This window comes from Nocardia sp. MDA0666 (assembly GCF_003023875.1).
Lineage (GTDB): Bacteria > Actinomycetota > Actinomycetes > Mycobacteriales > Mycobacteriaceae > Nocardia > Nocardia aobensis.
This window is the reverse complement of the sequence record NZ_PYHT01000024.1, coordinates 1-57,120: the sequence shown is the minus strand read 5'-3', so window position 1 is coordinate 57,120 and position 57,120 is coordinate 1. Positions and strand designations below refer to the sequence as shown.

The 57,120-nt window shown below is 69.1% G+C and carries 51 protein-coding genes; 27 read left to right on the top strand and 24 right to left on the bottom strand.

Annotation, left to right across the window (positions count from 1 at the left end):
* Positions 1–224: 224 nt before the first annotated feature.
* Entirely contained in the window at positions 225–1,067 is an 843-nt protein-coding gene (locus tag C8258_RS26395) for an IclR family transcriptional regulator (protein ID WP_036501211.1), read from the top strand.
* 38 nt (positions 1,068–1,105) lie between these two features.
* Positions 1,106–1,732 carry a PadR family transcriptional regulator gene (locus C8258_RS26390; RefSeq protein WP_063013625.1) on the top strand — a complete coding sequence of 209 codons (627 nt, stop codon included), beginning with the start codon at positions 1,106–1,108 and terminating at the stop codon, positions 1,730–1,732.
* Positions 1,733–1,772: 40 nt separating this feature from the next.
* Here C8258_RS26390 and C8258_RS26385 read toward each other — a convergent pair whose 3' ends face one another.
* Positions 1,773–2,435 carry a class I SAM-dependent methyltransferase gene (locus C8258_RS26385; RefSeq protein WP_106957473.1) on the bottom strand — a complete coding sequence of 221 codons (663 nt, stop codon included), beginning with the start codon at positions 2,433–2,435 and terminating at the stop codon, positions 1,773–1,775.
* A gap of 147 nt (positions 2,436–2,582) precedes the next feature.
* Here C8258_RS26385 and C8258_RS26380 point away from each other — a divergent pair, with 147 nt between their 5' ends.
* Positions 2,583–3,824, top strand: coding sequence for a bifunctional 3,4-dihydroxy-2-butanone-4-phosphate synthase/GTP cyclohydrolase II (locus C8258_RS26380; RefSeq protein WP_106957472.1), 1,242 nt, complete (start codon positions 2,583–2,585; stop codon positions 3,822–3,824).
* Positions 3,825–3,856: 32 nt separating this feature from the next.
* Here the strand turns inward: C8258_RS26380 and C8258_RS26375 are convergent, their stop codons facing one another.
* The gene (locus tag C8258_RS26375; RefSeq protein ID WP_106957505.1) at positions 3,857–4,219 is read right to left on the bottom strand and encodes an MmcQ/YjbR family DNA-binding protein; all 363 of its coding nucleotides are present in this window, start codon (positions 4,217–4,219) and stop codon (positions 3,857–3,859) included.
* Between the two features lie 54 nt (positions 4,220–4,273).
* Positions 4,274–5,185: an LLM class F420-dependent oxidoreductase gene (locus C8258_RS26370; protein ID WP_106957471.1), complete on the bottom strand. Its 912-nt coding sequence runs from the start codon at positions 5,183–5,185 to the stop codon at positions 4,274–4,276.
* Positions 5,186–5,355: 170 nt separating this feature from the next.
* On the opposite strand from C8258_RS26370, the gene C8258_RS26365 reads away from it, so the two are divergent.
* Positions 5,356–7,638, top strand: a complete 2,283-nt coding sequence (locus tag C8258_RS26365) for a LuxR C-terminal-related transcriptional regulator (protein ID WP_106957470.1) — start codon at positions 5,356–5,358, stop codon at positions 7,636–7,638.
* 89 nt (positions 7,639–7,727) lie between these two features.
* On the opposite strand, the gene C8258_RS26360 is transcribed toward C8258_RS26365, so the two are convergent.
* Both C8258_RS26360 and hsaA read right to left on the bottom strand, forming a co-directional pair.
* Positions 7,728–8,582 (bottom strand): alpha/beta fold hydrolase, encoded by an 855-nt coding sequence (locus C8258_RS26360; protein ID WP_106957469.1) that lies wholly within the window; start codon positions 8,580–8,582, stop codon positions 7,728–7,730.
* Positions 8,582–9,745 (bottom strand): 3-hydroxy-9,10-secoandrosta-1,3,5(10)-triene-9,17-dione monooxygenase oxygenase subunit, encoded by a 1,164-nt coding sequence (gene hsaA / locus C8258_RS26355; protein ID WP_106957468.1) that lies wholly within the window; start codon positions 9,743–9,745, stop codon positions 8,582–8,584. Before hsaA ends, C8258_RS26360 begins: the two co-directional genes overlap by 1 nt.
* A 273-nt stretch (positions 9,746–10,018) precedes the next feature.
* Between hsaA and C8258_RS33375 the strand changes: the two genes are divergently transcribed.
* The 3 genes from C8258_RS33375 to C8258_RS26340 all read left to right on the top strand — a co-directional run bounded on the left by C8258_RS33375 (position 10,019) and on the right by C8258_RS26340 (position 15,006).
* The gene (locus tag C8258_RS33375) at positions 10,019–12,433 is read left to right on the top strand and encodes a PEP-utilizing enzyme (RefSeq protein WP_146161339.1); all 2,415 of its coding nucleotides are present in this window, start codon (positions 10,019–10,021) and stop codon (positions 12,431–12,433) included.
* 91 nt (positions 12,434–12,524) lie between these two features.
* A complete protein-coding gene (locus tag C8258_RS26345; RefSeq protein ID WP_233225354.1) occupies positions 12,525–13,457 on the top strand; it encodes a tyrosine-protein phosphatase in 933 nt (310 codons plus the stop codon).
* 73 nt (positions 13,458–13,530) lie between these two features.
* Positions 13,531–15,006, top strand: a complete 1,476-nt coding sequence (locus C8258_RS26340; protein ID WP_106957465.1) for an FAD-dependent oxidoreductase — start codon at positions 13,531–13,533, stop codon at positions 15,004–15,006.
* A gap of 37 nt (positions 15,007–15,043) precedes the next feature.
* Here the strand turns inward: C8258_RS26340 and C8258_RS26335 are convergent, their stop codons facing one another.
* On the bottom strand, positions 15,044–16,066 hold the full coding sequence (locus C8258_RS26335; RefSeq protein WP_233225353.1) for a GlxA family transcriptional regulator: 1,023 nt from the start codon (positions 16,064–16,066) through the stop codon (positions 15,044–15,046).
* Between the two features lie 71 nt (positions 16,067–16,137).
* Here C8258_RS26335 and C8258_RS26330 point away from each other — a divergent pair, with 71 nt between their 5' ends.
* The 4 genes from C8258_RS26330 (at position 16,138) to C8258_RS26315 (ending at position 19,113) form a co-directional block, all read left to right on the top strand.
* Positions 16,138–17,214 carry an MFS transporter gene (locus C8258_RS26330; RefSeq protein ID WP_199195867.1) on the top strand — a complete coding sequence of 359 codons (1,077 nt, stop codon included), beginning with the start codon at positions 16,138–16,140 and terminating at the stop codon, positions 17,212–17,214.
* A 143-nt stretch (positions 17,215–17,357) separates the two neighbouring features.
* A complete protein-coding gene (locus C8258_RS32990; RefSeq protein ID WP_199195866.1) occupies positions 17,358–17,525 on the top strand; it encodes a hypothetical protein in 168 nt (55 codons plus the stop codon).
* A gap of 60 nt (positions 17,526–17,585) precedes the next feature.
* A complete protein-coding gene (locus tag C8258_RS26325; RefSeq protein ID WP_106957503.1) occupies positions 17,586–18,569 on the top strand; it encodes a GlxA family transcriptional regulator in 984 nt (327 codons plus the stop codon).
* A gap of 292 nt (positions 18,570–18,861) precedes the next feature.
* Positions 18,862–19,113, top strand: coding sequence for a cold-shock protein (locus tag C8258_RS26315; protein WP_106957464.1), 252 nt, complete (start codon positions 18,862–18,864; stop codon positions 19,111–19,113).
* Here the strand turns inward: C8258_RS26315 and C8258_RS26310 are convergent.
* The gene (locus C8258_RS26310) at positions 19,110–19,559 is read right to left on the bottom strand and encodes a co-chaperone YbbN (protein ID WP_106957463.1); all 450 of its coding nucleotides are present in this window, start codon (positions 19,557–19,559) and stop codon (positions 19,110–19,112) included. The two genes, C8258_RS26315 and C8258_RS26310, sit on opposite strands and share 4 nt — an antisense overlap.
* Positions 19,560–19,687: 128 nt before the next feature.
* Here C8258_RS26310 and C8258_RS26305 point away from each other — a divergent pair, with 128 nt between their 5' ends.
* Complete coding sequence (locus tag C8258_RS26305) at positions 19,688–19,873, top strand: hypothetical protein (protein WP_106957462.1); 186 nt, start codon at positions 19,688–19,690, stop codon at positions 19,871–19,873.
* 9 nt (positions 19,874–19,882) lie between these two features.
* Here C8258_RS26305 and C8258_RS26300 read toward each other — a convergent pair whose 3' ends face one another.
* Complete coding sequence (locus C8258_RS26300) at positions 19,883–20,665, bottom strand: tyrosine-protein phosphatase (protein ID WP_158271316.1); 783 nt, start codon at positions 20,663–20,665, stop codon at positions 19,883–19,885.
* Positions 20,655–22,784, bottom strand: a complete 2,130-nt coding sequence (locus tag C8258_RS26295) for a pyruvate, phosphate dikinase (RefSeq protein ID WP_106957460.1) — start codon at positions 22,782–22,784, stop codon at positions 20,655–20,657. Before C8258_RS26295 ends, C8258_RS26300 begins: the two co-directional genes overlap by 11 nt.
* A gap of 278 nt (positions 22,785–23,062) precedes the next feature.
* Here C8258_RS26295 and C8258_RS26290 point away from each other — a divergent pair, with 278 nt between their 5' ends.
* Positions 23,063–24,754, top strand: a complete 1,692-nt coding sequence (locus tag C8258_RS26290) for an AMP-binding protein (protein ID WP_158271315.1) — start codon at positions 23,063–23,065, stop codon at positions 24,752–24,754.
* A gap of 148 nt (positions 24,755–24,902) precedes the next feature.
* Here C8258_RS26290 and C8258_RS26285 read toward each other — a convergent pair whose 3' ends face one another.
* The 3 genes from C8258_RS26285 to kstD are packed head-to-tail and all read right to left on the bottom strand — an operon-like array spanning position 24,903 to position 28,221.
* Positions 24,903–25,724, bottom strand: a complete 822-nt coding sequence (locus C8258_RS26285) for an SDR family oxidoreductase (RefSeq protein WP_036499555.1) — start codon at positions 25,722–25,724, stop codon at positions 24,903–24,905.
* 17 nt (positions 25,725–25,741) lie between these two features.
* Complete coding sequence (locus tag C8258_RS26280) at positions 25,742–26,473, bottom strand: glucose 1-dehydrogenase (protein ID WP_106957458.1); 732 nt, start codon at positions 26,471–26,473, stop codon at positions 25,742–25,744.
* Between the two features lie 2 nt (positions 26,474–26,475).
* Positions 26,476–28,221, bottom strand: a complete 1,746-nt coding sequence (gene kstD / locus C8258_RS26275; RefSeq protein WP_106957457.1) for a 3-oxosteroid 1-dehydrogenase — start codon at positions 28,219–28,221, stop codon at positions 26,476–26,478.
* 154 nt (positions 28,222–28,375) lie between these two features.
* Between kstD and C8258_RS26270 the strand changes: the two genes are divergently transcribed.
* From C8258_RS26270 to C8258_RS26255, 4 genes are all read left to right on the top strand, one after another.
* Positions 28,376–29,503, top strand: a complete 1,128-nt coding sequence (locus tag C8258_RS26270) for an LLM class flavin-dependent oxidoreductase (protein WP_106957456.1) — start codon at positions 28,376–28,378, stop codon at positions 29,501–29,503.
* A 100-nt stretch (positions 29,504–29,603) separates the two neighbouring features.
* On the top strand, positions 29,604–30,365 hold the full coding sequence (locus C8258_RS26265; RefSeq protein WP_106957455.1) for a glucose 1-dehydrogenase: 762 nt from the start codon (positions 29,604–29,606) through the stop codon (positions 30,363–30,365).
* A gap of 97 nt (positions 30,366–30,462) precedes the next feature.
* A complete protein-coding gene (locus C8258_RS26260; RefSeq protein ID WP_106957454.1) occupies positions 30,463–31,434 on the top strand; it encodes an alpha/beta hydrolase in 972 nt (323 codons plus the stop codon).
* Between the two features lie 45 nt (positions 31,435–31,479).
* Positions 31,480–32,703, top strand: a complete 1,224-nt coding sequence (locus C8258_RS26255) for an RtcB family protein (RefSeq protein ID WP_106957453.1) — start codon at positions 31,480–31,482, stop codon at positions 32,701–32,703.
* 51 nt (positions 32,704–32,754) lie between these two features.
* Here C8258_RS26255 and C8258_RS26250 read toward each other — a convergent pair whose 3' ends face one another.
* The gene (locus tag C8258_RS26250; RefSeq protein WP_030512770.1) at positions 32,755–33,234 is read right to left on the bottom strand and encodes a hypothetical protein; all 480 of its coding nucleotides are present in this window, start codon (positions 33,232–33,234) and stop codon (positions 32,755–32,757) included.
* Between the two features lie 149 nt (positions 33,235–33,383).
* Between C8258_RS26250 and C8258_RS26245 the strand changes: the two genes are divergently transcribed.
* The 4 genes from C8258_RS26245 to C8258_RS26230 all read left to right on the top strand — a co-directional run bounded on the left by C8258_RS26245 (position 33,384) and on the right by C8258_RS26230 (position 38,464).
* Complete coding sequence (locus C8258_RS26245) at positions 33,384–34,271, top strand: alpha/beta fold hydrolase (protein ID WP_106957452.1); 888 nt, start codon at positions 33,384–33,386, stop codon at positions 34,269–34,271.
* A gap of 114 nt (positions 34,272–34,385) precedes the next feature.
* A complete protein-coding gene (locus tag C8258_RS26240; RefSeq protein WP_106957451.1) occupies positions 34,386–36,509 on the top strand; it encodes an ATP-dependent DNA helicase RecQ in 2,124 nt (707 codons plus the stop codon).
* Positions 36,510–36,566: 57 nt separating this feature from the next.
* Positions 36,567–37,538, top strand: a complete 972-nt coding sequence (gene ligD, locus C8258_RS26235; protein ID WP_036499570.1) for a non-homologous end-joining DNA ligase — start codon at positions 36,567–36,569, stop codon at positions 37,536–37,538.
* A complete protein-coding gene (locus C8258_RS26230; RefSeq protein ID WP_106957450.1) occupies positions 37,535–38,464 on the top strand; it encodes a D-isomer specific 2-hydroxyacid dehydrogenase family protein in 930 nt (309 codons plus the stop codon). Before ligD ends, C8258_RS26230 begins: the two co-directional genes overlap by 4 nt.
* A 19-nt stretch (positions 38,465–38,483) precedes the next feature.
* On the opposite strand, the gene C8258_RS26225 is transcribed toward C8258_RS26230, so the two are convergent.
* Positions 38,484–38,945, bottom strand: coding sequence for a nuclear transport factor 2 family protein (locus C8258_RS26225; protein ID WP_106957449.1), 462 nt, complete (start codon positions 38,943–38,945; stop codon positions 38,484–38,486).
* A gap of 91 nt (positions 38,946–39,036) precedes the next feature.
* On the opposite strand from C8258_RS26225, the gene C8258_RS33530 reads away from it, so the two are divergent.
* Complete coding sequence (locus C8258_RS33530) at positions 39,037–39,609, top strand: TetR/AcrR family transcriptional regulator (protein WP_106957448.1); 573 nt, start codon at positions 39,037–39,039, stop codon at positions 39,607–39,609.
* Between the two features lie 305 nt (positions 39,610–39,914).
* The gene (locus tag C8258_RS26215; protein WP_106957502.1) at positions 39,915–41,576 is read left to right on the top strand and encodes an amidase; all 1,662 of its coding nucleotides are present in this window, start codon (positions 39,915–39,917) and stop codon (positions 41,574–41,576) included.
* Positions 41,577–41,622: 46 nt separating this feature from the next.
* Here C8258_RS26215 and C8258_RS26210 read toward each other — a convergent pair whose 3' ends face one another.
* Together C8258_RS26210 and C8258_RS26205 are read right to left on the bottom strand one after the other, a co-directional pair.
* On the bottom strand, positions 41,623–42,051 hold the full coding sequence (locus C8258_RS26210) for a type II toxin-antitoxin system VapC family toxin (protein ID WP_106957447.1): 429 nt from the start codon (positions 42,049–42,051) through the stop codon (positions 41,623–41,625).
* Positions 42,048–42,290 carry a type II toxin-antitoxin system Phd/YefM family antitoxin gene (locus tag C8258_RS26205; RefSeq protein WP_063014622.1) on the bottom strand — a complete coding sequence of 81 codons (243 nt, stop codon included), beginning with the start codon at positions 42,288–42,290 and terminating at the stop codon, positions 42,048–42,050. The genes C8258_RS26210 and C8258_RS26205 overlap by 4 nt, the downstream gene beginning before the upstream one ends.
* 152 nt (positions 42,291–42,442) lie before the next feature.
* Here C8258_RS26205 and C8258_RS26200 point away from each other — a divergent pair, with 152 nt between their 5' ends.
* A complete protein-coding gene (locus C8258_RS26200) occupies positions 42,443–43,537 on the top strand; it encodes a methyltransferase (RefSeq protein WP_106957446.1) in 1,095 nt (364 codons plus the stop codon).
* An 11-nt stretch (positions 43,538–43,548) separates the two neighbouring features.
* On the opposite strand, the gene C8258_RS26195 is transcribed toward C8258_RS26200, so the two are convergent.
* The 8 genes from C8258_RS26195 to C8258_RS26160 all read right to left on the bottom strand — a co-directional run bounded on the left by C8258_RS26195 (position 43,549) and on the right by C8258_RS26160 (position 54,621).
* Entirely contained in the window at positions 43,549–44,109 is a 561-nt protein-coding gene (locus C8258_RS26195; RefSeq protein ID WP_106957445.1) for a DUF4254 domain-containing protein, read from the bottom strand.
* Between the two features lie 235 nt (positions 44,110–44,344).
* A complete protein-coding gene (locus tag C8258_RS26190; protein ID WP_106957444.1) occupies positions 44,345–45,403 on the bottom strand; it encodes a hypothetical protein in 1,059 nt (352 codons plus the stop codon).
* Positions 45,397–46,356: a ScbA/BarX family gamma-butyrolactone biosynthesis protein gene (locus C8258_RS26185; protein WP_106957443.1), complete on the bottom strand. Its 960-nt coding sequence runs from the start codon at positions 46,354–46,356 to the stop codon at positions 45,397–45,399. Before C8258_RS26185 ends, C8258_RS26190 begins: the two co-directional genes overlap by 7 nt.
* Positions 46,353–47,255 (bottom strand): nucleoside-diphosphate kinase, encoded by a 903-nt coding sequence (locus tag C8258_RS26180; RefSeq protein ID WP_106957442.1) that lies wholly within the window; start codon positions 47,253–47,255, stop codon positions 46,353–46,355. The genes C8258_RS26185 and C8258_RS26180 overlap by 4 nt, the downstream gene beginning before the upstream one ends.
* Positions 47,252–48,346, bottom strand: coding sequence for an SDR family oxidoreductase (locus tag C8258_RS26175; RefSeq protein ID WP_106957441.1), 1,095 nt, complete (start codon positions 48,344–48,346; stop codon positions 47,252–47,254). Before C8258_RS26175 ends, C8258_RS26180 begins: the two co-directional genes overlap by 4 nt.
* Positions 48,343–48,594 carry an acyl carrier protein gene (locus tag C8258_RS26170; RefSeq protein ID WP_106957501.1) on the bottom strand — a complete coding sequence of 84 codons (252 nt, stop codon included), beginning with the start codon at positions 48,592–48,594 and terminating at the stop codon, positions 48,343–48,345. Before C8258_RS26170 ends, C8258_RS26175 begins: the two co-directional genes overlap by 4 nt.
* Positions 48,594–51,950, bottom strand: a complete 3,357-nt coding sequence (locus tag C8258_RS26165; RefSeq protein WP_106957440.1) for an AMP-binding protein — start codon at positions 51,948–51,950, stop codon at positions 48,594–48,596. The genes C8258_RS26170 and C8258_RS26165 overlap by 1 nt, the downstream gene beginning before the upstream one ends.
* Positions 51,940–54,621: a phosphoenolpyruvate synthase gene (locus C8258_RS26160; RefSeq protein ID WP_233225351.1), complete on the bottom strand. Its 2,682-nt coding sequence runs from the start codon at positions 54,619–54,621 to the stop codon at positions 51,940–51,942. Before C8258_RS26160 ends, C8258_RS26165 begins: the two co-directional genes overlap by 11 nt.
* A gap of 269 nt (positions 54,622–54,890) precedes the next feature.
* On the opposite strand from C8258_RS26160, the gene C8258_RS26155 reads away from it, so the two are divergent.
* From C8258_RS26155 to C8258_RS26145, 3 genes are all read left to right on the top strand, one after another.
* A complete protein-coding gene (locus C8258_RS26155; RefSeq protein ID WP_106957438.1) occupies positions 54,891–55,595 on the top strand; it encodes an ESX secretion-associated protein EspG in 705 nt (234 codons plus the stop codon).
* Between the two features lie 218 nt (positions 55,596–55,813).
* Positions 55,814–56,188: a hypothetical protein gene (locus C8258_RS26150; RefSeq protein ID WP_036508059.1), complete on the top strand. Its 375-nt coding sequence runs from the start codon at positions 55,814–55,816 to the stop codon at positions 56,186–56,188.
* Positions 56,185–57,120: hypothetical protein (locus tag C8258_RS26145; protein WP_106957437.1), on the top strand; the 936-nt coding region annotated here is incomplete at its 3' end. The genes C8258_RS26150 and C8258_RS26145, both read left to right, overlap by 4 nt.

Sequence of the window (57,120 nt, the reverse complement as noted above, 5' to 3'; positions counted from 1 at the left end):
TTGTTTCGGACAGACATATAGCTGTAAGTCATGACACCAGGTCGAGGGGCGCCCCCGTCAACAGCCAGGTCCGGTGAACGGGAGAGATTTCGGTAGCACTTACGTAGTTCCACCGATTCGCGATCGGTGTGGTGGCAGCCACTGTGATAGGTGACACAAATGCCGAAACCGAACATGCCTAGTCGAAATACTTCTAGACTGCATATGAGCCAACGGAGGTACATATGACCGTCACCGTGCTGCCCTCCGCGGAACGCACCACCACGGCCGCGCATCACGCGACGACGGGCGCCAGGGCTCATCGAGCCGGCGCGCCGATTCCGGTGTCGATGATCGAGCGGATGACGCTGATCCTGGACGCCTTCGACGCGAACACCCCGACGCTGACACTGCTGGAACTGGTTGAGCGAACCGGACTTCCGCGCTCGACGGTCCACCGCATCCTGGATCAGATGATCCGGCTGCGCTGGCTGGCACATTCCGCCGGCGGCTACCGCCTCGGCATGCGCACCCTGGAACTGGGCGGCTTGACCGCGGACCACAACGAGATTCGCGACGCGGTGAGTCCGCTGCTGCACGAGTTGTCGCAGCGGACGGGCATGGTGGGCCACCTGGCGGTGCTCGACGGTCGCGAGGTCGTCTATCTGGACAAGGCCGGCGGCCGCTTCGGCGCGGCGCTGCCGACCCGCCTCGGGGGCCGGATGCCCGCGCACGCAACGGCTTTGGGCAAGGCTATGCTGGCGGCGCTGGAACCCACCATCGCCGAGGCCGCCTTCCGCGGCCGGCTGCCCCGCCTCACTCCGCGCACCCTGGCCGAACCCGATGCGCTGCATCGCGAACTCGGGCAGATCCGGTTGCGCCAAGGCGTGGCGATCGACCGCGAGGAGGCCATGGTCGGCATCGCCTGCGTGGCCGCGCCGCTGCGTGGCCGCGGCGCCCCGCCGGCCGCGCTCTCGCTGTCGGGACGTGCCGAGGCGATGAGTTACGACCGGCTGGCCCGGGTCGTTCTCGAGGTCGTACACGAGGCCGGGCGGGCACTGTTTCCGCACCGCACCCGCTGGCGCTGATTTCGGATCCGCATATGACTGGGCGGTATAGTTCGGCGATGACATCTGGCACCGATCTGCCGACCACCTCGTGGGCCGTGCTCGGGATGCTTTCACATGCGGACGAGTTGTCCGGATACGACCTGAAGAAGTGGGCGGACTGGAGTTTGCAGTTCTTCTACTGGAGCCCGTCGTTCAGCCAGATCTACGCCGAACTCAAACGCCTCGAGAAGCACGGGTACGTCACCTCGCGCACCGTGACCTCCGAGGACGGCGTGCGCGGCAAGCGGATGTACGCGATCACCACCAGCGGCCGGGATGCCGTGGCGCACTGGGTCAATCACTCACCGGTCGAAGCGCCGGTGCTGAAACACAGTGTGCTGCTGCGAGCGTGGCTCGGACATCTGGCCGAGCCGGAGCGGTTGCGCGAAATCCTCACCGCGCATATCGATTACGCGGAGAAGATGCGCCGCCGCGCCGCCGCCGACGCCGAGGGGTCCGACGCCAACCCGGATTGGGCCTTCCCCAGCGCGGTGTTGCGCTGGTGCATCCGGCACTACGAGGCGGAGCGCCAACTGGCCGAGGATCTGCTCGACGACCTGGAGGCGTTGAACAAGCGCGGACGGCTGCCCCGCAATCGCGAGGCGCCGCTCGCACCACCGAAATCGAAGGCTCGGCCGCGATAGCGCACAGGACCGGGGCACCCGGTCCGCACCGGATCCGTCGCTACACGCGCCGGATCCGGGCCAGCCAGGCGGCGGTATCCACGGTCCCGTCCTCGGCCACGTTCAGCCCGGCGACCTGATCGGCGACCACCGGGGTGACCCGGCCGCGATAGGACGCAGGTCGCAGATCCTCCAATTCCCAACCCGCATCGAATGATTCACGCAGCAGCCGATCGCTGATGCGCGGCCCGAAACCCGGATCGGCATCGGAGAGTGCCAGCACATGCACCAGACCACCCGGAGCACACAGGGTGTGCAGCGACCGGACGTAGTCGGCGCGGGTGCCGGGATCCTCGCGGAAGATGTGGAACAGGGCGCTGTCGACGATCGTGTCGAAGACGCCGAGTTCGGCGGCCGCCGCGGGATCGGCGCCGAGCCGGACCGCATCTGCCACCCGGAAGCGCGCCGCGGGCACGCCCTTCGCGGCCGCGTTGCGCCGCGCGTATTCGACGGCGCTGGGCGACAGGTCGATACCCAGCACGTCGTAGCCGAGGGCGGTGAGGGCGATGGTGTGCTCCCCCGCACCCGTTCCGACGTCGAGCACCCGCCCTCGGATCAACCCCTTGCGCTCCACTTCCACGATCGCCGGCTGCGGCTCACCGATCACCCAGGGAGCGGTGTCGTCGTCGTAGACGGTGTTCCAGAACTCTGCGGCCTGTGTCATGACCCCAGCGTGCACCCTCAACCGCACTCGAGGTCAACGCCGGCAGCGGGTCCCCGGAATTCGTCGTCCCCAGAATCTCACTGAGCGGAACCCTTCCTAGCGAGGAGCGTTTCGGAATATTTCTATTAGGCATACAGGAGGTGCACGATGACCGGTGAACTCGATTCCATCCAGAACGCACTCGACGCCCTGGCCGCGGGCCGGCCCGTCGTGGTGGTCGACGACGAGGATCGGGAGAACGAAGGCGATCTCGTCCTGGCCGCGGAATTCGCGACCGCGCAGACCATCGGATTCCTGATCCGCCACACCAGCGGCGTGCTGTGCGTGCCGATGCCCGGCGCCGACCTCGACCGGCTCTCGCTGCCCCCGATGACGGCGGTCAACGAGGACCCCAAGGGCACCGCCTACACCGTATCGGTCGACGCGGCCGCCGGCGTCAGCACCGGTATCTCAGCGGCCGACCGCGCCCACACCATGCGACTGCTGGCCGATCCGCGCACCACCCCGGCCGACCTCACCCGGCCCGGGCACGTCTTCCCGCTGCGGGCGCATCCGCGCGGCGTGCTGGGCCGGGCCGGGCACACCGAGGCGACCGTCGACCTGCTGCGCGCGGCCGGATTGCGGCCGGCGGGAGTGATCGCGGAGGTCGTCGACGACGACGGGTCGATGGCACGGTTGCCGCAGCTGCTGGTCTTCGCACGCGAGCACGGGCTGCCGATCATCTCCATCGCCGACCTCATCGAGTATCGAAAGCACAGCGAGCACACCGTCACCCGGCTCGCGCAGACCCGGCTGCCCACGTGCTACGGCGATTTCCAGGTCTTCGGCTACCGCGACGACGACTCCGGCGCGCAACCGGTCGAGCATCTCGCCCTGGTCTTCGGCGATCCCTCCGGAACCGACGTCCTGGCCCGGCTGCATTCGGAATGCCTGACCGGCGACGCGTTCGGCTCGCTGCGCTGCGACTGCGGTGAACAGCTGGATGCCGCGCTGCGGGCGGTGGCCGCCGAGGGCCGCGGTGTCGTCGTCTACCTGCGAGGCCAGGAGGGACGCGGCATCGGCCTGCTCAACAAGTTGCGTGCCTACGAACTGCAGGACGCGGGCGCGGACACTGTGGACGCGAATCTGCGTCTCGGGCTGCCGATCGATGCCCGCCGCTACGGCGCGGGCGCTCAGATCCTGAGCGATCTGGGTGTGGAATCGGTGCGGTTGCTCAGCAACAATCCGGATAAGCAGGCGGGCCTGCAGGCGCACGGCATCGCGGTCACGCGCCGGATTCCGCTGCAGACCGACCCGACCGAGCACAACGTCCGCTACCTGCGGACCAAGCGGGAACGGATGCGTCACCAACTGGCCGGACTCGACGTCGCCTCCGCTGCGGCGAACTGACAATCTTTGTGCTGCAACGGAATCAACGAGGTTCAGAGCCGATGCTCGGCCAGCCAGCGCCGGGCCCGCGTCGGCGAGGCCCGCGAGAGCCAGGCGTCCTGGACGACCTCGCGTAGTTCGTCGAGATCGAGTTCACCGATGTGGGCCCCACGCAGCAGTACCGATGGATGCCCGTCGAAATGAGTGGTGGTGAAGAACGGCGAATCCGGATCCTGGACGAGCGCACGCTTGTCCGATTCCGACGGCACCCAGAAGACGATCACATCGGGATACCGTTCGCCGGTGTCCGGATCGACGGCGTCCGGGCGCGGGGTGCGGAAGAAGATGAACGACTTGGCCCCGACCTGGTAGACCGGATTGCCGCTCGATCCCCGCACCACCGTGACGTGCGGCATCGCGAGGGCGAGCTCTTCCACGTCCTCGATCCGCGCCCGGCGTGCCACGCTCGCTCAGTCCGCCAGCTGGGTGAGCAGCTTGCGGGTGCGCTCGGCGGCCTGCCCGCCCACGAACGGGGCGGCCACGAATTCCGTGGCGCCGGCGGCGAACACCTTCTCGATGCGGGCGGCGACCTGCTCCTCGGTGCCGATGATCGCCAAATCGGCCGGCCCCTCCGCGCCCTCGCGATCCATCATGGCCCGATAGGAAGGCAGCGAACCGTAGGCGGCGAAGACGGTGGCGGCCCGCTCCCGGCCGCGCTCCACATCGTCGGTGACCAGCACCGGCAGCGAGCAGACCACCCGCGGCGCGGGCCGGCCGGCCTCGGCGGCCGCCGTGGTGATGGTGGGTGCGACGTGGTCGGCGATGGTCGCGGGACCGGTCATCCACAGCACGGTGCCGTCGGTGCGCCGCGCCGCCAGTTTCAGCATCTGGGTTCCCATGGCGGCCACGAGCACCGGGATCCGGCCGGTCTCTCCCGCGGTCAGGCCGAGATTCGCGCTCAGGGTCTCGCCCTGATACGACACCGGCTGCCCGTCGAGCAGCGGGCCGAGAATCGACAGGTACTCCTTCATGTGCCGGGCCGGGCGGCCGAAGTCGTAGCCGAACATGTTCTCGATGACGATCTGGTGCGACAGTCCGATCCCGAGGGTGAGCCGGCCGCGGCCGACGGCGAGCGCGGTGGTGGCCGCCTGCTGAGCCAGAGCGCCTGGGTGTCGCGGATAGGTCGGCACCACGGCCGTGCCGAGCTCGATGTTCGCCACCTTGCTGCCGGCGACGGCGAGCGCGGTCAGCGCGTCGAGACCGAAGATGTGCGACAGCCACGCCGATTCGAAACCCTCGCCGGCCACCTGCTGCAGTTCGTCGGTCAGGCGCACCAGCGCATCCGGTCCGGTCTGTTCGCTGAGCATGATGCCGATCCGCACGGGAAGCCTCCTGGGGACGAGGGGTCTGTGGGTACGCGGCCCCGAGGGACCGCGGCGCGAGTCTCGGTTCGCGGTCTCAGCCTATTCCCGTTCTCACCGTCCGCGGGCACGCGGGACCGACATCGCCGATGTGGTCCGAACGCGTTTCGATCACGATAGGGTTGGCGATCATGGCGCGGCGTGTCACCGGGAATCTTCCCGCCGAGGTCACCAGTTTCGTCGGCCGCCGCGACGAACTGGCCACCGCGAAACGGCTGCTGCCCGCAACCCGGGTGCTGACTCTGCTCGGTCCGGGCGGCGTGGGTAAGACGCGGCTGTCTCGGCAGGTCGGCGCCGCGATGGCGCGCGCCTTCCCGGACGGGGTGTGGCTGGTCGAACTGGCCGATGTGCACGATCCCGATCTGGTCACCCTCAGCGTCGCCGAGGCGTTGAATCTGCGCGACGACACCACCGCGCCGCTCGACCGGCTCACCGAATTCCTCGCCAGCAAACGGCTCCTGCTGATCCTGGACAACTGCGAACATCTCATCGACGCGTGCGCGGCGCTGGTCGCCCATCTCGTCGCCGCCACCCCGGAGGTGCGGGTGCTGGCGACCAGCCGCGAGGTGCTGGGCATACCCGGTGAGCAGGTGATGCCGATCCCACCGCTTCCGGTCGCCGAACACGACAGCGACGCGCTGCTGCTGCTGGTGGAGCGGGCGACCGCCGCGAATCCGGATTTCACCTTCACCCCCGCCAACCGCGACACCCTCGCCGCGATCTGCCAGCGCCTCGACGGCATTCCGCTGGCGCTGGAACTGGCGGCGTTGCGGTTCCGGGTGTTCACCCCCGAGCAGATCCGCGACCGGCTCGACGACACCATGGACCTGCTCAGCGCCGGACCGCGCACCGCACCGCAGCGTCAGCAGACCATCGAGGGCGCGATCCGCTGGAGTTACGAACTGTGCACCCCCGCGGAACAGCGGCTGTGGCAACAGCTGTCGGTCTTCGCCGGGGGTTTCGACATCGAGGCCGCCGAGGCGGTGTGCCGGCTGCCACCGGGGCCGCAGGGATTGCTCGACGCGCTGACCGGCCTGGTCGACAAGTCGGTGCTGCGGTTGCGCTACGACGCGGTGGCGCCGCGCTATTCGATGCTGGAGCCCATCCGGCAATTCGGCCACGACCGCCTCGTCGAACACGGTGACGAACGCCGGGTGCGGGCCCGCCACCGCGACCACTACCGTGGGCTCGCCCTGCGCGGACAGACCGCGTACTGGAGTTCCGACGATCTCGCGTGGTTCCGTGAATTGGCGCGCGAACACGCCAATCTGCGCTCGGCACTGCAGTTCTCGATGCTCGACGCACCGCAGCTGGCGATGGAGACCGCGACCGTGCTGCGGCCGTTCTGGGAGCATTACCGGTTCCTGTCCGAGGGATATCGGTGGCTGACCGACGCCCTGGCCCGGAATCCGGAACCGAGCTGGGAGCGAGCGCGGGCGCTGTCGTCGGCGGCCTCGCTGGCGGCGCTGCTGTCGGATCGGGAGTCGGCGGCGCGGCTGGCGAGCGAATGCGTCACCGTGGCTACCGATCTGGGTGCCACCGACATCCTCGCCGAGGCGGAACTGGATGCGGCACTGATCGATTTCACCGACGCAGATACCGCCGGTGCGCTACGCCGCTCCGAGGAGGCGATCCGGCTGGCGCGCGCCGACGAGCATCATGCCACCGAAATGGACAGTCTCGCTTTCGGTTTCATGTGCGCGACCCTGCTGGAGAACCCGCGCGCCACCGAGATGGCCGGGGAATTCTATGCGCTCACGCAGCGCTACGGGCCGCATCTGCTGGGTGGGCTGGCGCTGTGGACGCTCGGTATCGATCAGTGGCGGCTGGGTGATCAGGACGCCGCCGACGACTACCTCGGACGCGCGATCGAGGAGTTCGCGCTGTTCGACCGATGTGTGTGGCTGGCGTCGGGATTCGACGGTATGGCGTGGTCGGCCGCCGCCCGCGGTGATATGGAGCGGTCGGCCCGGCTGATGGGTGCGGCCGAGACGCTGCAGCGCAGTACGGTGCGGCTGGCCCATACGATCACCAGCGCGGTGGGTGAAAAGGTCCGCGACGAGGTCCGCAACGCTCTGGGCGACAGCGGTTTCCGCACCGCCTACGACACCGGTGCGGCGATGACGCTCCCCGCGGCGATCGATTTCGCGCTGGGCCGCGGGCCCGCCCCCGAGGAATCACCGGCCCCGCCCGCGCGGCCCACGCCGGTCGACACCGCAGCGCTGTCGCTGCTCACCCGCCGGGAGAAGGATGTGGCCCGGCTGGTCGCCGCCGGGCACAGCAACAAACGCATCGCGGCCGATCTGGTGATCTCGGTGCGCACGGCCGAGACCCATGTCGAGCACATCCTGACCAAACTCGGCTTCACCTCGCGTACCCAGATCGCGGGATGGGCCCGCGATCACGGACTGTAACCGGCACGCCCCGGAAACGACGGTGGCCGCCGCACCCTCGTGAGATGCGGCGGCCACTGCGGCGTCGGCGCGAAAAGATCAGCGCGCGTTCACAATCCGTTGCGCAGGAAGTCGATCACGGCACGCTCGAACGCGTCCTTGCGCTCGACCTGGACCCAATGCCCGCAGCGAGAGAAGATCCGCAGATCGGCGCGCGGCAGCTGGCGGGCGGGCAGCAGTGCGCCTTCCACCGGTGTCACCCGGTCGTCGCGGCCCCACAGCATCAGCACCTCGTGCTGGATCGCCCGCAGGCGCGCCCACAGCGGAACCGGATCGGCGAAGGCCGGGTTGTAGAAGGTGGCGTAGGCGTCGGCGAGCGCCTTGGTCCGGCGCGGATCCGAGGCCGCGGCGGTACGGGCCGCGATCAGCTCCTCGGTGAGCACCGCCTGATCGAAGACCATCGTCTTCAACCAGTCCACCGCCCGCTCCGGAGTGGGATCGGCATTGAAGTCCAGCAGGCGCCGAATCCCTTCCGACGGTTCGGGTCCCAGAATGTTGACGCCCACACCGCCCGGCGCCATCAGCACCAGCCGATCCGCGCGCCCGGGATGTTCGGCGGCCAGCAGGGTCGCCACCGCACCGCCCATCGAATTGCCGAGCAGATGAGCGCTGCCGATGCCGAGCTCGTCCAGCAGACCCAGGACCGCGTCGACGGCGATCCGCAGATAGTTGCGGTCGTAGGTTTCGGGCCGTTCGCTGGCGCCGAACCCGGGCTGGTCGAGGACCAGGCAGCGGAAGTGCGGAGCCAGCGCCTCGAGATTGGCGCCGAAATTGGCCCAGCCCGAGACTCCGGCGCCGGAACCGTGCAACAGCACCAGCGGCGCACCGGAACCCGCCTCGTGATAGCGCAGTTTCACGCCGTCGACGGTGACCCAGCGGGTGGTGTCCTCGGCAGTGAAACCCATCAGACCATCCGTTCTGTGACCTCGACGCCCATCTCACCCTGACCGTACATCGCCAGCGCGCGCTCGACGTCGTTGATCACATGCGCGTTGCCGGCGTGGGCGTCGCGCCAGTTGCGTTCGATCACATTGGGTTTGCGGATCGAGTGGCCGCCGGAGTTTTCGAACAGCAGATCGATCGCGTAGATCGCGCGTTCGGTACCGCGCACCTGGTCGCGGCGGGTCCGCAAGCGCAGCTCGTACGGAATCTCCTCGCCCGCTTCGGCGTAGCGCAGCTGCTCGCTGATGTTGCGTTCCTGCTGCAGGATGGCGGCGTCGATCTCCGAGGCCGCACGCGCGATCCGCACCTGCGCGAACGGATCATCGGCCACCTTCTGCCCGCCGTAGGACAGCCGGACGCGCTCACGCTGGCGCTGCAGATGCGATTCGTAGGCACCCTGCGCGGCACCGATGATCGGCGCGGTGATGGTGTTGGAGAACACGCTGGCGAACGAGATCCGGTACAGCGCAGCGGTGTTCACCTCCTGGCCGGGCCCCACCAGCGCGGACTGATCGGCGGCGCTGTACGCGCGATAGGCGGGGATGAACGCCTTCTCGACGATGATGTCGTTACTTCCGGTGCCCGACAGGCCCGACACGTGCCAGACATCTTCGATGCGGTAGTCGGCGCGCGGAACCAGCACCGTCAGGTAATCGGCTCCCCCCTTGTCGTTCGGCACCACCGCGCCGAGGAACGCCCAGTCGGCGTGGTCGCAGCCGGAGGAGAAGCTCCACCGTCCGCTCATCTCGAAGCCGCCGTCGACGGGAGTCAGCTTGCCGGTGGGTGCGTACGACGAGGAGACCAGGGTGTCGGGATCCTCACCCCACACATCCTGCTGGGCCCGCGGGTCGAACAGCGCCAGCTGCCACGGATGCGCACCCAGCACGGACGACACCCACGCCGTCGACGGGCAGACGGTCGCGATCGCGCGAATCACCTCGTAGAAGGCGACCGGCGACTCCTCCGCACCACCGAAGCGGCTCGGCTGCAACATCCGGAACACGCCCGCCTCGGTCAGCTCGCGGATCGTCTCGGCGGGCACCCGCCGCTCCTGCTCGGCCGTCACCGCCCGTTCCCCGATCGCCGGGAGCAGGTCCCGCACCCGATCGAGCACCTTGTTCGCCATTGCCGGTGTTCCTCCCTGCCTCTGCGCTGTCACGCACTGGGTCGATGCCTCGACGGTAGGGGCGGGTGGGAGCACCAGGCCCGAGAAGTCCCGATCATCGGAATGCGGGGGCCGAGACCCCGCCGGAGCGAAGCACGGGCCGAAAACACCTCTCCACTCAGCGAAACGCCGCGCCCGCTGACCGGGACTTCGCGCGGGCACCCTGCAATCCACTCGTCATGGTGTGTGAACGGCGTCACGTTCTTGGGTGGCGCACGCGAGGAGGAAGAGTCGATGCGGGTCCTGATCACCGGAGTCACCACACCCACCGGTCGCGCGGTGGCGCGCATGCTGGCGGCCGCCGGGCACGACGTCGTCGGAGCCGACCGGGTTCGGCACCGGTATGTGGATCCGCGGATCGAGGTGCATATCGCCGATCCGGGCAGTGCCGGCGCCTACCGCGGCATCGTCGACGGCTGCGACGTGGTGCTGGACGTGTCGGACGGACCGGTCGCTGCGGTGGCCGCCGCGGCGCAGGAGGCCGGCGCCCGGCTCGTCGTGCTCGCCTCGCCCGAGCGGGAGAACCTGGCGCGTACGGCCGTCGCGGCAACCGGCGCGCGGGCGTTGCTGGTTCGTCCCGCCCCGGTGGCCGGCCGGCGCACCGAGGGCAGCCGCCCGGTGGTCCGGACCCTGCTGAATGCGGGCGGCTCGCAGCGCATTCCGCTGGTGCACACCGACGATGTGGAACGCTTCCTGGTGCTCGCGGCGACCTCCGACCGCACCGGCGTGGTGGATCTCGTTGCGCCCGAGCTCGTTTCCGGCTCGCAGGCGCGGGCGATGCTGCGCAAGGCCGGTCTGCGGATTCCGCCTCGCGTCCCCGGCGCCGGCGGCGTTCGCCTTCCCGATCTCGATCCCGCCGCCGCACAGGGTGATTGGGATTTCCGCTACGGCTGGACCGGTCCCGAAGTGGTCGAGGACCTCGTGCGCGGACTGGTCGGCCGCCGCCCGCACGGCACCGGCTTCCGCGCCCGCCGCGGCGCGATCCCGTTGACCGACTATGTGATTCCCGCGCGCGCGAAGACGTCCGACGGGCATCCGCTGGAGGTCGCCGCCCCCGAGGGCCTGGAGGGCGAATTCGACGACCGCGTCGATCCGCGCATCCCGGTGCACACCGCCACCAACACCTCCGAGGCTCTGCCGGGTCCGATGAGCCCGCTCACCATCGACCTGCAGGCCGGGGCGATCCGGCTCGCCAACGCCGCGATGGGCCATATGATCGCCCTGGACGGCATCGCCCTCGAGCATTGGACCAGCCGCGTCACCTCGGTGCTCGGCCACCACATCTTCATCAACGCCTCGATCGGCGTCCTCGCCGCGGACAATATGCCGGGCTGGGACGAGGACAGCATCCGCCGCGATGTGTACGGCGCCATTCCGCCCGAGGTCCCGTTGCAGCCCAAGGGCCGTCCGCCGATGCCGACCGGACTGGGTAGCACGTGGGGTACGGCCAAGGCCACCGGCCGGGTGCTGGCGACGGCACTGCGCTTCGGCGCCACCACCGAAACGATCAACGCCGCCTCACATCGAGAGGCGCTGTCCCGCACCGACATCGAGAAGCTGTCCGACGCGCAGCTGCACGCAAGGGCACTGCTGTGGCGGGATCGGCTCAATCAGTCCTGGGCGGCGGCCTCGATCGGCGTCATGCTGGTCGGCGCCGCGACGGCCATGCACGCACGGGGCAAGGACGACCCGGACGTGCCGATCGACGTGAACCGCCTCGAATCGGCGCGACCGATGCTGGCGGTGGAACGGCTGGCCGCGGTCTGCCGCGAGGAGCCCGCCGTTCACGAGGCCGCCCGGGCGGGCGATGTCGCCCTGGCGCGCAGCCGCTCGGCCCGCTTCGCACAGGCCCTGGATGCCGAGCTGGCGGTGGTCGGCCACCGCGGACCGGGAGAATGCGAATTCCTCAACCCGACCTTCGGCGACCGCCCCGAACTGCTGGTCACCGCCGCCGCCCGGGCCGCCGAACTCCCGGCGCCGAAGCGCGACGCGGTTCCCGAGCCGACCGCGCGCACCGCGCGGATGGCCGTCGGCGCCACGGTCTCGCGGGAACGCGTCCGCGATGCGGTGGTGCGCTACACGAACTGCCTGCGCATGGCGGCCCGCGAGCTGGCGGCGCGACTGGTCGATCGGCACGAACTCAACAATGTCGACGATGCCTGGTTCCTGACGCTCGACGAATTGCTCTGGGCCCCGGCGGATCTGAAGGACCGTGTGGCACGCCGGCGCGAGGAGCGGGTGCGACTGCAGGCGGTGCGGATGCCGGATCTGGTGGTCGGCCGCTGGGAACCGCAGCCGATTTCGGGGGCGCTCGCGGTCGGCGAGAGCCTCACCGGAACCGGAGTGAGCGCCGGGGTCGTGGAGGGCACCGTGAAATTGGTGCTGAGCTCCGACGACGATATCGAGCCCGGCGACATCCTGGTCGCCTCGGTCACCGACACCGGCCACACCGCGATGTTCGCCTACGCCGCCGCGGTGGTCACCGATATCGGCGGCTCGGCCTCGCATGCGGCGATCGTGGCCCGCGAGTTCGGCATTCCGTGCGTGGTGGACACCAAGACCGCCAGCACCGGGCTGTCCGACGGCCAGCGGGTGCGGGTCGACGGCGCCGCCGGAACCGTCACGCTGCTGGCCGACGCGCAGGCCTGAGGCTCGCCGATTCGACGCCGCGCAAAGGTATCCGCGGCTCAGACGTGGTCCGTCGTCGATCCGGCGGACCTCGAGGAAAGGAACACCACCCGTGCCGATTTCGCATGTCCTGCGGGGGTCGGTGGCCGGTCTGGCCGCCGCGCTCATCGCCGTCCTGCCCGCCGCGACCACCCCGGCATTCGCCGCACCACCACTGGCCCATACCGCGCCGGCCACCTCGGATCAGCAACAGTCCCTGGGCATTTCCGCTCCCAACGCCCGCGATATCGGTGGCTATCCGACACAGCACGGGGGCGGGAAGATCCGGTTCGGCCTGGTCTACCGCTCCGATGCGCTCAACCGGCTGACCCCCGCCGATCAGCAGAAGCTGGCCTCGCTGCAGATCGGCAAGGCCATCGACTTCCGGAGCCCGAACGAGATGAAGGCCGCCCCGGATCAGCTGCCCTCGTCGATTCCCTACAGCGCGCAGTCGATCTGGGATCCGAACAACGACTTCTATGTCATGGTGTCGAGCACCATCGCCGGCGGACCGCAGGTGCAGCAGGACAAGCTCGGTGACGGGAAGGCCGCGCAGATCATGCGCGATTACTACCGCTGGCTGGTCACCGACGGTGCGGCGCGAGCCCAGTTCTCCGCGGCGCTGAAGGAGATCGCGAGTTCCCCGAATGCGGTGCTCTATCACTGCACCTCGGGTAAGGACCGCACCGGCTGGATGACGGCGATCCTGATGTCGGCCCTGGATGTGCCCAAGGGCCAGATCTACAAGGATTATCTGGCGTCGAACGACTATCTGGCCGCGAGCAACAAGGCACAGATGGATGCGCTGGTGCAGCGCGGCCTGGTCACCGATCCGTCGTTGTTCGCGCCGATTCTGGGCGTGCAGGCCGATTATCTGGACGCCTCCTTCGACCAGGTCCGCCAGTCGTACGGATCCTTCGATCGGTTCCTGTCGGACGGCCTGGGTGTGGACTCCGGGACGGTCGACGCCCTGAAGGCCAAGTTGCTCGACAAGCCGGGCCGCTGAGCCCATCGGCATCCGACCACCGGCACGCCGCGCTCACCGTCGAGCGCGGCGTGCCGCCGAGGAGAGGCAGACCATGCCGGTTCATTCGGTGACGCCGCGCTCGTCGACCGAGATCACCCGTTACGACCTGGATACCGACGTACTGGTCGTCGGCTACGGATGTGCGGGGGCCGCAGCGGCATTCGAGGCTGCGCGCACGGGCGCCCGGGTGCTGGTGCTCGATCGCGCGGGCGGTCCGGGCGGCTCGTCGGCGATGTCGGGCGGTGAGATCTACCTCGGCGGCGGCACCCCGATCCAAACCGCCTGCGGATTCGACGACACCCCCGCCGATATGGCCGCCTACCTGACCGCCGCCCTCGGCCCCGGCGCCGACTCCGCGAAGATCACCGACTACTGCGAGCACAGCGTCGAGCATTTCCACTGGTTGGTCGACCGCGGTGTGCCGTTCAAACCGTCGCTCTGGGACGCCCCGGCCTGGGTGCCGCCCACCGACGACGGCCTGATGTGGCTCGGCGAGAACAGCTGGCCCTTCACCGAGATCGCCCGGCCCGCCCCGCGCGGACATCGGCCCACCGCCAACGACTTCGGCGGCCGCCTGCTGATGCAGTGCCTCACCGCCGCGACCGAATCGGCCGGCGTGACAACACTTTTCGACACCGCCGCCACCGCGCTGATCCTCGCCGGCGACGGCGCCGTCACCGGTGTGGTCGCCCGGCAGTACGGCCGGGAGCTGACGATTCGTGTCCGGCGCGGCTGCGTCCTCACCACGGGCGGGTTCGTCGACAACGACGAGATGCTCGCCGCGCACGCCCCGCTGCTGCTCGGCCATACCAAGGTCAGCGCCGGTACCGACGACGGCAGCGGCATCCGGATGGCCCAGGCGGCGGGTGCGGCGGTGCGGCACATGGCGACGGGGCAGGTGGGAATCTCCCTGATTCCCGGATTGGCCGCGCGCGGAATTCTGGTGAACGACAAGGGACAGCGCTTCGTCAACGAGGACACCTACCCGGGCCGCATCGGCCAGGCGGCGCTGTTCACGCAGGGCATGCGGGTGTGGGTGGTGGTCGACGAGGAAGCGTTCGAGGCCGTGCCGGAAGAACAACGCTGGGGTGTGCAGCCGACCCATATGGCCGAAACGGCAGACGAACTCGGCGCGGCGATGGACCTGCCGCCGGGCGCGCTGGCCGCGACGCTGCACCGCTACAACGAATTCGCCGCCGCCGGAACGGATCCCGACAGGCACAAGGCAGCGCGGTGGTTACGCCCGCTGCGTACCCCGCTGGCGGCCATCGATGTGCGCGCCGGGATCCGCCCGCCCGCCGAAGCCGGCGACCGTCGCGGCACCGGTGCGTCGGTGTTCACGCTCGGCGGACTGCACACCGACGCGCACGGCCGGGTCCTGGATATCGACGGCGCCGCCATGCCCGGACTGTTCGCCGCCGGTCGCGCGGCGGTCAATCTGCACGGGCAGGGCTATATCAGCGGGACGTCGCTCGGCGACGGAACGTTCTTCGGTCGGCGCGCGGGAATCGCTGCGGCACAGGATTAGTCGCAGGCGATGGACCGGTGCCTGTCGCGGCACCGGTCTACGCGTGTTCCGCCGCGACGATGACCTCGTGCCGATTGCTCCGGTGCGAGCGACGGTATTCGCTCGGTGACACACCCACCTCGCGGCCGAAGTGGGCGCGCAGATTCGCCGCACTGCCGAGGCCACAGCGTTCGGCCACCACGTCGACGGCGAAGTCGGTGGTTTCCAGCAACTCTCGGGCCCGGATGATGCGCTGGGTGAGCAGCCAGCGCAGTGGTGTCGTACCCAGTTCGGCATGAAACCGGCGGGCCAGCGTCCGCTCGCTGAGTCCGCTGTGCCGGGCCAGATCGCCGACGGTCAGCACGGTGTCGAGCCGGGTGAGCGCCCACTGCAGGGTCGCGGCCACGCCCGGATCGGCGGCGTCGAGCGGCACCGGATTCCGCAGATACTGCGCCTGCCCGCCCGCGCGATGCGGCGGCACCACCAGCCCGCGCGCGGCGGCATTGGCGACGCGGGAGCCGAGGTCCTTGCGGATCAGGTGAATACAGAGATCCATCCCGGCCATGGTTCCCGCACTGGTGAGAATCCGCCCGTCGTCGATGTAGAGCACGCTCGCATCGACATCGAGGTGTGGATACCGTTCCAGCAGCGCCGGGACATGTTTCCAATGCGTGGTCATGCGGCGGCCGTCGAGCAGGCCGGCCGCCGCGAGAACGAAGGCGCCCGAACACAATGCGGCGATGCGCGCCCCCGCCTCGTAGGCCGCGCGCACCGCCGCCACCAGTTCGGCGGGCGGGTCCTCGCGCACATTCGGAGTCGCGGGTACGACGACGGTGTCGGCGGCGATCAGATCGTCGTAGTCGTAATCGGTCAACGTGACGAACGGGTCGCGCAGCGTCGCGTGCCGGGTGCCGCGAGGGCCGCACAGCCGCAGCCGATACCAGTGCTCGGCATCGACGCCGGGCGGCGGTTCGAAGAACACCTGGTACGGGATCGCGACCTCGAACACCGGCTGGCCCGGCGCCACCGCGACCGCCACCGTTCCGGGTTGTCCGGATTCGCACACCATGTCCGCAGTCATGTCAGAAATCTAGCGCATATTGGCTCTTCTGCCACTCGATCTCGCGATCCGGCGGCTGAATAGTTGCATTCATGACTCTTACGGCCAATGCTCGCGCGGATACGCCGCTCACCGAATCGCCGCGGCGGTGGCGGATTCTGGCGGTGGCGAGCGTCGCGCAATTCCTCGCGATCCTCGACCTCTTCGCGGTCACCGTCGCCTTCCCGACCCTGCAGACCTCGTTCGCCGGCGCCTCCCCGAACACGGTGTCCTGGGTGCTCAACGCCTACACGATCGTGATGGCCGCGCTGCTGGTCCCCGCGGGCCGTCTCGCCGACGACACCGGCCGCCGGCGTGGATTCCTCATCGGCATCACGCTTTTCGGCGTGGCCTCGATCGGCTGCGCGGTCGCGCCGACACTGATCGTGTTGATCACCGCGCGGGTCGTGCAGGCCGCGGCGGCGGCGCTGCTGGTTCCCACCGGCCTCGGACTGGTGCTGCCCTCCTTCGACGTGCGAGAACATCCGACGGTGATGGGCATTTGGACCGCGATCGCCGCGGCGGGCGCCAGCAGCGGCCCGGTGATCGGCGGCCTGCTGCTCGAGTGGGGCTGGCGCTGGATCTTCTGGCTGAACGTGCCGATCACGCTGGCGGCGCTCGCTTTCGGTTCGCGGGTACTGCCCGACATCCGGGCGCGCGTGCGGCGCCGGCTCGATCTGCTCGGCGCCGCACTGATTCTCGGCGCCACCGCGGCGTTGACCACCGTCTTCGTGCAGGGCGCGGCGTGGGGATACGGGTCGGCGGCCACGCTGGGCACACTGGCCGCAGCGATCGCGCTCGCGGCGGCGTTCACCTACCACGTGCGCCACCACGCCGATCCGGTGGTGAGTCCGGCGGTGCTGCGGCACACCATGTTTCGCATCGCCACCCTCGGCGTGTTCTGCTACTACCTGGCCTTCGCGGCCCTCTTGCTCTCGGGCACCCTGTACCTCACCGCGCAATGGCATTACTCCGAGTTGCGGGCCAGCCTCGGTATCGCACCGATTCCGATCAGCTGCCTGCTGGTGTCACCACTGTCCGGCCGCGTGGTCGCTCGTATCGGCGCCCGTGCCTCGGCGCGCTGGGTGGGCTCGCCATCGCGGCGGGCGCGGGGTGGTGGATCGCCCTGAGCGGTTGCGGCGCATCGTATCCGCTGGTTTTCCTGCCGGGAGCCGTACTCGCGGGCGTCAGTACGGCCCTGCTGCAACCGCCGCTGTTCGGCGCATCGTCGCTGCTGCCGCCGGATCAGTTGTCTCTGGGCTCGGGCACGCTGATGATGGCACGTCAGACCGCGTCGGCACTCGGCGTCGCCGTGCTGACCGCGATCCTCAGCCGCACCGCGGGCTACGACCTCACCGATTTCCGCGCCGGCTGGCTCTATATGGCGGCCATGGGATTGCTGGCGGCGGCCGCCGGATGGGCGTTCCGTCCGCGGGCATGACCGGATCCGACAGTGATCCGTCGTTGCGGTCGCTACCCGGTAACCCAGAGGATGGGAGGCATGTCATCGAAGCATCGTGTGGTTATCGCGGCCTTTCCGGACGTGGATCTGCTCGACGTCACCGGGCCGGCGGAGGTGTTCGCACTAGCCAATCGGGAGAGCGGCGGTAGCGCCGACTACGAGGTGTTACTAGCCGGACCGGATCGAGGTGTGGTGCGCACCTCGGCCGGTATCCGGATACTCACCGATCTGGCCTTCGACGACATCGGCACGGGCATCGACACTCTCATCGTGCCGGGCGCGGTGGATCCGGCCCCGTCCGGCCCGGTCGCGCGAATCGACGACACCGTGGTGCGCTGGCTGCGCGAGGTCGCGCCGCGCACCGGCCGGATCGCGTCGGTGTGTGTGGGTGCGCATCTGCTGGCGGCCGCCGGACTGCTGGACGGGAGGACGGCCACCACCCATTGGTCGACGGCCGGACAGCTGGCCGCGGAGCATCCACGGGTCGTGGTGGATCCGGATCCGATCTTCGTGCGCTCGGGCCGGGTGTGGACCGGCGCGGGCATCAGCGCCTGCCTGGATCTGGCCATGGCACTGGTCGCCGACGACCACGGTGAGGACCTGGCGTTGTCGGTCGCCCGGCAACTCGTCGTCTATCTGCGCCGGCAGGGCGGCCAGAGTCAGTTCAGCGTACCGCTGAGCCGTCCGGCACCGGCCCGCCGCGATATCGAACAACTGCGCACCTACATCGCGGAGAATCTCGACGCCGATCTGTCCGCCGCCGCCCTGGCGAGCCGGATGTGCCTGAGTGAACGGCATTTCGCGCGCGTATTCCGGCAGGAGATGGGGCTCACCGTAGCCGCCTACGTCGAAGCCGCACGCGTCGAGTCGGCGCGACGGTTACTGGAAACCAGCGACTTCCCGCTCTCGCGCGTCGCCCGGTCCGCCGGACTGGGCTCGGTGGAGACCCTGCACCGGGCGTTCCTGCGGCGGCTGGGCACCAACCCCGGCGCGTACCGCCGGCGGTTCCGCACCTCCGCCTGATCTCACCCGCCACGACCGGACCGGGCGCCTGCCCGGTCCGGCGCTCACCCCCGCCCGAAACACCCTGTCCACCGAGGAAAGAAGGTAACCATGTCCGCCGCCACTCCCGTTCAACCGCGGTTACCACCCCACCGTCGTCGCCGAGGCCTGCGCCACCCGCGCCCTGGCCGGCCCGGACGGAACACCCTTGTCGGCGGATGCGGTGCACGCGGCGGCCCTGACCACGATCAGCGATCTGTTCGGTCGCATCGCCCCCACGGTCGCGAGCCTGACCGACTGACATCATGGACAGATGACGATCGGGACGGTGAAATTCTTCCGGCCGGAGAAGGGCTGGGGTGCGATAGCCGCGACGGAACTGCCGGACGGCTGCGACGCCTGGGTGCATTTCAGCGCGATCGAGGGGGAAGGTTTCCGGTCGCTCGACGCGGGTGAGCGGGTGGAGTTCGACTACGAGTCCGCACAGCAGGACAGTTTTCGATACCGCGCCACCCGGGTGCGCCGCATCGACCGGGCCGATGACCACAGGTCGGCTGGGACCTAGCCAGGGCTGAGTCCCGGCCAGCCGTAGTTCGGGCGGCCCGCAGCAGCGCCGGCGCGAGCCATCGGTGGCGCGGGCGGGGTGACGACCGGGTTCTGAGCGCCGAGTTGGCGGCGCATCTCGTCCATGTCGAGCCAGCGAATCTGCTGGATGACCTCTTCCAGCTGGGCGGCGGTCTGGAAGCCCGGATGGGAGTAGACGAGCAGGCCCTCGCGGAAGGCAGCGAGGGTCGGCAGGCTGCTGATCTGGGCGGCGGCGGTCAGGGCCTGCTCCGCCTCGGTGTCGACGGTGGCGTGCACGATCTCCGGGTGCGCGGCGGCGGAGTCGGCGAAGATCGGGGCGAAGCGGGTGCACCAACCGCACCAGGAGGCCCAGAAGTCGACGAGCACGATCGCATGGGTCGCGATCACCTGCTCGAAGTTCTGCTGGGTCAACGGTTGGGTGGGCATGGGTTCCTCCCGGCGTCGGCCATCGTCGAGTCCGGATTCTCCCACGGATCGCCGGTCACAGCAGGGCTCGACCGGGCGGCGTCCGTCGAGCGCTGTCGGACGGCGGCCCGGCTGGGTATCGTGGAGTCATGGGTATGGGCGACCACCCGCAACGAACACCGCTCTACGGCGTGGTGCTGCTGTTGGGCGTTCTGATCCTGGGTATCTGGGTGCACGAGCTGCCGTATGCCGGCCTGCAGGTCCTGGCCTACATCCTGCTCGTCATGATTGCGGCACCCGCCTTCGTGATGACCTTCCGCGACTATTCGCGGTGAGGGTATTCACTACCCGGTGACCAGGGCGTACCGCAACATCGTCAGCTCCTCGGCCGTCAGCCCGTGCTCGCGTAGCCAGCGGGCGGCACCGCCGTGGTCACGCCGCAGGTCGTCGAGGAACCGCAGCATCACGGCCGCTTCGACGGCCAGAATTCCGGTACTCGTCGGCGGCAGCCCGGAATAGGAGTTCAGCGCGTCGAGCCGGTTGCGTACCCGCGTCATCCGCTCGTTGGTGAGGGCATAGTCCGCCGCGATCACCTCCGGCGCCACCCCCACCGCATCGAGCAGAACCGCTGCGAGCACTCCGGTGCGGTCCTTACCAGCCGCGCAATGGAATACGACCGCCTGCCGGTCGGCATCGGCGATCAGCCGCGCCGCGGCGACGATCTCCTCCGGACTGCCGGCGAGCAGCTGTCCGTACAGCTGTGCCAGGTCCACGCGCGTCTTGTCCGGCACCAGATCCCGTGCGGCCAGCGAGGATTGCGCCGATTTGCGGACCGGCAGATTCACCTTCTCGATCGCCGTCGCGGCCAGCAGGCCGTACCCTTCCCGTTCCACCTCGTCGGGCAGCCGCAGGTCGATCAGGGTACGCATCCCGACCGAGCCCAGCAGCAGCGCCACATCCGCCTCGGTCGCCTGCTGCAGGGTGCTCGACCGCAGCGCCACGCCGAATCGGGTCGTACCGCCGTCGTCGACCGGCAGTCCGCCGAGATCGCGGACGTTGTCGATTTCCTCGAAGTCGACCCAGCGCCGGGTCGCGTCGAATTCCTGGGCGATCGGATTACTCGGCACGGCCGGCCGCCGCTTCGTCGGCACGGCTGAGCCCGCACAGCCCGATCAAGTCTTCGTGCAGTTCGAACCACACGGTGTGATAGCTGTCCATGATCGGCCGCGCCACCCAGGCGTGATCACCGCCGGCGATCCGCTCGACGGCCGTCTCCAGCCGCTCGCGGTATCGGGCCAGTCGCGGTGCGATCGATCCCAGCCGCTCGGCCAGGGGCCGCACCCGGGTGTGCAGTTCGGTGAGCCGGTCCAGCACCGCCGCATCGTATTCGGCGTCGCCGTGGTCGTTGGGTGTGGCCGCGTCCTTCATCTGCCACGCGGTCACGATCTCCTTCAGCTCGGCGTTGACCACGCAGAAGTCCTCGTAGGCGGCGGCCATCGCGGCGGTGTCGACCTCCCCGCGCTCGGCGGACAGCAACTCGCCCAGGCGATGTCGCCCGTCGGGCGTCAGCCGCACACCCGCGGGGGTGTCGGCGCACAATCCGCCGGCCACCAGGTCCGCACACCGTGCGCTCACCTCGTCCGCGTCGCCGCCCAGGCTGGCGGCCACCGCGTCACCGCGCACCCGGCCCTTCACCCCGATCAGGCGCAGCAGTTCCAGCTCGCTCACGGTTCGGGCAACCGACTGTGCCACAACGACTTCCGCATCGCCGGCGAGGGCTCCCGCGAGGTCATCGGGCGCCACCCCCGCCCATTCGGCGAGTCTGCGCACATCGTCGAGGACCGCGCCGTCCACGTCTGCACCGGCGACCTCGCCCGCCCACACCACACCGGTGCCGCCGTCGACCGTGACACTGCGTCCCGCGAGCGCGTCCACGACACCCGGGCCGCATCCGACGACACACGGCCGCCCGAGTTCCCGGCTCACCAGTGCCGCATGCGAGGTGGTGCCACCCAATTCGGTGACCACCGCGCGGGCCGCGATCATGCCGGGCAGATCATCGGGACTGGTCGTCGGCCGGACCAGGACGACGTTCTCGCCCGCCGCCGCGCGCGCCTCCGCCTCGTCAGGATCGGTGACCACGACACCGAAAGCCAGTCCCGGGCAAGCGGATTCACCGCGGGCCAGCGCTTCGCCCGCGTCCGCCGCCGTGGTCGCGGGCTGCAGGACGGCGCGAATCTGGTCGGCCCCGACCCGCTGCAGCGCCTCCGCCGCGGTGATCAGGCCTTCCTCCGCCATCGCGACCGCGGCTCGCACCGCCGCCCGCGCCGAACGCTTCGCCGGACGCGACTGCAGCATCCACAGCGTGCCGGATTCGACGGTGAATTCGATGTCCTGGATATCACGCCCGTCGCGTTCGAGCAGTGCCGCGGCGGCGATCAGCCGATCGTGCACCTGGGGCTGGGTGGCGGCGAGGTCGCTCAGCGGGCGCGGCGTGGTGCGGCCCGACACCACGTCCTCGCCCTGCCCGCCGACCAGCCATTCGCCGTAGGCCGGACCGTCGCCGGTATTGGGGTTGCGGCTGAACAGCACGCCCGTCCCGGACGCGTCGTCGAGATTGCCGAACACCATCGCCTGCACGGTGACCGCGGTGCCGAGGTCGTCGGACACGCCACGATTGCGCCGATACGCCTTGGCGCGCACCGAATCCCACGACCGGAACACCGCGGTGATCGCCGCGCGCAGCTGTTCCCACGGGTCCGCCGGCACCACGCCGTCGGGTGACTGCAGCACCGTCTCGCGATACTGCGCCCGGAAACGCCGATGGGTGTCGGCGGCATAGTCGGCGCTGCCGGTCGCCGCGGCGAGCGCCTGTTCGACGCCGTCGTTGATGCCGAGGTTGAGAACGGTGTCCATCATGCCGGGCATGCTCACGGCCGCGCCCGAACGCACGGAGACCAGCAGCGGCCGGCGGATCGAGCCGAAGGTGCGGCCGGTGCCGTGCTCGAGCATGGCGACGCCGTCGCAGACCGCCCGCCAGATGTCGTCGGCGATCGTGCCGCGCTCGGTGAAATCACGCCACGCGTCGGTGGTCAGCACGAACGCCGGCGGCACCGGCAGCCCGAGCCCGCGCATGTGGTTGATACTCCAGGCCTTGCCACCGATCCGGTCCCGCGACAGCGGGCAGTTGCCGTCCAGTCCGACGACGGTTTCCGATCGTTGGGCCAGCTCCGCACCCGCGGTCATGTCACTCCTTCGGTCCATCCATCGGGGCATCGAACCCCCTGCCGCCCCGGTCATCCTTCGAGAGTGCCGCCCGGGCGTCCTCGGCCAGTAGCGATGGTCCCGCTGAGCGGATGCGGGAACCGCCGTCGCTCCCGTGATACCACTCACCGGGACCGGCGGTGTGCGAACGGCCTGCGCGGCACCAGCCTGCGGCACCATGGGCCGTGGACCGCCCGACCGGCGGCCGGCGAGGTGTGTTCGACAGTGTGTGTATCCGGACAGCGATGGTGTGCGAAGAGATGACGGCGGAGCCCGCGACGATTCCGGCTCTGGTCTCCGCACAGGCACGCCGGAACAAGTCGACCGTCGCGATCGTCGAGGGCCGCACCCGCCTCACCTACGCCGAACTCCACGCAGAGGCGCTACGGGTGACCCGCGCGGCGATGGCCCGCGGGGTGGCCGCCGGAGACCGGGTCGCGATCTGGGCACCCAACAGCGCCCGCTGGATCGTGGCCGCCGTGGGCCTGCTCGGCGCGGGCGCCACCCTGGTGCCGATCGGCACCCGGCTGCGCGGACCGGAGGCCGCGGCGATTCTGCGCCGCACCCGATGCCGCGGGCTGTTCACGGTGCGCGGATTCCTGGGCATCGACTATCCGAGCCTGCTGGCGGACCAAGGCCCCTTACCGGACCTGGAATTCACGGTCCTGCTGTCCGGCACGCACGCCACGGACGACAGCGCCACGTCCCCATCGATGTCCGACGACGATCAGGACCCGCCAACCGGCGCTGCCCAGTCGGTCACCGGTTCGGGGCACCGGCACGAGCCCGATGGAGGCGCTCCCCGTCCGCCCGATCGGCGCGAGAGCCCACCGATCGGCTGGCGAGACTTCATCGCCGACGCCGCGCGAATCCGGTCGTCGGATGCCGAATCACGAATGGCCGCATTACCTTCCGACGCGATCAGCGACATCCTCTTCACCTCCGGCACGACGGGCTCTCCCAAAGGGGTGCTCACGACGCACCGGCAAACCCTGACCGTGCTGGACCGGTGGGCGAGCGCGGTCACCCTGCGGCACGGCGACCGCTGTCTGCTGCCGAATCCGTTCTCGCATACCTTCGGATACAAGGCGGGCATCGTGGCTTGCCTGTCGCGGGCGGCCACCATGTATCCGGTGCCGGTGTTCGATCCGCGATCCGCGGCGGATCTGATGGCAGCCGAGCGGATCACCGTCCTCGCCGGCCCGCCGACGGTTTTTCTCGATCTGCTCGCGACAGGGCGGTCGTTTCCGGCGCTGCGACTGGTCGGCACCGGCGGCACGGCGATTCCGGCGGAGCTGATCGCCCGGATGCGTGCCGACCTCGGAGCCGATCGGGTCTTCACCGCCTACGGTCTCACCGAATCGGTCGGCGTGGTCGCGGTCTGCCCGCCCGGTACGGATATCGAACGCACCGCCCACACTGTGGGTAGAGCGTTGCCGGGCAGCGAGATTCGAATCCTGGACGCCGACGGCCGCGACGTGCCGGCCGGCACGCCCGGCCGGATCGTGGTGCGCGGCCCGAACGTGATGTGCGGATATCTCGACGACCCCGCCGCCACCGCCGCCGCCGTCGACCCGGAGGGCTGGCTGCATACGGGCGATATCGGCGCCCTCGACCCCGGCGGTTGGTTGCGGGTCACCGACCGGCTCGAGGATATGTTCATCGTCGGCGGGTTCAACGTCTATCCGGCCGAGGTCGAACAGACGCTGCGCCACTATCCGGGCATCGCCGAGGTGGCGGTCGTCGGCGTACCCGACGAGCGCCTCGGAGAGGTCGGCGCCGCCTTCGTGGTTCCCTCCGCGACGGCGCCGTTCGACGCGGACGGCTTGCTCCCGTGGTGTCGCACCCGCTTGGCCGGATACAAGATTCCGCGCACGGTCCGGATAGTCGACCGGTTGCCCCGCACGACTGCGGGGAAGGTGCGGAAGCGTCAATTACGTTGTGCGCCGTGATATTCGAGCACGACAGTCGGTGAGGTTCGCGGGGTCGTGCCGTCGAGTGCCCCTGCAGCACCGACTCACGACCAGCCTCGGCGTGCAGGCCGGAACCACCGAACCCGGGCCGGTGATTCACGCGATCACCGGCCCGGCCGCGAGTGGCCTACTTGCTGACTTCGTTGCGCATCTGCGCGGTGAGGATCTTCTGATACCCGGAGCCGAAGATCCGCGGCAGCAGATCGATCATCCGGGCGTCGTTGCCGATCAGCACCTTCGCCTTGTCCTTGCGGATACCGTCGACGATCGCCTTGGCGGCCTGTTCCGGACTGGTCTTGGCGAGCCGGTCGAAGTTGGCGGCCAGCGCGTCCCGATCGCGGGTGGCGCCCGCGCGCGCCTTCCACGCGATCTCGGTCTGAATCATGCCGGGATGCACGCAGCTCACCGCGACGTTGTGCCCGGCGATCTTCATTTCCTGGCGCAGCGCGTCGGTGAAACCCCGGATCGCGAACTTCGTCGCGTTGTAGGCACCCTGGGTCGGGCAGGCGGCCAGGCCGAACATGCTCGACACATTGACGATCGCGCCGTCGCCGGAGGCGATCACGTGCGGCAGAAAGGCTTTCGTTCCGTAGGCCACGCCCCAGAAGTTGATGTTGACGATCCATTCGAAATCGTCCCAGCTGACCTCTTCGGTGCTGGCGGTCAGCGACACACCGGCGTTGTTGACCACGATGTTCACGCCGCCGAAATCGCCCGCCACCTGGTCGGCATGGGCGTACACCGCGTCCCGGTCGGTGACGTCGAGCCGGTAGGCGCGCGCGTGGCCGCCCTTCTTCTCGCACAGTGCGGCGGTCTCGGCGACATTGTCGATATTGCGGCCGGACAGGGCCAGGCGAGCGCCGTGGCCGGCCAACTCCAGGGCCAGGGCTCGCCCGATACCGGCGCCGGCGCCGGTGATCACGGCGGTCTTACCTGCGAAATTCTTCACCGCGGAAATCCTTTGTGTCAGTGGGAGGTGAATCCGCCGTCGGCGACGAATTCCGAACCGGTGCTGTAACCGGACTCGTCGGAGATGAGGAACAGCACCAGATTCGCCAATTCCTCCGGGGTACCGGGACGTGCCAGCGGCTGATCGTGGAACATCGAATTCGAGCGCGCCGAATCGCTGGTCATTTCGGTCATCACCACACCGGGATGCACCGAGTTGACGCGAATTCCCATGGGCCCGAATTCTTGTGCCGCGGTTTTGGTCATACCGCGCACCGCCCATTTGGAGGCGGTGTAGCCGAGGATGTTGGAGAAGCCGATGATGCCGCCGACCGAGGAAATGTTTACGATCGACCCGCCACCGGCACGTCGCATCGATCCGACCACGGCCTTCATCCCCAGGAAGACACCCACCTGATTGACGTCGATCACCTTGCGGTAGTCCGCTTCGGCGAGCGTTTCGATCGGATCCACGTGCACGATTCCGGCGTTGTTCACCAGGCCCGAGACGGGCCCGAACGCCGATTCCGCCTGCGCGACGACATCGTTCCACGCGGATTCGTCGGTCACGTCGTGGGCGACGAACAGCGCCGCGTCGCCCAGCCGCGCGGCGGTCTCCTTACCTTCCTCCGCCAGCACATCGGTGATCACGACCGAGGCGCCCTCGGAGACGAGTCGCTGCGCGAACGCCGCACCCATGCCCCGGGCCGCGCCGGTGACGACGACCGTTTTACCGTCGATCCTGCCCATGATCACTCCCGTCCCGTGCGTGCGGGCGTCTTGCGGCCGTTGCTCGCCCGCTCGGACGCCGATGCGGCGACCGCTTCCCGCGGTTCGCGTTCGTCGGCGAGGTGGTTGGCCGCGATGTACCCGAAGACCATGGCGGGGCCGATCGTCGCTCCGGCGCCCGCGTAGTCGTTACCCATGACCGACGCCGAATTGTTGCCCGCCGCATACAGTCCCGCGATCGGCGCATTCTGTTCGTCGAGCACACGGGCATATTCGTCGGTGCACAGCCCGCCCTTGGTGCCCAGGTCACCGGGCACCATTTCCACCGCGTAGAACGGTCCTCTTTCGAGCGGCGCCAGACACGGATTCGGCTGCACGGTGGGGTCGCCGTAATACCGGTCGTAGGCGGAATCGCCGCGTCCGTAATCCTCGTCGCGCCCGCTGCGGGCGAAGCCGTTGAAGCGCTGCACCGTGGCGGCCAGCGTCGCGGCGGGAACACCGATCTTGTTCGCCAACTGCTCGAGCGTATCGGCCTGGGTGATGATTCCGGCGTCGAGATATTTCTGCGGAATCGGGCGCTTCGGGAAGTTGCCCAGGAACAGATATCTGTCGCGGAAGGTCTGGTCCATGATGAAGTAGGCCGGAATATGGTCGACCCCTGCGGCCTGCTGCTCGTACATGGTGTGCACGACATTCACATACGGGGCCGATTCGTTGACGAACCGCTCCCCCGCGTGATTGACCATGATGCCGCCGGGTTGTGCCCGTTCGGCCAGGCAGAAGAAGGGCGGACCCTCGGGGTTGCGCACCGACGGTCCCCACCAGGCGTCGTCCATGAGATCCACCGCGCCGCCGGCCTTCTGACCCGCGACGATCCCTTCGCCGACGTTCTCGGTGGCGCCGACCGTCCAGTCGGTGGATTGCGGCCCGGAGATGTACTGCTTGCGCATCTCCAGGTTGTGCTCGAAACCGCCCGCCGCGAGCACCACGCCGCGGCGGGCCTTGATCAGCACCGGAACGCCCTGGTGTTCGGCGCGCACACCGACCACGGCACCGGCCTCGGTGACCAGTTCGGTCAGCGGGGTGTTCAACCATACGGGCACGCCGGCGTCGCGCAGCGACAGCCACAGTCGTGCGGCCAGGGCCTTGCCCAGGCTCAGCGGCAGCCGGCCGCGCAGCTTGTTCGCCACCGCCTGCGCCCCCACCTTCATCGCGGTGCGCTTACCGGCCCAGGTGCGGGCGATCATGTTCAGGTCGTGGAAGTCGCTGACGGTGAAGGCGATTCCCTTCGGCCCCGACATGGTCGGCTGGTTGATCTTGTGCAGATCACCACCGAGCAGACGGCCGTCGATCGGAGCCGGTTCGATGCTGCGGCCCTGTGCGAGCCCGCCCGGGAATTCCGGGTGGTAGTCGGAGTAGCCGCAGTCGTAGACGAACTGCCAGTACTTGCTGCGCGCTCCGATGTAGCGCATCATCTCCGGCCCGTGGTCGAGGAAGGCACGCTGCTTCTCCTCCGGGACACGGTCGCCCACAACAGCTTTCAGATATGTCCGAGCCAGTTCCGGGCTGTCCGGCACACCCGCGGCCTGCAGCACCGGATTGTTCGGGATCCAGATTCCGCCGCCGGAGCGCGCGGTGGATCCGCCGAAGCTGCGGCTCTTCTCGATCATCGTCACCGACAGCCCGCGATAGGCGGCGGTCAATGCCGCGGTCATACCGGCGGCGCCCGAGCCGACGACCACCACGTCGAATTCGAATTCCTGTGTCATCCGTCCTTCTTCCCCATCGTTGCATCCGACGCTATGGCCGCCCGGCCGCGGCGACACGGGACGGTCCCGACCAGCGGGACTTACGGCTGACCAGTACGGGTCCGGGAAGGACTATTTCGACTAGGCATACACCGCTACGACAGGGAGCACGCGGATGAAGTTCTCGATGATCTTCGAGGCCCAGATGACCGATCCGACCGCCGAGCACGAGGCGCAGGTGCTGCGCGACTGTGTGGAGCAAGCCGTGCTGGCCGACGAGATGGGCTTCGACACCGTCTGGGCCGTCGAACACCACGGTCTCAAGTGGTACGCGCACATGAGCGCCCCCGAAATCTTTTTGACCTGGGTGGCGGCCAAGACCCAGCGCATCCGGATCGGCCACGGCGTGGTGTGTATGCCCTTCAACTTCAACCACCCGGTGCGCGCGGCCGAACGCGCGGCGATGCTCGACGTACTCTCCGGCGGGCGGCTGAATCTGGGCGCCGGGCGCGGTGCGACACCGGTCGAGACCTCCATGTGCGGGGTGGACCCGGAACGCACCTACGCCGAGGTCGAGGAGTCGCTGCGGATGATCAGCCGGGCCTGGCAGGATCCCGAGGGCGAATTCGAATATCACGGCGAACTGCTCGACATCGCTCCGCATTCGCTGTTGCCGCGGCCGGTGCAGCGTCCGCATCCCCCGCTGTTCATGGCGTGCACGAAGAAGGACACCCTGAAGCTGGCCGCCGACTACGGAATCGGCGCTCTGGTACTGGGTTTCGCGGGAGTGGAGGAGATCGCGGAACTGCGCCGCACCTACGACGAGGCGATCGCCGCCCGCACCGGTGAGCGGTTCGTCTCGACGGTGACCAACGACCACTTCGCCGCCCTGTGTCCCACCATCGTGCTCGACGACCGGGAGCGGGCGCAGCAGATCGGCGCGCGCGGCCAGCGGTTCTTCGCGCAGTCGATCAAGCACTACTACGGCGCCGGTCCGGTGCCGGACGAGGCCGTGGATCCGACCGTGGACGAGGTGGCGCGGATCAAGGAGGCCGCCGACGAGCACGTCGCCTACCTGCACGAGGCCAAGATTCCGGTGAAGGCGGGGTCGACCTCGGTGTTCAACGCCGACCACGCCTACGGCAGCCCCGAGGACGCGATCGCCTACGTCGAGCGACTGCGCGACGCGGGCGCCGACGAGATCCTGTGCCTGATCCAGATGGGCACCGTGCCGCAGGAGGCCTGCCTCGAGACGATCCGGCACTGGGGCGAGAAGGTCATTCCGCACTTCCGGAATCAGTGATCGGACAACCACGCGCAGGTCTCGCTCATCGAGACTGCCGCGAGCCGAGGACGCCGGATGCGGCGCAGGATCTCGGCATATTTTCAGGAGGAGAAGTCGAATGGTCGATCTCACAGGCAAAGTCGCATTGATCACCGGCGCGGCGCGCGGACAGGGCGCGGCGGAGGCACGCCTGTTCGTCGAACGTGGTGCGCGGGTCGTTCTCACCGACGTACTCGACGCCGACGGAAAGCAGTTGGCCGACGAACTCGGTGAGGAGGCGCGCTTCGTCCGCCATGACGTCACCTCGGCCGACGACTGGAATGCCGCTGTCGCCGTGGCCGTTTCGGAATTCGGCGGGCTCAACGTGCTGGTGAACAACGCCGCGATCTACACCGCGAAACCACTCACCGACACCACGCCGGAAGAGCTGGAGAAAATTCTGCAGGTCAATCTCGTGGGCGCATTCCGGGGTATCCGGTCGGCGGTGGGGCCGATGTCCGAGGCGGGCGGGTCGATCGTGAACATCTCGTCTCAGGCGGGACTCGAGGGCCTGATGGGGCACTCCGCCTACGGCAGCTCCAAATGGGGCCTGCGCGGGCTCACCAAGACGGCGGCACTCGAATTGGGCCCCATGGGTATTCGCGTCAACTCCGTGCACCCGGGCCCGATCGCGACCCCGATGGTCCCGTATCTGACCACCGGTCCGGGCAGCTTCCCGACCCTGCCGCTGCAGCGCACCGGCGTGCCGGAGGAGGTCGCCGAGCTGGTCGCCTTCCTCGCCTCGGACGCGTCGTCGTATGTCACCGGTGCGGAGGTCACCATCGACGGCGGACTCGCCGCCGGGAAGTTCATGCCGCCGGAGCTGCAGGAGGGACTGTGAGCGGGCGATTCACGCCCGGCCACGGTTCGAGTGGGCCGGGAGCGGGGAGGAAAGCCGGTTCCGGCGCGGTCGGATGCGCGGCGGGGGGCGACGGCTGATGGCGATGACGCCGCGCACACGAGCGGTGGTCGATGCTGTGACCGCGGCGTTCCCGAAACTGGGGACCGACGTGCTCGACGCCGCCGAAGCGCGGCGGCAGCTCGCGGCTCGTCCACCGGCGCCGATCGAACCCATTCCGGTTGCCGCCGTGCGCGATTCGACCGTATCGAGTCCCCATGGCACCGGCATACCCGTGCGGATCTACACCCCGAGGGGCGGCACCCAGCCGCTACCGGTCATCATGTTCTGCCATGGCGGCGGGTTCGTGATCTGCAGTCTCGACAGCCACGATCAGTTCTGCCGTGTGATGGCGAACGAGACCGGCGCACTCGTGGTGTCGGTGGATTATCGCCAGGCGCCGGAACATCGGTTCCCGGCCGCCGCGCAGGACGCGTACGCCGTGCTGCGCTGGATCGGCGCGGCCATAGCACAGCACGGTGGCGACCCCGCCCGGATCGCCGTGGCCGGCGACAGCGCGGGCGGCAATCTGGCGGCGGTCACGGCGCTGATGGCCCGCGATCTGGGCGGTCCGGCCGTGGTTGCGCAGCTGCTCATGTACCCGATGCTGGATCCGGCTCGCGCGAGCGCGTCGTACCGGGACAACGCGCAGGGTTATTTCGTCACCGACGACCATCTGCGCTGGTACTGGGAGCAATACCTCGGCGACGCCGACGGCACCGATCCGTATGCGGCGCCCCTGCTGGCCGACGCCGCCGGGCTACCACCGGCGCATATCGCCACCGCCGAGTACGACCCGCTGCGCGACGAGGGCGAGGCCTACGGGGCGCACCTGGCCGCGACCGGTATCCCCGTCGAGGTGCATCGCTACGAGGGCATGTTCCACGGGTTCATGACCATGGGCGATGTGCTGCCGGAAACCGGCGTCGCGAACGAACGCGCCTTCGCGGCACTGCGCCGGGCCTTCGCTGTGCCGGCCCGGCCGATATTAGGGTGCGCCGACGGCCCGTGATCCCTACCGTGAACAGGGAGAGTTGTTCACGAAAGGATCGAGATCATGTTTCCCGTCGAGCTGCGCGGCACCAAGGCGCAGACGCTCATGTGGGCCCACGAGCACGAGGTCGAGCCGGCCGCGCTGCAGCAGCTGCGCACCCTCGCCCAACTGGAATGGGTCTACGGCGTCCGCGTGATGCCCGACGTGCACCTCGGCAAGGGAGCCACGGTCGGGTCCGTCATCGCCATGAAGGACGCGGTCGCCCCGGCCGCCGTGGGCGTCGATATCGGCTGCGGGATGGAGGCCGTCAAGACCTCGCTGACCGCCTCCGATCTGCCGGACGATCTGCATTCGCTGCGGTCGCGCATCGAGGCCGCCGTACCGGTCGGATTCAACGCGCACAAGGAGCCGGTGAAGGTCACCCGCCTGCAGCTGGATGTGCACGGCCGCCGGGCGGCCGGCGCCACGTTGCGAGCCGGATGGTCCGCCTTCTGGAGCCGGTTCGGCGATCTCGATCCCGCCGTGCAGCAGCGAGAGTCCAAGGCGCACAAGCAGATGGGCACGCTCGGCGGCGGGAACCACTTCATCGAGGTCTGCCTCGACACCGAACAGCACGTGTGGATTCTGCTGCACTCCGGAAGCCGCAATATCGGCAAGGAGTTGGCGGAGCGGCATATCGCCGTGGCCCGCACGCTCCCGCAGAACCGGGACCTGCCCGATCGCGATTTGGCCGTATTCCTCGCCGGCACACCGGAAATGGACGCCTACCGGCGCGATCTCAGCTGGGCGCAGGAGTACGCGGCCCGCAACCGGGCGGTGATGCTGGACCTGGTGTGCGGTGCCGTGCGTGACGAATTCGACTCGCTGGCAGTACGTTTCGATGAGCCGATCTCCTGCCACCACAACTACGTGTCGGAGGAGATGGTCGACGACATGCCGATGCTGGTGACCCGCAAGGGCGCGGTCCGGGCCGGAGCCGGTGACCTCGCCCTGATCCCCGGATCGATGGGTACCCGCTCGTATGTGGTGCGGGGCAAGGGAAATCCCGCCTCGTTCCAGTCGGCCTCGCACGGTGCGGGCCGCCGCATGAGCCGCAATGCGGCCAAGCGGCAGTTCAGCGTCGCGGATCTGATCGCGCAGACCGACGGTGTGGAGTCCCGCAAGGACGCCGGGGTGATCGACGAGATCCCCGCGGCCTACAAGGACATCGACGCCGTCATCGCGGCCCAGAGCGATCTGGTCGATGTGGTCGCGACACTGCGTCAGGTGCTGTGTGTGAAGGGCTGAAGGCGGATTCGTTCCGGCATGCCGGCGATGGGCGTGCCGGAACGGCCGCGTCTATTTGCGCAGCACACCCACCATGCCCGCGCCCAGCAGCATCATGCCCGAGATCAGGGCGAAGCCGTAGGTCACCCAGGAGTGCAGTGCCACCTGCATCGTGGCATCGGTGAAGGGCAGATCGCCGATCAGGCGGAAGGTGTCGTCCGGGTACAGCAGATGCAGCACGCCGGGAAAGATCCCCCACACCAGGCTGGCCACGATCGTGCCCACCGGCGAGAACGCGGCCATCGCCGCGACGAACAACAGCAGCAGGGAGCCGCCGAAGATCTCCAGCGCCGCGGTCCAGCGGTCGGTCACCGCACCCACGATGACCCAGTACCGGATATCGGCTCCCCCCTTGGCGGCGAACGCGATTCCGATGGGCGTCACAATGAGCCCGAACAGCACACCCGAGAGGGTCCGGCTGGTGACCCCGCGACTTTGGAACTGCGCGCCCGGTGGGGCCCAATCCGCAGGTGATTCGAACTTCTTGGCCATCGCCCGTTCCTCCCGCATTCCCGCGCATGCCAGCGGACCTCGCAGTCCGATCGCCCTCATTGTCCTGCCTCGTGGCCGAAAATGCCCGACGCCGGGCGGAAAACGTTCGTGGCGTGGCGGTCCCGGGTTGCCGGTGGTTAGCATCGGCTATGCCCTCGACATCAGGATCTGCCCGGCCGCCCGAAATTCCCGGAGTGCGCCGCAGTTTCATCGAGGCCCGCGGCGTGCGATTCCATGTCACCGAAGCCGGGGTGCCCGACGGCCGGCCGGTGCTGTTGCTGCACGGATGGCCGCAGCACCACTACGCCTACCGGCATCTGCTCGCCGATCCCCCCGCCGGGCTGCGCCTCATCGCCCCGGACCTGCCGGGTTACGGCTGGTCCGGTCCGCCGCCGCATCGCTGGGCCAAGGAGGACGTCGCCTCCGACCTGCTCGCGCTGGTCGACGAGCTCGAACTGCCGCGGCTGTTGCTCGCCGGTCACGACTGGGGCGGGTTCGTCGGATTCCTGATGGTGCTGCGGGAGCCGGAGCGGTTCGAGGGTTATCTGCCCCTCAATATCGCGCACCCGTGGATCACCGCCCGGACCTTCGCACCGCACGCCTGGCGTTTCGCGATGTATCAGCCGCTGGTGGCTACCTTCGGCGTGCCGCTGCAGCGGTACACACCGTTCGTCGATCGCCTGTTGCGGCTGAACGCCGACGCGCGGCGTACCTTCACCCCGGAACTCGCCGGGATCTACGGCGACCGGTTCCGCGATCCGGCGGTGGCCCGCGCGGCCACCGACACCTACCGCACGTTCTGGTTGCGGGAACTTCCCGCCGCCCGCCATCCGGAACGCCGCCGCGCCACGATCCCGATCCGTGCGCTGTTCGGCACCGGCGATGCGGCCATCCACCCCTCGCTGGCGGCCGCGGAGAGCGCGCGTGCCGACGACTACACCGTCGAATACGTCCACGGCTGTGGACATTTCATCCCGGAGGAGCGACCGGACCTGGTGCGGGATCGGCTGCTGGCGCTGGCCGCCGAAACCGGTTAGACAGGGCCGCGACCGGTCTTCCGATCACGCGCGGGCCCGTGTCGGGACCGTGTTTCCGTGCACGGGGTGCGGCTGTAGCCGGATGGTGGCCAGGTGTCGGAGGGGTCGGGCACGATGGAGCGCGTGACTACCACCGAGCTGCGCGAATCCGCCGAATCCCTGCTGCGCGAGCTGGCCGGGCCCGGGGCGCGCCTGCGCGAGGACCAGTGGACGGCCATCGAGGCGCTGGTCGTCCAGCGGCGGCGGGCGCTGGTGGTCCAGCGCACCGGCTGGGGCAAATCGGCGGTGTACTTCATCGCCGCGCGGTTGCTGCGGTCCCAGGGGCGGGGGCCGACGGTGATCGTGTCACCGCTGCTGGCATTGATGCGCAACCAGGTCGCCGCCGCGCGCCGGGCGGGAGTGATCGCGGAGACCATCAACTCCGGCAACGTGACCGAATGGGACGAGATTCATCAGCGCGTCGCCGCCGGTGAGGTCGATGTGCTGCTCGTCAGCCCGGAACGATTGAACAACCCCGATTTCCGCGATTCGGTGCTTCCCAAGCTGGCCGCCGACGCCGGCCTGGTGGTGGTCGACGAGGCGCACTGCATCTCCGACTGGGGGCACGATTTCCGTCCCGACTACCGCCGCATCCGCACGTTGATCGCCGACCTCGGCGAGGACATTCCGGTGCTGGCGACCACCGCCACCGCCAACAACCGCGTGGTCACCGATGTCGCCACCCAGATCGGCACCGACACCCTGGTGCTGCGCGGCACCCTGGACCGGGAATCGCTGCATCTGTCCGTGGTGCGGATCGACGACGCCGTCCAGCGGACCACCTGGCTCAGCCGGCAACTGGGCGAACTACCCGGCTCCGGAATCATCTACACACTCACCGTCGCGGCCGCACACGACCTTGCCGACGTCCTCACCGACCACGGATACCCGGTCGCGGCCTACACCGGTCGCACCGAACCCGGAGAACGCGAAACCCTCGAACAGGCGCTGCTCGACAACGATGTGAAGGCGCTGGTCGCGACATCGGCGCTCGGCATGGGCTTCGACAAACCCGACCTCGGCTTCGTGGTCCACGTCGGCGCCCCCTCCTCCCCCATCGCCTACTACCAACAGGTCGGCCGCGCCGGACGCGGACTGGTCCCGGACGCCTCGAGCCCTTCCGGCCGCGCGGCCCGCGCAGAGGTCATCCTGTTGCCGGGGCCCGAGGACCGGCGGATCTGGAATTACTTTGCGTCCGTGGCCTTTCCGCGTGAGCAGGTGGTGCGGTCGGTGCTGTCCGCCCTGGACTACGAACGCCCGATGTCCACGGTGGCTCTCGAACCCCTGGTGGAACTGAGCCGGTCGCGGTTGGAGATGGTGCTGAAGGTACTGGATGTGGACGGCGCGGTGCGGCGGGTGCGCGGCGGCTGGCTCGCCACCGGTGAACCGTGGACCTACGACACCGAACGCTACGAGCGCCTCGACCGCGCGCGCGAAGCGGAACAGCAGGCCATGCTCGAGTATCAGAGCACCGCCGAATGCCGGATGAACTTCCTGCGCCGCCAACTCGACGATCCGGGCCTGGCCCCGGACGCGCCCGGGTGTGGTCGCTGCGACAACTGCACCGGCCGCCGTTTCGATACCGCGGTCGACGCCGACGAGGTGGCCACCATCCGGGCCCGGCTGGACCGGCCCGGAATCGATCTACTCCCCCGCAAACAATGGCCGACCGGACTGTCGAAGTTGGGAGTTCCGTTGTCCGGCAAGATATCCGACGGCCCCGAGGTGGGCCGGGTGCTGGGCCGGCTCAGCGATCTCGGGTGGGGTCAGCGCTTGCGAACCCTGCTCGACGCGCCCGACGGCCCGGCGCCCGACCATATCGTCGACGCCTGTATCGCCGTTCTGCGGGAATGGAAGTGGACGCAACGTCCCGGGGCGGTGATGGCCCTGCAATCGGCGACGCATCCGGTACTCGCCGCCGACCTGGCCGCCCGCCTGGCCCGCATCGGCCGCCTCACCGATCTCGGTGTCCTGCACACCCGTCCCGACCGGCCACCGGTCTCGGCGGCCAACTCCGCCCACCGCGTGGCGGCACTGTTCGACTCGTGGGAGACCCCCGACCTCACCGGCCTCGACACCCCGGTCCTGCTGGTCGACACCCACACCGACACCGGATGGACCCTCACTCTCGCCGCCCGCACCCTCCGCCACGCCGGCGCCCCCGCGGTCCTTCCCTTCGCGCTGGCCACTCCGACGTGAGGTACGGACGCGGCGCGTGCGGTGCCCGGCGATCGATCACCCACTATCGTCGATCCGGTGACCAGTAAGTCGACGCCGGCCGTGGAGTTGACGGTCGGCGAGCATACGGTGCGGGTGTCGAATCCGGATCGGGTGTACTTCCCGGAGCTCGAGGCGACCAAACTCGATCTGGTGCAGTACTACCTGAGCGTCGGCGACGGAATCGTCAACGCCCTGCGGGACCGGCCGTGCATGCTGCACCGCTTCCCGAAGGGATTGCCGGGCGGGAAGGTGCATCAGAAGCGGCTCCCGGCGGGGGCGCCGGACTGGATTCCCACCGTGCGCGTGCACTTTCCGCGCTACAACCGGCACGCGGACGAACTGTGCGTGCGGGAACTCGCGGACGTGATCTGGGCGGTGCAGATGTCGACGGTGGAGTTCCATCCGTGGAACTCGCGTCGCTTCGACACCGAGAAGCCGGACGAATGGCGCATCGACCTGGATCCGATGCCGGATTGCCCGTGGTCGCGGGTCCAGCGTGTCGCGGAGGTCGCGCACGAGGTCCTCGACGAGCTGGGTGCGGTCGGCTGGCCCAAGACCTCCGGCGGGCACGGCCTGCACATCTACGTGCGCATCGCGCCCGAGCACGGCTTCCAGCAGGTGCGCCGCGCCGCGCTGGCCTTCGCGCAGGAGGTCGAGCGCCGCGCCCCCGACGATGTGACGACCACGTGGTGGCGCCGCGATCGCGATCCGGCACTGCTGTTCGTCGACTACAACCAGAACGCCCGCGACCATACGATCGCCGCCGCCTACTCGGTTCGCGGCAATGCCGCCGCCACGGTCTCGACACCGGTGCGGTGGAACGAAATTCCCGATATCGAACCGAACGACTTCACCATCAACACCGTCCCCGCCCGCTACGCCGAACTCGGCGATCTGCACGCGGGTATCGACGACGCGGTCTTCGACCTGAATACGCTGCTGGAATGGGCCGACCGCGACCGGGTCGAGGTGGACCTCGACGAAGACGAAGGAGCACACGACGCATGACCGGCGCAGTCCGCATCGCACTGGCACCGCTCACCAATGACTCGCTGGAACAGGCGATCACCGGCGCGGGAGCGCGGATTTCGGAGCTGAGCGACGCGCGGGCGCTGGTGTGGGACGGCGGTCCGAACGGATTTCCCGACCTGCCCGAGTCGATCGAATGGGTGCAGTTGTACTCGGCCGGGGTCGAGGAGTTCTTCGACGCCGGCATCTTCGAACGCCATCCGACCGTGGTATTCACCTCGGCGGCAGGCGCTTTCGCCAAGAGCGTTGCCGAAGCGACGATGGCGCTGCTGCTCGCGGGCGTGCGCTACCTGCCGGAGCACATCCGCGCCCACAGTTGGCGGCAGACCGAGTTCTTTCCGCATATCGGCACCTTGCGCGGGGCGACCGTCGCGGTAGTCGGCGCGGGCGGGATCGGCCGTGAGGTCATCGCCATGCTGGAGCCGTTCGGAGCCCGGGTGATCGCCGTCAACCGCTCCGGCCGCCCGATCGACGCCCCCAATGTGGTGGAAACGATTCCCGCGGAACGCATTTCGGAGGTGTGGGCCCGCACCGATCACGTGGTCGTCGCCGCGCCCGCGACCGAGGGCACCCGCCACCTGATCGGCAAGGACGAACTGACTCAACTGAAACCGCATTCGTGGGTGATCAATGTCGCCCGCGGGTCGCTCATCGACACCGAAGCCCTGGTCGCCGCACTGCGGGAGGGCGCCGTCGGCGGCGCGGGCCTGGACGTCACCGATCCCGAACCGCTCCCCGACGGCCATCCGCTCTGGGACCTGCCGAATGCGATCATCACCCCGCACGATTCCAATCCGCCGCAGCTGCGTGCAGCCGCCTTCGCCGACCACGTCGCCGCGAACGTCACCCGCTTCACGCAGGGGCGTGAGCTCCTCGCACGGATCGATCCGGAGGCCGGTTACTGATCACCGCCCGTGCCGGTGACTACCGCAGGGGGATGTCCACCCCGTGCTCCTCGGCCGGGCGCGGGCCGAATATCCGGCGATCCGCCTCGGTGATCGGCACGTCGTTGATGCTCGCCTCCCGACGTGCCATCAATCCCTGGTCGGTGAATTCCCACAGCTCGTTGCCATAGCTGCGCCACCATTGACCGGTACGGTCGTGCCATTCGTACTGGAACCGCACGGCCATGCGGTTTCCGCGAAATCCCCACAGGCTCTTACGCAGCGCGTAGTCGAGTTCGCGTTCCCACTTCGCGGTCAGGAATTCGACGATCTGCGCACGGCCGGTGATGAATTCGTCCCGGTTCCGCCAGGTCGAGTCGGGGGTGTAGGCGAGCGCGACCCGGTGCGGATCCCGGGTGTTCCACGCATCCTCGGCCGCCTGCACCTTCTGCGCGGCGGTTTCCAGGGTGAACGGCGGATAGGGCGGTCGAGCTTCGGACATCGGATTCCTGCCTCTCCATGGGGAACGTTCGTTCTCCACCGACGCGTTACGATAGGGAACGCACGTTCTCGATGTCAAGGGAGTCCCGGCCATGCCCGCCACGCTCAGCGCCGAACGGAATGCGTCCGACCGCGCGGCGCTGCTCGACGCCGCCGAGGAGTTGATGTACGCGCACGGCGTCCAGGCCGTCGGAATGGATCGGATCCGCGACGCGTCCGGCCTGTCGCTCAAGCGGATCTACGCCCTGTATCCGACCAAGGAAGACCTCGTCGTGGCGATGCTGCGCCGCCGCGACGAACGGTGGCGCCAGGCGCTGGCCCGGTACGTCGAACGCGTCGACGATCCGATCCGGCGTGTCGAGGCGGTCTTCCACTGGCTACGAGACTGGTTCGGCGAGCATGGTTTTCGCGGCTGCGCATGGATCAACATGCACGGCGAACTCGGCGCCGAGTCACCGGCCGTCCGCGCGGAAGTGCGCGCACACAAGGCCGCCTTCCACGACATGATCGCCGGCTGGGTCGCCGCCACCGGATCCGACGCCGCCGACGCGATCTACCTGCTCGCCGAGGGAGCCATCGTCACCGCCGGCATCACCGGCGAGACAGCCGCCGCCTCGACCGCCGAAGCCGCCGCCGCGCAGCTACTTTCGACTACCCGGCGGTGAGCGTTGCCGACAGTGCACTCACTGACGTGGGGCGTCTTCATCGTGGCCACCGGCAGCCCGAGCGCGACAGCGGCCGATGCGGCGGGTCGCGATTCGACGACATGCCGAACGTGAGGTAGGGGACGCGCGACGCCTCCCGTACCCGGCGGCAACTCTCGGCCGACACCCAGATTTCATGGGATTGCGGTAGCCGATTCGGCGGCTACTGTGGTCAAAACGACGGGGGGACTGCTAATTTCGAGCCTTCCACATAAGAAACGGTGGTGATTCACATTCATCGCCGCACGGATCCGGGGCGGACGATCATGCATGCAGCTTCCTCGCGCAGGGCGCTTTTTCGGGCGGCCGGCTTCGGCCTCGCTGCCGCGACCGTGGCGCGTAGCGCGCCGGTCGCGGGTGCGCGCACCGTCTCCCGGCATGCACCGCTGCCGAATCCGTCCGATATCGCCACCACGGATCCGGCACTGCTGACCGCTACGGAGGCATCCGCGCTGCTACAGACCCGCCGGCTGCATCCGGCCGAACTGCTCGACGCCTGCTTGCGACGCAGCGCGACCTACGACGGCGCGACCACCGCGTGGGTTCGTACCTATCCCGAGCTCGCCCATCAGCAGGCAAAGCGGGCCGCGCAACGACTGGCGGCCGGGAACGCACCGCTGGTCTGCGGACTCCCGATCGCGGTCAAGGACATCTACGCGGCCGCGGGACTGCCGGTCACCGCGTCGAGCCGCGTTCTCGACGGCAATGTCGCCGCCGGGGACGCGACGGTCTGGCGGCGGCTACGCGAGGCGGGCGCGGTCCTGATCGGGCACGTGCACACCGCCGAATTCGCGATGGCCACCGACACTCCACAGGTCGGAAACCCCTGGGATATCAGCGAATCCATCGGCGGCTCCTCGGGTGGTAGCGCGGCGGCGCTGGCGGCCCGATTCGCCCCGCTGTCGATCGGATCCGATACCGGTGGTTCGATCCGCATCCCCGCGTCCCGGGCCGGAGTCACCGCCATCAAGCCGACATTCGGCCGATGTAGCCGCTATGGCCTCATCCCCGTGATGTGGACCAGGGACCATCCCAGTCCGATGGGGCACAGCGTCGCCGACGCGTCCCTGCTGCTGTCGGCCATGGTGGGTCCCGATCCGAACGACCCGGTGACCGGTGTGGCGCCGGCGCCACCGGAGGACGGCTTCCCGCTGACGGCCACGGGTGGTGTGACACCGTTGTCGGGCAAGCGTTTCGGAGTGCCGACGGAATTCGTTCACCCACTTCCCCCGGCACTCGGCACGTTGTTCACCGGCTTCCTCGGGCTGGTCACCGCGCTGGGCGGCGAGACGGTGGAGGTCACCATGCCGACACCACCGCTCGCGCTGGCCACCGGTGATGCGGTGGAGCTGGGGATGTTCCATCGGCAGTGGTCGGACAGGCTGTCGCTCTATCGGACCGAGAGCGCCGCGGTCGTGGCGATGGCACTGGCGGCGCTGGCCGCGCCCGCCTCCGACTACTGGCAGCTGGAACGCGACCGTGCGCGATTCCAGCGCCGGTACAACCAGTTGTTCGCCGACAACCGGCTCGACGCGGTGATTCTCCCCGGTGCGATCACCGACAGCTCGAAACGCGATGACATCGGCCCGATTTCCCTCATCGGCCCCTGCGATATCCCGATGATGTGGGCCAACTACACCGGCACACCGGTCCTGGCCCTGCCGGCGGGCCGATCCGCCGCCACCGGTCTGCCGTTCGGCGTGCAGCTCGGCGGAAAGCCCTGGGCGGAAGCCGATCTCATCGCCATCGGACTCGAATTGCAGGCCGCGGACACCGCATGGCGGGACATGCCGTCACTGCTCCCGAATCCGCGCACACTGCCCGAGATCGCCCCCGTGGCCCCCGGTGACGGCCCCGACCCGACCAACACCGACGCCGGAGCCCCCGCATTCAACTTCATCCCGACCACCAGCGCCGTCAACACGTGACCGAACAGCGGTTCCACAAGGGCCAGGGCAGTTTCCGCAGTCCGCGTCATGCCGGTACCACGCTCCACGGGTCGAGAGTCGCGACTCCCATCGACGCGAAATCCTTGGTATTGCGCGTCACGATCGTCATGGCGTGTTCACTGGCGATCGCCCCGATCATCGCGTCTCTCTCGGGGCGTGGGTCGGGCACGTGCAGACGGGCGGCACGGCGCGCGCTTGCGAGATCGAGCTCGAGGATTCGGCCCGCGAAGACGTCGAGGACATCCTCCTCCAACCACATCCGCAGTCTGTTGCCCTGCGCCGCGTCACGGCGCTCGATCAGCCCGATCCCGAGCTCGATTTCCATGACGGTGACGACACTCAGATACAACTCCGACGGGCGCCGCTCCGCGACCCAAGCCCGAACCGCAGGGCTGGCCACACGTACCGATTTCCGCAACTCGCTGACGACGTTCGAATCGAGCAAGAACGTCACAGTGGAGGCACTTTCAGCCCGACGTTCAGGGCCGGCGGATCGAAGTCGATCTCGTCGTCATCCATACTCAGCCGCGCCACGATGTCCTGACTGTCCGCGCGTAGCCGTCGGTATTCCTCGATCGAAAGCAACACGTACGCTTCCTCCCCGCGATCGGTGATCACGACCGGCCCCTCGGACGCAGCTCGTTTGGCGGCGCTGACATCGCGATTGAACTCACGAGCGCTCATCGTGGTCATAGCAACCAACCTCTGATGTAGGTACATACCTACACTAGCCCATGCGGGGGTGCCGTGCCAGGAACAGCGATTTCTCCGGCGATACGCCGACACTCCCGCTGACGCCGTAGGCTGCGGAGCGCGACCCTGTCCGCCTCTCGGAGGAGTTGTGCATGGTGTTCGGGTTACCGAAACTGCCGCCGCTACCGCTGGTGCGGGCCGTCGGGACCGTTCGCTACGCGCTGGGCGAAGCCTATCGGCGGTTGGCGCCGGCGCCGCTGTCGTTGATGGAGTTGCTGGCGGCGGGGTGGTTGGCGCAGGCCATTCATGCGGCGGCGGCACTGGGGATCGCCGATGAGCTGGCGCAGGGGCCGCTCACCGGTGCGGAACTGGCGCGGCGGGTGGGTGCGGACGAGGACGCGCTGCGCCGGTTGTTGCGGCTGCTGATCAGTCACGGCATCTTCGCGCAGCGCCGCGACGGGCGCTACGCGCTGACCCCGCCCGCCCGGGCCCTGTGCCGCGACTCCCCGGAGTCGCTGCGTGATGCGGCCCTGTTCTTCGGGTCGGCCACACATCGGGCGCATTGGACGCATGTGGTCGACGCGGTACGCACGGGAAATCCGGTAGGGCCGCAGGTGGACGGCGCTCCCTTCTTCGAATACATCCGCACCGACCGTCAATTCGGCGACCTGTTCGACCGCGCGATGACCAGCATCGGATCGCTCACCACGGAATCGTTGTTCGCCGCTTACGATTTCGGGCGCTTCTCGACGATCGTCGATGTGGGCGGCGGGCACGGCGCGATGCTCACCGAAATCCTCTCGCGCGCATCCGAAACCCGGGGCGTGCTGTTCGATCTCCCCGATGTGGTGGCCGGTGCGGCGGAGCGCTTCGCAGCCGCGGGATTCGACGGGCGGGCCGAGGTGACGGCGGGGTCCTTCTTCGAATCGGTTCCGGCGGGCGCGGAGGCGTATCTGCTCAAACATGTGGTTCACGATTGGCCGGATGCGCGTGCCGAACAGATCCTGCGCACCGTGCGCGCCGCGATGACGTCCCACGCCCGGTTGATCATCGTGGAAATCGTGCTGCCCCAGGACAATCGCCCGCATCCGGGTAAGTACACCGACCTGGAGATGCTGATCAACAGTGGCGGCCGCGAGCGCACCGCCGGTGACTACCGCGACCTGCTCGCGCGCTGCGGTTTCGCGCTGACCCGCATCACCGAGACGGTGTCACCGGAATCCGTGATCGAGGCACGGCCGGTGTAGGACCGCCCGCGCTAGCGCGCACCGCGCGGACGCCGGCGCGGGCGAGCGATGCCGACGTGCTGCTCGACCAGTTCGCCCCACCAGTTGGCCAGCGAGCCGACCAGAAACCATGCGGCCCTGACTCGTTCGTCGTCGACCGTCTCGGCGTCGCGCAGCAGCACGGTGGCGCGGACCTGGGCGGCGGCGAGTCCGTCGACGGCCGCTCCGAGGGAACGCGCATGGGCCGCGGCGGCGGTGCGGTCGCTGACCCAGCGGTCGATGTGGACGACGATTTCCCTTCTGCGGCAGTCGATCTCCGCCGCGCGAACCGGGGAGCGGCGGCGGGCGAGGTGAAGTTCGGCCAGTTCGCGGGCAGCCCGGGTGACCGGATGGTCGTCGGCCTGGTCACCGATATGGCCGCAGCAGGCGGCGAGAAGTTCGTGCCCCTCGGGTATCTCGGGATGGAGTTCAGCGGCCGTGCCCGGGGCGCCCGTCCCCACGGCGCCCCGGTCCACCGCGGCGGCGCACCGGCCGCGCAGCCCGCCCGGGCCGGTCCGCGCTGCGCGGCCGTACGGCTGCGAGGCGGCGGACATCGGATACCTCCGGAAGGGTCGTGGTTGCACCCGACGCCACGAACGGGACACCGGACCGCGAGCCCGACGCGGCAAGGGCAAACCGCGCCGGATCCGGTGTGCCGCACGATGCGAAGGGGGCAATCCTGCGGCGCCGGGTGCTACTTCCAAGCGTGCGCGCTCGCGGCGGCCCGGTCACTGCCCTTTCAGTGGCCTTCCGATGCCCCTGGGCGTGAGGACCTGCCCGCCATGGGAACTATCGCCAGGTCACGGCGGTGGCGATGAGGATCAGATACAACACCAGTACGAATACCACAGCCGGAACGACGGGATACGCGCGGGTAGCCGAATCGGACTCGCCCGCAGCGGGCGACGCCGCTCCGTTTCGCGCGGACTCGGACGGCGGAACCGGTGGTCGCATCGGCTCCGGCGAGCGAGTCAGGAACGATCCGGCCACGAGGACCGGAAGTAGCAACAGTCCCACCGGAATCCACGTCAGTGTCGCCCACGGCAGCGGATGGTCCCACGGCCGGCTCAGCGCCACCTCCGCGCCGACCGCGAGGGCCGCGCAGCCCACAATCGCGACGACACTCCTCCGCACTCCCAGGACATTCGAGTAGTACGACTGCCCCGGGCGTGCGTCCGCCGCCGTCTTGCGCGCGAATTCGAAATGGAGGAAGGCGCCCGCGAAGATCAGCGCGACCCAGGCTGTCCGCCACCCGGCCTCGACCTGACCGGTGTCGATCGCCGAACGCACGAGGTACGCGATGATCCACAACTGCACCGGGTAGGTCACGGCCAGATTCAGCAGCAGATCGCCGCGGATCCGCGCCGATACGCCCTCCAGCCCCCACAGCGCGAGGCCGTATCCCATCGCCGCGACGACGAGCACCGCCGACCACCACGACAGCAGCGACGACACCACTGTCAGCATCACCGCGAGCGCCCCGATCGCACCCCACAATTCGCCGACGCTCACCGCTCCCGTGACCAGCGGCCGATCCGGGTTGTGTACCCGGTCGTAGTCGAGGTCCTTGATCTCGTCCACCATGCGCAGATACAGCAGCAGCACCACGACGACGACGATCCGCACCGCCGTGGCCCCTCCCGGACGCCACGCGAGGTCCGGATGCGACACCACCGCCGCGGTGCCCTCCACCGCCGCGACGAACATGACGGCGTAGAGCAGATGATGTGTTTCGTACCGCGCGACGGTGAAGCGCGCGATTCGCGCGACGGCCGATCCGCCCACGCGACGGCGCCCCGGGGTCGAGGCCTGCTCGGACCGGCCGGTGGGCGCGGAACCGCTCAGCATTCCGCCTCGTCGGTGTCGTAGCGCAGGCCGATGCGGGCGGCCACCGCACCGCACTGGTGGATTTCGCAATCGACCTGTCCCGGAACGGCATCCGAGGGGCGGGCCACACATTCGGCGCGGTGGTCCAGCTCCACGAACTGCTCGAAGGAACTGGAAACCCCGATCAGCCGGCTCGGCTCGGACACCGACATCGCGGTGACCGTCTGCCGTGCCGCCTCGAGCAGCACACTGCCGGGCACGTGATCCACGGCGTGGTCGAACAGGATCGGGTGGCCGGTGTCGATCGCCAGCTCGGCGACCGCGGCCGCGCCGACTCGCCGCAGCGGGCCGATCACCACATTGCGCTCGTTGGCCCGGCCCACCTCGACCGCCGCGGCCGACTGCCCGGGCGGCAGCGCCGCGCCGATGTCGCCGAGGCCCAGCCCGGTGCGTAACCCGCCGCGCAGCACCTCCCACCGCGACGGCGACACCCAGGTGAAGGATCCGTCCACGATCATCAGCGGCTCACCACCGCATTCGATGTCGAGCACCATATCCACCCCCTGCAGCACCTCGCCGCGCCGATGCCGGCGCGAAATCTGCACCGACATCACCAGATCCGCGGGCGCGGGCCCGATCACCCAGCTGTCGCTCTCCGCGACCGCACCGTTGAAGGTGCGCACCACGAACCCGAAATCCTGTGGTACGCCGAAGTATTCGTGCGTGAGAGCGATCGCCGCCTGCCGGGCGGCCTCCATCACCAGCATGGGATCGTAGGTGTCGTCCCACGGAGCCAGGTGGTCGCCGTAGAAGGCGTGCATGCGGGGAAGCTGGGCACCGACCACGAATTCGTCGGACCGCGCGGCGTGCAGCGAGGTGACGAAGACCTCCGACACCGCACAGCGGTGGGCGAGATGGCGGGAGATGGTGTGCACGTGGCTCGCTGTCGGGATGGTCGCGGTGTCGATCGTCATGGTCGTGCCTCCAACCAGTCGTGTGCGGATACCGGGGGCAGGGTCTGCCGCCGCCCGCCGTTGCGCATGGGCAGTACGTGGGAACCGAGGACGACGGCCGACCAGGGATCGATCGCGCGGCCGGTGGCCCAGGCGCGACGCAGCAGCAGCGCACAGTCCTCGTCGCGATCCGGATCGAAGTCCGCCGGAACATCACCGACGTCGTCCACCAGCCGCGCGGCGGCGGCCGAACGCCCGAAATCCCGTGCGGGAGTGCGGGAGTACAGCTCCGCGGCGCAGGCGGCGGCTTCGACACCGCGGTCCCGCCCGGACTCGATCTCCCGCAGCACCCGCGCACGGGTGTCGGTGTCGAAGTAGATCGCGAACTCGCGCAGCACGTCGGCCGGATCGTCGGGCGAATGCACCAGATTCAGCAGGTAGCTGTATCTGCCCAGCAGATAACGCAATTCACCGGGCTGCCGCTTGCCCGGATCGGTGGGGCCCTTGGCCGCCGTGAGCCGCACCGGGGTCGGCAGCGCGGTGGGTTCGCCGGAGACGACGAGGACCAGCGCATCGGAGATCTCGGTCAGCAGATCGGCGAGCCGCCGCCGCTCCGGCGAAGCGATATTCCACGCGAAGTACCACAGCGCGCGCACCAGATGCCGGTCCACCGCGCAGGTGCGCGCCGCGACGATACGGAAGTCGTTGTCCCGCAACCACTGCAGCGTCGGTTCGACGGCCCGGGCCACGATCGCATCCGGTTTCAGCAGCAGCAGCGAATATCGGCGAGAGAAGTCGGCCGCATCGAGGCCGGCCGCACCGAGCTCGTCGACCGTCTCCTGAACGTAGGTGTCCTCGGCATAGGCGGCCGCCTTGGCCGGCAGCGGAGTCGACGCCGCCAGCAGTTGCGCCAGATTCATCGGCTGCCTCCCACAGTCGCGTCCGGGCCGAAACGCGCCAGGATCTCGGTCACCGACGGCAGCGGATCGCCGAGGTAGCCGCTCTCCAGGCAGTGGTCGAGGAGCAGTCGCAGATACGGCTTGCCGCTCGGCGGGCAATCCCGCCCGAGCAGGGCATGTGTCGCCGTGGTGTCGAACAGCGGTCGGCGGGCGAAGTAGCTCGTGTAGAGCGCGCCGATGCGCTGGAAGTATTCACGCTCCAGCGGTTCCAGATCCTCCACCACGAACGAGGCCTCGGGCACGAAGGTCGCGACCTGGAAGGAGGGATATTCGGCGAGGACGTCCGAGATGTCACGCAGCGAGAGCGCATCGGCGCCGACGGCGTGAAAGGTCTGTCCCGCAGCGGAATCGAAGTCGGTCGCGGCCGCGGCGATCACGTCGGCGACGAAGTCGACCGGTGCGGGCGCGATCGTGGCGTCGTAGCGGCCGGGCAGTGAGCGCAGCTTGCCCTCGACGATCAGCTTCACCACGGTGTAGAGGTTCTTGTAATCGCGGATCACGCCGGTGTCGGTGGCGCCGGTGACGACGCCGGGGCGAACGACCGCCCAGCGCAGCCCCGGGGTGCAGCGCACCTGGCGTTCGGCCCGGAACTTACTGTCCTCGTAGCCGTTTCCGAAAGCCTGCCCGACATCGAGTTCCGCCTCGGCGACCACACCCGCCCGCATCCCGCACACGTAGGCGGTACTCACGTACACCAGCGGCACGTCCCAGCGCAGCGCCAGTTCGATCGCGTGCGCGGTGCCGCGCACGTTCAGTTCCTCGTAGTCGCCGGCGGTGGCGTCGAAGGCCGTGGTCGCGGCCGAGTGCACGATCATGCCGACGCGGGAGCCCAGTTCGGCGGCGTCGTGCCCGGAGAGGCCGAAACCCAGCCGCCGGACGTCGCCGCGCACCGTCTCGATGCCGTCCATCTCGGAACCGTCGTTGCGGATGATCCGCGCAGTGCTGTGCACCAACCCGACAACGGGCCGGCCCGCCGCGCCGAGGCGCGCCACCACCTCCGCACCGATCAGGCCGCCCGCGCCGGTCACCAGAACGGCGTCGTGTCCGGTCACAATCGCACCTCCTCGATCAGGGCCACCACATCCCCGATACGGCGCACACCGGCCAGCTGTTCGGGCCGGTAACGCGGTAGTCCGAAGGCCTGTTCGAGGACCAGGGTCAACTCCATCAGACGAAGCGAGTCGAATCCCAGATCCTCGATCAGCCGCAACCGGTCACCCGGTTCTGCGGGCGGAGCCGGCGCCATCGCGACGACGAGCCGGCGCACCCGTTCCGCCACTGGGCCGTCCACATTCGTCATCACTGTCCTCCGTCGCGCTGGTGGGGTTGCCGCCCGCCCGAGCCGAGCAGGTCGCGGGCCTCGTCGAGCGGCAGTTCGGTATCGAGATAGGCGGCCGGGCGCAGCCAGTCGTAGCTGATGTCGAGCGTGCGCCGCCATTGCTCCCGCGAATCGAACGACGCCGGAAACTGTGTGCCACCGGCGATCTCACGCACGGCGGCCGCGAGTTCGTCCAGCACGGCCAGTTCGTCCAGGCCGCTCGCGCCCGATCCGAGGACCGCGGAGAAGCGCAGGGCCGACGCGCGGTCGACCAGCGCGCGTAGCGGTCCGGTATCCGGCACCATCGCGGCCAGCGTCCGGCCGGGCGCGACATCCGGGGGCAGCGGGTGAATACCGTAGGTGGACAGCGCCATTCGCACGCACATCGCGATCACGCGATGCGCCGCGATGTCGGCGACGGCACCCTGCCCCGCTTTCACCGCCCCCATCAGGTCCTCGCGGGCGTTCTCCAGCACCACGTTCGACCAGACCACCTCCATCGCGCAGGCGACGAATCGCTGGGCCGGAAGCGGTGACAGGGTCGCGATCTCGCGGTCCGCGCCGCCACCGGCGAGCCCGAGCGCGGGCATCCGCGTGGACGGAATCGGCGTGACCGGGCGTACCGGCTTGCACATGGCGAGCGCGGGACGCAATGTCTCGCCGCCGCGCAGGGACAATCCGATGAGGCCCAGGCGGACGAATTCGGCGAGTTCGGTGCCGATCGGCGACCGGCGCAGTATGTCGGCGACCGACTTGCGGGCGACCACGCCCCGCCATGCCGCGGCGCCGCGGTCGGAGAGTGCGAAGACGTCCCGATCGTCGCGCAGCACATGGATCCGGTCGCCGATGGGCCACGTGGTCACGCCGTCGACCCGGGCCAGCAGAATCCGATCGGGATCATCGGTGACGTCGTCGATGCCGAATCGCCGGGCCAGGGTGAGCATCTCGTCGAGCGTCGCATCGGCCGGGAGTGCACGGTAGGCGTCGACCTGCTGCGCGATATCGGGATCGGCCGCCACGATCCGATCGAGCTGTCGCGGAACCCATTTCGTTTCGATGTAGGTTTCCCCGCGCGTCGCGGCCCACGACTTGACCGCCTGGAGCAGGCCGTCGCGAGCCCACCCGTCGGCTTCCGCGTCGGCGCCCAGGGCGCGCAGCGCGACCGCGAACCACAGCGCGTGGCGGCTACGCTGCGCCCACCAGCCGGATACGGTCTCGGCGAAGCCGTCGGCGGGCAGCAGCGCCAGCAACCCGTCCAGATCCACGGCCGCGCTCGACCGCAGCACCGTCGCATTGCGGAACCGCTGGCAGCGGTTCAGCACGTCCTCGTCGAGATCGCCACCCGCACCGGTCACTCGCTCGAGTTGCGCGCGCAGTTGTGCCTCGGATCGGGTGCGGATCTCGATGCGGCGGCCGTCGGCGAACACCACGGTCGGTAGCGTCGGCATCTGCTCGTCACCGGGCGCCACGATCAGGAAGTCGATATCGGAACCCTCGTTGCCGAATCCCTCCGCCAACGACCCCTCGAACAGGGCGGCGGAATTCGGTGGGATCGAGACCGTTTCCAGTGCCGCGGCCAGCAACCGCTCGACACGATCGATCGACAGCGCCGGCGCGGTGGAGACACTCGTCGCGGTGGTGTCGGCGCCGGGATGTTCGGCGGCGCCCGCCAATCGCCCCTCGGTGTAGAGCTGCCACATGTGCCGGCGGCGCGGTTTGCCGCTCGAGGTGCGGCGGATGAAGCCGCGCGGTCCGGTGACGACGCCGACGGTCCCGGCGGGGCCCAGTTCGCCGCGCACCACGGTCCGGGCCCGGGTGATCCACTCCCCCGGCGCGGTTTCGGCGAAGAGGACGATGCCGGGGGCGGCGCCGCCGGTCAGCGAAACCGCCGCGAGCTTTCCCTTGGTAATGCCGGTTTCGCGCGCCACCCGGGATTCGATGTCCTCCATGAACACCGACCGCCCCCGCACCTTCAGGCTCGTGCCCATCCGGCCCAGCACGAAAACCTCGTCGTGGTAACGGAATCCGGCGTCGCCGGTGTAGAGGCGGCCGTCGGTGATGCGGGTCGCGCCGCCGGCGCCGTCGGTATACCCGAGGGCGACCGAATCGCCGATCACCACCATTTCGCCGAGCACCCCGTCGGGCAGTTCGCGGCCGTCGTCGTCCACCACCACAACCGTGGATTCGGGAGTGGAATAGCCGAGGCCGGTGATCCAGCCCGGGCCGCTCACCCACCGGTCGTCGGCGAGTGCGACCTCCGCGATTATCCGCACTGGCTCACCGGGGCGCAGGGTCGCGGTATCGACCCGCAGGGCCGTGAGCGGCCGGTCGCGCGCCGAGGAGGTGACCATCAGCGTGGCCTCGGCCAGACCGTAGGCGAGGGTGTACGCCCGAGCGGAGAAGCCGCGCGCGCCGGTGAGTTCGGCGAAGGACCGCAGATCCTCGACTTCGACCGGTTCGGAGCCGACCGCCAGGGTCCGCCATCCCGACAGGTCCAGATCGGCGATGTCGTCCGGCGAAACCCGATGTGCCACATAACCGAGCGCGAACGACGGCGACGGCGAGTGCTGGGCGTGCGCCATCGCCCGCAGCCAGCGCGCCGGATCGCGCACGAACTGATCGGGCCGCATCAGATACAGGTCACCCTGATTGGCGACGGTGGTGAGGAATGCGCCGACCAGGCCCATATCGTGGTAGAGCGGCAGCCACGAGACCATCGCCTCGCCGGGTCGCCAGTCGATCAGCCGGCTGATCATCCGGATGTTGTTGGCCAGGTTGTGCCACGACACCCGCACGCCGCGCGGGGTTCCGGTGGACCCGGAGGTGAATTGCAGCAATGCCGTCTCGGCCGCGGGTGCGAGCGTCCGGTCGGCGGGCGATCCGGTGTCGCCGACGACGACCGGTTCGTCGGCACGTCCGGCCGTCGTCATCGCCTCACGGACCAGTGTTTCGAGCTCCACGGAGGTCACGACCACGCGAGGTGCGGCCTGGTCGAGTATCGCCGCGACATGTGCGATGTACTGGGCCATATCGGCGAACATGGGCGGGGCGATGGGCGTGAACACCCCGCCGCACGCCCACACCGCGTAAAAGGCGGCGACACAGGGGAATCCGGTCGGCATGACGACGCAGACCCCGGCCTCGTCACCGCCCCCGAGGCCTCGTTCGCGGAGCCGACCCGCGACCGACCAGGTCAGTTCGGCGAGTTCCGCGTAGCTGCGGAACTGCCAGCCGTCGGCTTCGTCGGCGAGGTGGATGCCGGTGGCGGTGGCGGGATTCACCAGCCAGCCGCGCACCAATGCCTGGTCGTCGTCGGTGTTCCGCAGTTCACTGGGCATCGGCTGCCTCCCCTTCTTCGAGCACGGTGACGGTTCCGCTGCTGCCGTCGACCCGCAACGGCATACCGGTCCGGACGGATCTGGTGACACCCGGAATCTGCACCACCGTCGGCACGCCGAGTTCGCGCGCGACGATGGCGACATGGGTGAGCGGGCTGCCCCGCTCGACGACGAGAGCCGTCGCCGAGGGCAGCACCGCCACCCATCCCGGATCGGTTCGATAGGTGACGAGCACACCGCCCGCCACGTCGCGCGGCTCGTCGACCACCACCGCCGGACCCGTGCCGACCCCACCACCCGACGGCGTACCGGCGAAGACCGAACCCGCTGTCGCGGCCGGGGTGTCGGTGATCGGCACCCACCCGGCCGCCGCCAGTTCGGCCGGGCCGAAACCGCCGCCGTGGGTGGCGAAGCGGGCCGGTGCGACCAGGCGCGCGTCGGCGGCGCGCTGCTGTTTGCGGGTGGCGACCACCGCCCGCAGACCGGCCGTCTCGCCGCCCTCGTAGCAGCTGCGCAGTTGCGGCAGCGTCAGGTAGAACACATCGGAGAATTCGTCGATGATATTGCGCCGCACCAGGTCTCGTCCCATGATTCGGATGGTTCGTTTGACCATGCCGAAGGCGCGGGTGCGGCAGAAGCGCAGACTTTCCCGATGCCCCGCACAGCGAGACACCTTGCGCCGCAACCGTTCGTAGATCGCGCGGCGCCAACCGCGCAGATGCGCATCCAGATACCGTTGCGCATCGTCGGCGGCGCGGTCCTGTTGTTCCGGCAGTGCGGCCAGCACCATGACGAACAGGCCCGACGGATCCTCCCGCAGATCCGGGGTCTCGAGCTTCAGTTCGTCGAGGCTGCGGTAGCCGTAGCGGTCGATGTACTCGTCGACGCGTGCCCGGAATTCGTCCTGGCCCGCGGTGACCAGCGCGTCGTAAACGCCCTCCGGGGCAGTACTTTCCAGCAGCTTGCGCAGATCGTCGTTCTGCCGCACGATCGCGGCGAGCGCCGACATGGCACGGGCCGGCTCGGCGGATTCGACGTCGGCACCGGGCCCGGCGACGGCGTAGAGGAACCACTCCGGTGCCTTCGGCAGAAATATCCGGGTGAGGACGTACAGCAGACCGGTGAGGGTCAGCAGCATCGCGTCCAGCACCATCATCGGACCCCAGCGGTGCACCAGTTCCCGATCGAGTTCGCGATAGCGGGCGTAGGCCTGTGCCCCGGTGTCGGCGCTGTCGTCGTGGGACTCGAAATCGTCGTAGACGCGGTAGAACTCGTCGAGGAACCGCCGCATCATCGCGTCGATCCCGGCGATGCGGCGCAGATAGATCGCGGTGGTGCGGGTCCGGGACATCACCCGCCGCAGCGGATTGCCGAAGGTGAACGGGCGCAACGTCTTCGCGATGTCGTCCGGCAATGGTTCGGCCACGCCGAGCGCGGCCTCGAGTACCCGGCGGTTGAGCGGATAGCCCGGCGCGATGCCGACCATCCGATACCAGTGCAGCAGGTTGTAGTAGACGCGCCCGTGAAAGTAGCCGAGCAGCACCGGAGTCCAGCTGTCGGTCTGCGCGACCTGCGGCTGCGGCACCCCCAGGGATTCGGCGTATCCGCGGTACACCCGGCCGTAGATATCGGCCGCGGTGGTGAAGGTGAGCGGTGAGGTGATGCCGCTGAAACTCTCGATGATGTTGGAGTTGTCCCAGATTCGCAGATCACCGTCGGGCACCGCTTCACCGGCGCCGCGCAACGTGTCCCCCACCGCCGTGGTCACCGGCCGTGCCTGCAGCACCCAGAGCCGGCCCTCCGCGTCGAAGGCCCACTCGACGTCCTGCGGGGCGTTAGTCGCCGTCTCGATCCGGCGGCCGAGCTCGATCAGCCGGGTCACCTGCTCCGGAGTCAGCGCCGGGCGCGCCCGCAGCGCGGGATCGACGTCCACCGCGATACAACCCTGGTCGCCGTCGGGACGGTAGCGAGTCGCCTTCTCGCCCAGGACCGCATCGAGGACGGTGCCCGAAAATTTGTCCACCACATGGGTATCGGCGTCCACGGCGCCCGAAACCAGCCCTTCGCCCAGACCGTAGACGGCGCTGATCAGCATCCGGTCCGTGGCGCCGGTGCTCGGGTCGCAGGTGAACAGCACACCGCTGGTTTCCGCCGCGATCAGGCGTTGCACCACGACCGCCGGCATCTCCGGGAGTGCCAGTCCGTGCGCGAAACAGTAGTTGATCACCCGCGGCGACAGCGCCGACGCCCAGCAGGCCGTCACCACCGACGCGATCGCCTCGGCCCCCGAGACGTTCAGGAACGAATCGAACTGCCCGGCAAACGAATACGCGGTGCCGTCCTCCACCGCCGCCGAGGACCGGACCGCCACCGGGGCACGGCCCAGGCGCTGCCATACCTCGTCCATCGCCGCGACGAGGGCATCCGGGGGCGTGGCGGTCATGATGCTCGCGCGTAACCGCGCACCGCGGGCCAGCGCCTCGTCGAGATCGGTCGTGCGAACGAATTCCGCTGCCGCCGCGACGATCTCGGCGGGCATGTGCTCGAACATCTCCGGCTCGACGACCAGCCAATCCGGCACCGGCAACGACGCATCACGCAACCGACGCAGCCCGGCCGCTTTCCCGCCGGCATCCGCCGCTTCGGCAAGGCCCGCTTCGGATTCGTGCACCAGGTCTCCTGTCATCGCGGACCGTGCGCCTGCCCAGCGGTCGCTCGCAGAGTTCGTAACGGTATATCTGAAATGCTTCCGTTTCGGAATACCGGTGATCGATATCCGACCGGCCGCGGTGCGCAGGCGGTCACCGGGGCGTTGTCTCGATATACCGGCCGCGCTCGCCGGTGTTAACCGAAATCCGAACAAGATCGGCTGGCCGCCCGCCGGGAGCGCGGCTACGCTACGTTGAGGCTCGTGACGATCGGTGGAGGGTGTAATTCGGCGTGAGTTGGTCATTCACACCGGACGAGTTCGCGCACATCTGGCGCGAAACCGACCTCGATCGTCATCCCTTCCCCCTTCGGATCCTCGAAACCCCGCGCACCGAGGACGAGGCGGCCACCTTGCGCAAAACCCTCGAGGCACGGCTGCCGCTCGGCGCGGACCCGGACCTTTCCGCCTGTCTGCGCATCCTGGCCGCACCGCACACCCGCGTGGTCGCGATCGGCGGCGCACACAGTCCCGGGACCGAGATCCGGGCGGTGGCCGCGGCGATCTACGACCACGCCGTTCTCGCGATCCAGGAACCGGGACGCACACCCGGATTCGGCGGATCCATCCGATTGTCGATCGGGCATACCGCCAAACTGGGCGCCCGCATCGCCGCGCTGCTGCCCGACTGCCCGGCCGGAGGTGAACCCGCCCGCTCGGCACCGGCCGAGGCGGTACGCGACGACGATTGCCCGCGGCCGGCCTCACCGCCGGCGCCGCGCATCCGACGCCTGCTGCTGAAACCGCACAGCGCCGAAGGGCATATCCGCATCGAGGCCGGCCTGGACCGGCCCACACCGCCCGCGCCGCTGTACTACACGTGGATCGACGTCGCCGAGGACGGGCGCTATCTCATCAAGGCGGGCGACGAAGTCCATATCGTGCCCGCGAGCCGGCAGCAGATCGGCACTCACCTGCAAAAACGCATTCCGCGATGACCGTGACGGGCGCGGATTCGGGCAACTCGGGCTGACCGGACATCGCCGGAACCAGTAAGCTGGGTCGACCTGCAGCCTCACCGGGAAGCCGCCTCCGGGCGTTCCCTGTCGGGCTGTGTGATTGCAGCCCGATGGGGGAGCCCTACGAGGTAATGCTCCGCTGCCGCCTCCGGCCCTCCCCATTAGGCTGATCGGACCGACCGATCTCAGGGGTGCGCATGACGATCGAGACCAGCCAGGCCGATATCACCCGTTTCTTGCAGGCCGCGCGCGGGGGAACCGTCACCTTCGATCCGGCGGCCGCGCGTGGGTGCGCGGAGATCTATCAGCAGCAGGCCGACCGGCTTCGGGAACTACAGCAGCGCCTCGATTCGGTGGCGCAGCTCAGCGGATTCGGGGGCTTCTTCTCCGCGCAGCAGTTGCAGGCCGGATTCGGCCGCAAGGCGCGCGATGCGGCCGAACTGCTCGACCAGTACATCGCCGCCGCCTACCGCATGAAAGAGGCCTTCCTGACCAGCGCCGGGCTCTACGAGGAGGCCGATTCCGCGCATGCGGCCGCGCTGCGGGCGATCTCGTCCGGACTGTCACGATGAGCGCCGAATTCCGTTACGGGCCGGCCGCATCGCACACCGACCCCCAATACGTCAGCGCCATGGAACATTTCGAGTCCATGACACACGAACAGATCCACACCGGAACCGAGAAGATCGAGGCCGGTGAGATTCTGCAGGCCTCCCTGATCTGGCTGGAGGCGGCCGCCACGCTGACGGGTTCCATGCCGGCCACCCGCTCACAGGTCGAACGAATCATGGACCATGCCGGTTGGCAGGGCCCGGCCGCCGAGGCCGCCGCCGCGAGCGCGCACAGTTTCGCCGCCTCCGTCGACGAATTGGCCGCCGTCTTCGGCGAGGTCGGCGCGCGGCTCGGTGCGGTCGCCGGCGCCGCGGAGGCGGTCAAACTGGCGGTGCCGCCACCGGGCGATTCCGGGCCGGTGGGCGCCATCGCCCGAGTGTTGGAGGCCGCGCACGTGCTCGATGCGCGCATCGCCGAGGAGGTCATGCGTCAGGAGGCGATTCTGGCGATGAACATGATCTACAAACCGGCCTACTCCGCGGCGGGCACCGCGGTCCCGGCGCTGCCCGAACCCCCGGCACAAGCCGATCCGGCCGGACCGCGGCCCAGCGCTCCCGCGCGCCCGAACGGCGACCGTCCGCAAGCGCTCCAAAGTCCAACGGCCCCACCGTCGTCCGAGTCGGAGCCCTCGACACCGGCCCAAGCTCCGAACTCGGCCACTGTGCCCGGCACACCCGCATCGCCGCAGCCCGCACCCGGCAATCCGGCACCGAGTTCGTCGGCCCCGGCACCCGCCGCGCCGACGCACGATCCGGGCCCCGCGCCGACCCCGGCGCCGCCGACCTCTTCCGCCCCCACCTCGCCGGACCCGACGCAGCCACCCGCACCCTCCAGCCCGAGCAGTCCGGTGCCGCAGCCGGGCCCCCCGACGACCTGTCTCTTATACACATCT

Bases quoted from the DNA above. Each gene is read 5' to 3' on its own strand.
- C8258_RS26390 (WP_063013625.1), top strand. From the start codon at position 1,106: ATGACATCTGGCACCGATCTGCCGACCACCTCGTGGGCCGTGCTCGGG.
- C8258_RS26375 (WP_106957505.1), bottom strand. From the start codon at position 4,219: ATGCCGCACGTCACGGTGGTGCGGGGATCGAGCGGCAATCCGGTCTAC.
- C8258_RS26385 (WP_106957473.1), bottom strand. From the start codon at position 2,435: ATGACACAGGCCGCAGAGTTCTGGAACACCGTCTACGACGACGACACC.
- C8258_RS26330 (WP_199195867.1), top strand. From the start codon at position 16,138: ATGACTCTTACGGCCAATGCTCGCGCGGATACGCCGCTCACCGAATCG.
- C8258_RS26225 (WP_106957449.1), bottom strand. From the start codon at position 38,945: ATGTCCGAAGCTCGACCGCCCTATCCGCCGTTCACCCTGGAAACCGCC.
- C8258_RS26245 (WP_106957452.1), top strand. From the start codon at position 33,384: ATGCCCTCGACATCAGGATCTGCCCGGCCGCCCGAAATTCCCGGAGTG.
- C8258_RS26260 (WP_106957454.1), top strand. From the start codon at position 30,463: ATGGCGATGACGCCGCGCACACGAGCGGTGGTCGATGCTGTGACCGCG.
- C8258_RS26310 (WP_106957463.1), bottom strand. From the start codon at position 19,559: ATGCCCACCCAACCGTTGACCCAGCAGAACTTCGAGCAGGTGATCGCG.
- C8258_RS33375 (WP_146161339.1), top strand. From the start codon at position 10,019: ATGCGGGTCCTGATCACCGGAGTCACCACACCCACCGGTCGCGCGGTG.
- C8258_RS26255 (WP_106957453.1), top strand. From the start codon at position 31,480: ATGTTTCCCGTCGAGCTGCGCGGCACCAAGGCGCAGACGCTCATGTGG.
- C8258_RS26335 (WP_233225353.1), bottom strand. From the start codon at position 16,066: ATGACTGCGGACATGGTGTGCGAATCCGGACAACCCGGAACGGTGGCG.
- C8258_RS26280 (WP_106957458.1), bottom strand. From the start codon at position 26,473: ATGGGCAGGATCGACGGTAAAACGGTCGTCGTCACCGGCGCGGCCCGG.
- C8258_RS26305 (WP_106957462.1), top strand. From the start codon at position 19,688: ATGGGTATGGGCGACCACCCGCAACGAACACCGCTCTACGGCGTGGTG.
- C8258_RS26240 (WP_106957451.1), top strand. From the start codon at position 34,386: ATGGAGCGCGTGACTACCACCGAGCTGCGCGAATCCGCCGAATCCCTG.
- C8258_RS26190 (WP_106957444.1), bottom strand. From the start codon at position 45,403: ATGCTGAGCGGTTCCGCGCCCACCGGCCGGTCCGAGCAGGCCTCGACC.
- C8258_RS26360 (WP_106957469.1), bottom strand. From the start codon at position 8,582: ATGGGTTTCACTGCCGAGGACACCACCCGCTGGGTCACCGTCGACGGC.
- C8258_RS26380 (WP_106957472.1), top strand. From the start codon at position 2,583: ATGACCGGTGAACTCGATTCCATCCAGAACGCACTCGACGCCCTGGCC.
- C8258_RS33530 (WP_106957448.1), top strand. From the start codon at position 39,037: ATGCCCGCCACGCTCAGCGCCGAACGGAATGCGTCCGACCGCGCGGCG.
- C8258_RS26215 (WP_106957502.1), top strand. From the start codon at position 39,915: ATGCATGCAGCTTCCTCGCGCAGGGCGCTTTTTCGGGCGGCCGGCTTC.
- C8258_RS26205 (WP_063014622.1), bottom strand. From the start codon at position 42,290: ATGACCACGATGAGCGCTCGTGAGTTCAATCGCGATGTCAGCGCCGCC.
- hsaA (WP_106957468.1), bottom strand. From the start codon at position 9,745: ATGGCGAACAAGGTGCTCGATCGGGTGCGGGACCTGCTCCCGGCGATC.
- kstD (WP_106957457.1), bottom strand. From the start codon at position 28,221: ATGACACAGGAATTCGAATTCGACGTGGTGGTCGTCGGCTCGGGCGCC.
- C8258_RS26200 (WP_106957446.1), top strand. From the start codon at position 42,443: ATGGTGTTCGGGTTACCGAAACTGCCGCCGCTACCGCTGGTGCGGGCC.
- C8258_RS32990 (WP_199195866.1), top strand. From the start codon at position 17,358: ATGATGGCACGTCAGACCGCGTCGGCACTCGGCGTCGCCGTGCTGACC.
- C8258_RS26230 (WP_106957450.1), top strand. From the start codon at position 37,535: ATGACCGGCGCAGTCCGCATCGCACTGGCACCGCTCACCAATGACTCG.
- C8258_RS26325 (WP_106957503.1), top strand. From the start codon at position 17,586: ATGTCATCGAAGCATCGTGTGGTTATCGCGGCCTTTCCGGACGTGGAT.
- C8258_RS26265 (WP_106957455.1), top strand. From the start codon at position 29,604: ATGGTCGATCTCACAGGCAAAGTCGCATTGATCACCGGCGCGGCGCGC.
- C8258_RS26250 (WP_030512770.1), bottom strand. From the start codon at position 33,234: ATGGCCAAGAAGTTCGAATCACCTGCGGATTGGGCCCCACCGGGCGCG.
- C8258_RS26340 (WP_106957465.1), top strand. From the start codon at position 13,531: ATGCCGGTTCATTCGGTGACGCCGCGCTCGTCGACCGAGATCACCCGT.
- C8258_RS26180 (WP_106957442.1), bottom strand. From the start codon at position 47,255: ATGAATCTGGCGCAACTGCTGGCGGCGTCGACTCCGCTGCCGGCCAAG.
- C8258_RS26395 (WP_036501211.1), top strand. From the start codon at position 225: ATGACCGTCACCGTGCTGCCCTCCGCGGAACGCACCACCACGGCCGCG.
- C8258_RS26170 (WP_106957501.1), bottom strand. From the start codon at position 48,594: ATGACGAATGTGGACGGCCCAGTGGCGGAACGGGTGCGCCGGCTCGTC.
- C8258_RS26295 (WP_106957460.1), bottom strand. From the start codon at position 22,784: ATGACCGCGGGTGCGGAGCTGGCCCAACGATCGGAAACCGTCGTCGGA.
- C8258_RS26185 (WP_106957443.1), bottom strand. From the start codon at position 46,356: ATGACGATCGACACCGCGACCATCCCGACAGCGAGCCACGTGCACACC.
- C8258_RS26165 (WP_106957440.1), bottom strand. From the start codon at position 51,950: ATGCCCAGTGAACTGCGGAACACCGACGACGACCAGGCATTGGTGCGC.
- C8258_RS26195 (WP_106957445.1), bottom strand. From the start codon at position 44,109: ATGTCCGCCGCCTCGCAGCCGTACGGCCGCGCAGCGCGGACCGGCCCG.
- C8258_RS26150 (WP_036508059.1), top strand. From the start codon at position 55,814: ATGACGATCGAGACCAGCCAGGCCGATATCACCCGTTTCTTGCAGGCC.
- C8258_RS26365 (WP_106957470.1), top strand. From the start codon at position 5,356: ATGGCGCGGCGTGTCACCGGGAATCTTCCCGCCGAGGTCACCAGTTTC.
- C8258_RS26270 (WP_106957456.1), top strand. From the start codon at position 28,376: ATGAAGTTCTCGATGATCTTCGAGGCCCAGATGACCGATCCGACCGCC.
- C8258_RS26315 (WP_106957464.1), top strand. From the start codon at position 18,862: ATGACGATCGGGACGGTGAAATTCTTCCGGCCGGAGAAGGGCTGGGGT.
- C8258_RS26290 (WP_158271315.1), top strand. From the start codon at position 23,063: ATGACGGCGGAGCCCGCGACGATTCCGGCTCTGGTCTCCGCACAGGCA.